Origin of the sequence: Citrobacter meridianamericanus (genome assembly GCF_041320245.1) — a bacterium.
Lineage (GTDB): Bacteria > Pseudomonadota > Gammaproteobacteria > Enterobacterales > Enterobacteriaceae > Citrobacter > Citrobacter meridianamericanus.
Genome location: NZ_CP101036.1, coordinates 4,359,579 through 4,417,249, shown reverse-complemented (window position 1 = coordinate 4,417,249; position 57,671 = coordinate 4,359,579). Strand labels below are relative to the sequence as shown.

Annotated in this window: 51 protein-coding genes (1 of these 51 only partly in view); 21 read left to right on the top strand and 30 right to left on the bottom strand. The window is 52.7% G+C overall.

What is annotated here, in order from left to right; all coding sequences use genetic code 11:
• The 5 genes from ftsZ to mutT all read left to right on the top strand — a co-directional run.
• A protein-coding gene (gene ftsZ, locus NMD08_RS21560) for a cell division protein FtsZ (RefSeq protein WP_003018753.1) crosses the window boundary here: on the top strand, positions 1-360 show its end. The gene continues 792 nt to the left of window position 1, outside the view; 360 of the gene's 1,152 nt are visible here — the last part of the coding sequence; its start codon lies beyond the left edge, outside the window; it ends in the stop codon at positions 358-360.
• A 100-nt stretch (positions 361-460) separates the two neighbouring features.
• Positions 461-1,378, top strand: a complete 918-nt coding sequence (lpxC, locus tag NMD08_RS21555) for a UDP-3-O-acyl-N-acetylglucosamine deacetylase (RefSeq protein WP_003018750.1) — start codon at positions 461-463, stop codon at positions 1,376-1,378.
• 282 nt (positions 1,379-1,660) lie between these two features.
• Positions 1,661-2,167, top strand: coding sequence for a secA translation cis-regulator SecM (secM, locus tag NMD08_RS21550; protein WP_151216742.1), 507 nt, complete (start codon positions 1,661-1,663; stop codon positions 2,165-2,167).
• A 60-nt stretch (positions 2,168-2,227) separates the two neighbouring features.
• Positions 2,228-4,933 carry a preprotein translocase subunit SecA gene (gene secA / locus NMD08_RS21545; RefSeq protein WP_151216743.1) on the top strand — a complete coding sequence of 902 codons (2,706 nt, stop codon included), beginning with the start codon at positions 2,228-2,230 and terminating at the stop codon, positions 4,931-4,933.
• A 56-nt stretch (positions 4,934-4,989) separates the two neighbouring features.
• Positions 4,990-5,379, top strand: a complete 390-nt coding sequence (mutT, locus tag NMD08_RS21540; protein WP_151216744.1) for an 8-oxo-dGTP diphosphatase MutT — start codon at positions 4,990-4,992, stop codon at positions 5,377-5,379.
• A gap of 93 nt (positions 5,380-5,472) precedes the next feature.
• Here mutT and yacG read toward each other — a convergent pair whose 3' ends face one another.
• From yacG to coaE, 3 genes are read right to left on the bottom strand one after another with little or no spacing between them, the layout of a single operon-like run.
• A complete protein-coding gene (gene yacG, locus NMD08_RS21535; RefSeq protein WP_003018740.1) occupies positions 5,473-5,667 on the bottom strand; it encodes a DNA gyrase inhibitor YacG in 195 nt (64 codons plus the stop codon).
• Between the two features lie 9 nt (positions 5,668-5,676).
• Complete coding sequence (zapD, locus tag NMD08_RS21530) at positions 5,677-6,420, bottom strand: cell division protein ZapD (protein ID WP_151216745.1); 744 nt, start codon at positions 6,418-6,420, stop codon at positions 5,677-5,679.
• On the bottom strand, positions 6,420-7,040 hold the full coding sequence (coaE, locus tag NMD08_RS21525) for a dephospho-CoA kinase (protein ID WP_370619021.1): 621 nt from the start codon (positions 7,038-7,040) through the stop codon (positions 6,420-6,422). Before coaE ends, zapD begins: the two co-directional genes overlap by 1 nt.
• A 225-nt stretch (positions 7,041-7,265) precedes the next feature.
• Between coaE and NMD08_RS21520 the strand changes: the two genes are divergently transcribed.
• The gene (locus NMD08_RS21520) at positions 7,266-8,309 is read left to right on the top strand and encodes a GMP reductase (RefSeq protein ID WP_003018732.1); all 1,044 of its coding nucleotides are present in this window, start codon (positions 7,266-7,268) and stop codon (positions 8,307-8,309) included.
• A gap of 31 nt (positions 8,310-8,340) precedes the next feature.
• Here the strand turns inward: NMD08_RS21520 and hofC are convergent, their stop codons facing one another.
• From hofC to nadC, 4 genes are all read right to left on the bottom strand, one after another.
• Complete coding sequence (gene hofC, locus NMD08_RS21515) at positions 8,341-9,543, bottom strand: protein transport protein HofC (RefSeq protein WP_370619019.1); 1,203 nt, start codon at positions 9,541-9,543, stop codon at positions 8,341-8,343.
• Positions 9,533-10,918 carry a type II secretion system protein GspE gene (gspE, locus tag NMD08_RS21510; protein ID WP_151216746.1) on the bottom strand — a complete coding sequence of 462 codons (1,386 nt, stop codon included), beginning with the start codon at positions 10,916-10,918 and terminating at the stop codon, positions 9,533-9,535. The genes hofC and gspE overlap by 11 nt, the downstream gene beginning before the upstream one ends.
• A gap of 9 nt (positions 10,919-10,927) precedes the next feature.
• Complete coding sequence (ppdD, locus tag NMD08_RS21505; protein WP_151216747.1) at positions 10,928-11,365, bottom strand: prepilin peptidase-dependent pilin; 438 nt, start codon at positions 11,363-11,365, stop codon at positions 10,928-10,930.
• A gap of 229 nt (positions 11,366-11,594) precedes the next feature.
• Positions 11,595-12,488, bottom strand: coding sequence for a carboxylating nicotinate-nucleotide diphosphorylase (gene nadC / locus NMD08_RS21500; protein WP_187253724.1), 894 nt, complete (start codon positions 12,486-12,488; stop codon positions 11,595-11,597).
• Positions 12,489-12,575: 87 nt separating this feature from the next.
• On the opposite strand from nadC, the gene ampD reads away from it, so the two are divergent.
• Positions 12,576-13,139 carry a 1,6-anhydro-N-acetylmuramyl-L-alanine amidase AmpD gene (gene ampD, locus NMD08_RS21495; protein ID WP_151216748.1) on the top strand — a complete coding sequence of 188 codons (564 nt, stop codon included), beginning with the start codon at positions 12,576-12,578 and terminating at the stop codon, positions 13,137-13,139.
• Positions 13,136-13,990, top strand: a complete 855-nt coding sequence (gene ampE, locus NMD08_RS21490) for a beta-lactamase regulator AmpE (protein ID WP_151216749.1) — start codon at positions 13,136-13,138, stop codon at positions 13,988-13,990. The genes ampD and ampE overlap by 4 nt, the downstream gene beginning before the upstream one ends.
• A 76-nt stretch (positions 13,991-14,066) precedes the next feature.
• Here the strand turns inward: ampE and NMD08_RS21485 are convergent, their stop codons facing one another.
• The 3 genes from NMD08_RS21485 to aroP form a co-directional block, all read right to left on the bottom strand.
• Positions 14,067-15,017, bottom strand: coding sequence for a family 43 glycosylhydrolase (locus NMD08_RS21485; protein ID WP_151216750.1), 951 nt, complete (start codon positions 15,015-15,017; stop codon positions 14,067-14,069).
• Positions 15,017-16,423, bottom strand: coding sequence for a glycoside-pentoside-hexuronide (GPH):cation symporter (locus tag NMD08_RS21480; RefSeq protein ID WP_151216751.1), 1,407 nt, complete (start codon positions 16,421-16,423; stop codon positions 15,017-15,019). Before NMD08_RS21480 ends, NMD08_RS21485 begins: the two co-directional genes overlap by 1 nt.
• A gap of 156 nt (positions 16,424-16,579) precedes the next feature.
• Complete coding sequence (aroP, locus tag NMD08_RS21475) at positions 16,580-17,953, bottom strand: aromatic amino acid transporter AroP (protein ID WP_187253726.1); 1,374 nt, start codon at positions 17,951-17,953, stop codon at positions 16,580-16,582.
• A gap of 564 nt (positions 17,954-18,517) precedes the next feature.
• Between aroP and pdhR the strand changes: the two genes are divergently transcribed.
• From pdhR to traT, 5 genes are all read left to right on the top strand, one after another.
• Entirely contained in the window at positions 18,518-19,282 is a 765-nt protein-coding gene (gene pdhR / locus NMD08_RS21470; protein ID WP_151216752.1) for a pyruvate dehydrogenase complex transcriptional repressor PdhR, read from the top strand.
• A gap of 163 nt (positions 19,283-19,445) precedes the next feature.
• The gene (gene aceE, locus NMD08_RS21465; protein ID WP_040229997.1) at positions 19,446-22,109 is read left to right on the top strand and encodes a pyruvate dehydrogenase (acetyl-transferring), homodimeric type; all 2,664 of its coding nucleotides are present in this window, start codon (positions 19,446-19,448) and stop codon (positions 22,107-22,109) included.
• Between the two features lie 14 nt (positions 22,110-22,123).
• The gene (aceF, locus tag NMD08_RS21460; RefSeq protein WP_151216753.1) at positions 22,124-24,016 is read left to right on the top strand and encodes a pyruvate dehydrogenase complex dihydrolipoyllysine-residue acetyltransferase; all 1,893 of its coding nucleotides are present in this window, start codon (positions 22,124-22,126) and stop codon (positions 24,014-24,016) included.
• 175 nt (positions 24,017-24,191) lie between these two features.
• Positions 24,192-25,616 (top strand): dihydrolipoyl dehydrogenase, encoded by a 1,425-nt coding sequence (gene lpdA / locus NMD08_RS21455; protein WP_003018686.1) that lies wholly within the window; start codon positions 24,192-24,194, stop codon positions 25,614-25,616.
• 192 nt (positions 25,617-25,808) lie between these two features.
• Entirely contained in the window at positions 25,809-26,540 is a 732-nt protein-coding gene (gene traT, locus NMD08_RS21450; RefSeq protein WP_032940388.1) for a conjugal transfer complement resistance protein TraT, read from the top strand.
• A gap of 68 nt (positions 26,541-26,608) precedes the next feature.
• On the opposite strand, the gene NMD08_RS21445 is transcribed toward traT, so the two are convergent.
• Positions 26,609-27,403: a DUF2950 family protein gene (locus tag NMD08_RS21445; protein WP_187253728.1), complete on the bottom strand. Its 795-nt coding sequence runs from the start codon at positions 27,401-27,403 to the stop codon at positions 26,609-26,611.
• A gap of 10 nt (positions 27,404-27,413) precedes the next feature.
• Complete coding sequence (locus tag NMD08_RS21440; protein ID WP_370619017.1) at positions 27,414-28,976, bottom strand: DUF3300 domain-containing protein; 1,563 nt, start codon at positions 28,974-28,976, stop codon at positions 27,414-27,416.
• Between the two features lie 448 nt (positions 28,977-29,424).
• On the opposite strand from NMD08_RS21440, the gene acnB reads away from it, so the two are divergent.
• Positions 29,425-32,022, top strand: coding sequence for a bifunctional aconitate hydratase 2/2-methylisocitrate dehydratase (gene acnB / locus NMD08_RS21435; protein WP_151216756.1), 2,598 nt, complete (start codon positions 29,425-29,427; stop codon positions 32,020-32,022).
• A gap of 174 nt (positions 32,023-32,196) precedes the next feature.
• Complete coding sequence (gene yacL, locus NMD08_RS21430) at positions 32,197-32,559, top strand: protein YacL (RefSeq protein ID WP_151216757.1); 363 nt, start codon at positions 32,197-32,199, stop codon at positions 32,557-32,559.
• 33 nt (positions 32,560-32,592) lie between these two features.
• On the opposite strand, the gene NMD08_RS21425 is transcribed toward yacL, so the two are convergent.
• Positions 32,593-32,940 (bottom strand): YacC family pilotin-like protein, encoded by a 348-nt coding sequence (locus NMD08_RS21425; RefSeq protein ID WP_003018667.1) that lies wholly within the window; start codon positions 32,938-32,940, stop codon positions 32,593-32,595.
• A 153-nt stretch (positions 32,941-33,093) separates the two neighbouring features.
• Here NMD08_RS21425 and cueO point away from each other — a divergent pair, with 153 nt between their 5' ends.
• Positions 33,094-34,713 (top strand): multicopper oxidase CueO, encoded by a 1,620-nt coding sequence (cueO, locus tag NMD08_RS21420; protein ID WP_210904436.1) that lies wholly within the window; start codon positions 33,094-33,096, stop codon positions 34,711-34,713.
• A gap of 86 nt (positions 34,714-34,799) precedes the next feature.
• On the opposite strand, the gene NMD08_RS21415 is transcribed toward cueO, so the two are convergent.
• The gene (locus NMD08_RS21415) at positions 34,800-37,190 is read right to left on the bottom strand and encodes a glucose/quinate/shikimate family membrane-bound PQQ-dependent dehydrogenase (RefSeq protein ID WP_370619015.1); all 2,391 of its coding nucleotides are present in this window, start codon (positions 37,188-37,190) and stop codon (positions 34,800-34,802) included.
• A gap of 203 nt (positions 37,191-37,393) precedes the next feature.
• Between NMD08_RS21415 and hpt the strand changes: the two genes are divergently transcribed.
• Positions 37,394-37,930, top strand: coding sequence for a hypoxanthine phosphoribosyltransferase (gene hpt / locus NMD08_RS21410; protein ID WP_042312274.1), 537 nt, complete (start codon positions 37,394-37,396; stop codon positions 37,928-37,930).
• A 68-nt stretch (positions 37,931-37,998) separates the two neighbouring features.
• Here the strand turns inward: hpt and can are convergent, their stop codons facing one another.
• Entirely contained in the window at positions 37,999-38,688 is a 690-nt protein-coding gene (gene can, locus NMD08_RS21405) for a carbonate dehydratase (protein WP_151216759.1), read from the bottom strand.
• A gap of 108 nt (positions 38,689-38,796) precedes the next feature.
• Between can and NMD08_RS21400 the strand changes: the two genes are divergently transcribed.
• Together NMD08_RS21400 and NMD08_RS21395 are read left to right on the top strand one after the other, a co-directional pair.
• Positions 38,797-39,723, top strand: coding sequence for an ABC transporter ATP-binding protein (locus tag NMD08_RS21400; protein WP_151216760.1), 927 nt, complete (start codon positions 38,797-38,799; stop codon positions 39,721-39,723).
• Positions 39,720-40,490, top strand: coding sequence for an ABC transporter permease (locus tag NMD08_RS21395; protein ID WP_042312267.1), 771 nt, complete (start codon positions 39,720-39,722; stop codon positions 40,488-40,490). Before NMD08_RS21400 ends, NMD08_RS21395 begins: the two co-directional genes overlap by 4 nt.
• Positions 40,491-40,537: 47 nt before the next feature.
• Here NMD08_RS21395 and NMD08_RS21390 read toward each other — a convergent pair whose 3' ends face one another.
• The 5 genes from NMD08_RS21390 to NMD08_RS21370 form a co-directional block, all read right to left on the bottom strand.
• Positions 40,538-41,098, bottom strand: coding sequence for a hypothetical protein (locus NMD08_RS21390; RefSeq protein WP_370619013.1), 561 nt, complete (start codon positions 41,096-41,098; stop codon positions 40,538-40,540).
• On the bottom strand, positions 41,095-43,530 hold the full coding sequence (locus NMD08_RS21385) for a fimbrial biogenesis usher protein (RefSeq protein WP_370619011.1): 2,436 nt from the start codon (positions 43,528-43,530) through the stop codon (positions 41,095-41,097). The genes NMD08_RS21390 and NMD08_RS21385 overlap by 4 nt, the downstream gene beginning before the upstream one ends.
• A gap of 16 nt (positions 43,531-43,546) precedes the next feature.
• Positions 43,547-44,257: a fimbria/pilus chaperone family protein gene (locus NMD08_RS21380; RefSeq protein ID WP_187253731.1), complete on the bottom strand. Its 711-nt coding sequence runs from the start codon at positions 44,255-44,257 to the stop codon at positions 43,547-43,549.
• Positions 44,258-44,313: 56 nt separating this feature from the next.
• A complete protein-coding gene (locus tag NMD08_RS21375; RefSeq protein ID WP_278238256.1) occupies positions 44,314-45,006 on the bottom strand; it encodes a DUF1120 domain-containing protein in 693 nt (230 codons plus the stop codon).
• 253 nt (positions 45,007-45,259) lie between these two features.
• The gene (locus NMD08_RS21370) at positions 45,260-45,940 is read right to left on the bottom strand and encodes a DUF1120 domain-containing protein (RefSeq protein WP_370619008.1); all 681 of its coding nucleotides are present in this window, start codon (positions 45,938-45,940) and stop codon (positions 45,260-45,262) included.
• 384 nt (positions 45,941-46,324) lie between these two features.
• Between NMD08_RS21370 and NMD08_RS21365 the strand changes: the two genes are divergently transcribed.
• Both NMD08_RS21365 and NMD08_RS21360 read left to right on the top strand, forming a co-directional pair.
• Positions 46,325-46,765 (top strand): PTS sugar transporter subunit IIA, encoded by a 441-nt coding sequence (locus NMD08_RS21365; RefSeq protein ID WP_187253734.1) that lies wholly within the window; start codon positions 46,325-46,327, stop codon positions 46,763-46,765.
• Between the two features lie 61 nt (positions 46,766-46,826).
• Entirely contained in the window at positions 46,827-48,056 is a 1,230-nt protein-coding gene (locus tag NMD08_RS21360) for a polysaccharide deacetylase family protein (protein ID WP_278238255.1), read from the top strand.
• Between the two features lie 6 nt (positions 48,057-48,062).
• Here NMD08_RS21360 and panD read toward each other — a convergent pair whose 3' ends face one another.
• From panD to NMD08_RS21310, 10 genes are all read right to left on the bottom strand, one after another.
• On the bottom strand, positions 48,063-48,443 hold the full coding sequence (gene panD / locus NMD08_RS21355) for an aspartate 1-decarboxylase (RefSeq protein WP_000621526.1): 381 nt from the start codon (positions 48,441-48,443) through the stop codon (positions 48,063-48,065).
• Positions 48,444-48,537: 94 nt separating this feature from the next.
• On the bottom strand, positions 48,538-49,392 hold the full coding sequence (gene panC / locus NMD08_RS21350) for a pantoate--beta-alanine ligase (protein ID WP_370619006.1): 855 nt from the start codon (positions 49,390-49,392) through the stop codon (positions 48,538-48,540).
• A 9-nt stretch (positions 49,393-49,401) separates the two neighbouring features.
• Positions 49,402-50,193 carry a 3-methyl-2-oxobutanoate hydroxymethyltransferase gene (gene panB, locus NMD08_RS21345; RefSeq protein ID WP_210904657.1) on the bottom strand — a complete coding sequence of 264 codons (792 nt, stop codon included), beginning with the start codon at positions 50,191-50,193 and terminating at the stop codon, positions 49,402-49,404.
• Between the two features lie 117 nt (positions 50,194-50,310).
• Complete coding sequence (locus NMD08_RS21340) at positions 50,311-51,576, bottom strand: fimbrial protein (RefSeq protein ID WP_370619004.1); 1,266 nt, start codon at positions 51,574-51,576, stop codon at positions 50,311-50,313.
• Between the two features lie 10 nt (positions 51,577-51,586).
• Complete coding sequence (locus NMD08_RS21335; protein WP_370619002.1) at positions 51,587-52,162, bottom strand: fimbrial-like protein; 576 nt, start codon at positions 52,160-52,162, stop codon at positions 51,587-51,589.
• Positions 52,163-52,168: 6 nt separating this feature from the next.
• On the bottom strand, positions 52,169-52,759 hold the full coding sequence (locus NMD08_RS21330; protein WP_247604920.1) for a fimbrial protein: 591 nt from the start codon (positions 52,757-52,759) through the stop codon (positions 52,169-52,171).
• 16 nt (positions 52,760-52,775) lie between these two features.
• Positions 52,776-53,351: a fimbrial protein gene (locus tag NMD08_RS21325; protein ID WP_370618999.1), complete on the bottom strand. Its 576-nt coding sequence runs from the start codon at positions 53,349-53,351 to the stop codon at positions 52,776-52,778.
• Positions 53,352-53,364: 13 nt separating this feature from the next.
• The gene (locus tag NMD08_RS21320; protein ID WP_370618997.1) at positions 53,365-55,965 is read right to left on the bottom strand and encodes an outer membrane usher protein; all 2,601 of its coding nucleotides are present in this window, start codon (positions 55,963-55,965) and stop codon (positions 53,365-53,367) included.
• A 21-nt stretch (positions 55,966-55,986) separates the two neighbouring features.
• Positions 55,987-56,730: a fimbrial chaperone gene (locus NMD08_RS21315; RefSeq protein ID WP_187259087.1), complete on the bottom strand. Its 744-nt coding sequence runs from the start codon at positions 56,728-56,730 to the stop codon at positions 55,987-55,989.
• Positions 56,731-56,800: 70 nt separating this feature from the next.
• Positions 56,801-57,388, bottom strand: a complete 588-nt coding sequence (locus NMD08_RS21310; RefSeq protein ID WP_187259086.1) for a fimbrial protein — start codon at positions 57,386-57,388, stop codon at positions 56,801-56,803.
• Between the last annotated feature and the right edge of the window lie 283 nt (positions 57,389-57,671).

The following is a 57,671-nucleotide window of genomic DNA, read 5'->3' as shown; positions in this document are numbered from 1 at the left end:
ACTGCGGGCTTCGACCTGCGTCTGGATGAATTCGAAACCGTGGGTAACACCATCCGTGCCTTTGCATCGGATAACGCGACCGTGGTAATCGGTACCTCTCTGGACCCGGATATGAACGACGAACTGCGCGTAACCGTTGTTGCGACTGGAATTGGTATGGACAAGCGTCCTGAAATCACTCTGGTAACCAACAAGCAGGTACAACAGCCGGTAATGGATCGTTACCAGCAACACGGCATGGCGCCGTTGACGCAAGAGCAAAAACCGGTAGCGAAAGTGGTTAACGACAATACGCCGCAAACCACTAAAGAGCCGGATTATCTGGATATCCCAGCATTCCTGCGTAAGCAAGCTGATTAAGAATTAGCTGGAATTTGGGAATCTGCGCTCTTTGTGCTAAACTGGCCCGCCGAATGTATAGTACACTTCGGTTGGATAGTTAATTTGGCGAGATTATACGATGATCAAACAAAGGACACTTAAACGTATCGTTCAGGCGACTGGCGTCGGTTTACATACCGGCAAAAAAGTCACGCTGACGCTACGCCCTGCGCCGGCCAACACCGGGGTCATCTATCGTCGCACCGACTTGAATCCTCCGGTAGATTTCCCGGCCGATGCCAAATCTGTGCGTGATACCATGCTCTGTACGTGTCTGGTCAATGAGCATGATGTGCGGATTTCAACCGTAGAGCACCTTAACGCTGCTCTGGCGGGCTTAGGTATCGATAACATTGTTATTGAAGTTAACGCCCCGGAAATCCCGATCATGGATGGTAGTGCTGCTCCATTCGTATACCTGCTGCTCGATGCGGGTATTGAAGAACTGAACAGCGCTAAGAAATTTGTTCGCATCAAAGAGACCGTTCGTGTCGAAGATGGCGATAAGTGGGCTGAATTCAAACCGTTTAATGGTTTCTCGTTGGATTTTACCATCGACTTTAACCATCCGGCGATTGATGCCAGCACGCAGCGCTATGCGATGAACTTCTCTGCAGATGCGTTCATGCGCCAGATCAGCCGTGCGCGTACTTTCGGCTTCATGCGTGATATCGAATATCTGCAGTCCCGTGGCCTGGCCTTGGGCGGCAGCTTCGATTGTGCCATCGTTGTTGACGATTATCGCGTATTGAACGAAGACGGTCTGCGTTTTGAAGACGAATTCGTTCGTCACAAAATGCTCGACGCGATTGGTGACTTGTTCATGTGTGGTCACAACATTATTGGTGCATTCACCGCGTATAAATCCGGTCATGCATTGAATAACAAACTGTTGCAGGCAGTCCTGGCAAAACAGGAAGCCTGGGAATATGTGACCTTCCAGGACGATGCAGAACTGCCTCTGGCGTTCAAAGCACCTTCGACCGTACTGGCATAACGACATACGCTGTCGTATAAATTCGACTGGTAAATCTGGCACTCTCTCCGGCCAGGTGAGCCAGTCGTTTTTTTATGTACTCATTAACGCAGTCTTTTCCAACGCAAATTTTTCCCTGCCACTAGGTTAAAATAGTGTGCGATCGCTGCTTTCTTGAGCATATTTACCCATGGCTGGTTGTCATTACTGCTGTGGAGCGTACGCTTTAATGATAAGATTCGTGCGCAAAAAAATGTTTTGCATTCGTAACCCCAAACGCAGGGTATATCAGGTGGCAAAAACGTGAGTGGAATACTGACGCGTTGGCGACAGTTAGGCAGACGGTACTTCTGGCCGCATCTCCTGTTGGGGATGGTCGCGGCGAGTTTTGGCCTGCCCGCGCTCAGTAATGCTGCTGAACCCAATACCCCTGCGAAGGCGACCGCCAGCAATCACGATCAATCCGGTAAAGTTAACTTTAGCCAGCTTGCTTTGCTGGAAGCGACCAATCGTCGCCCTAATTTTACCGTCGATTACTGGCATCAGCATGCCATTCGTACGGTTATTCGCCATCTTTCTTTTGCTATGGCTCCTCAGGCGTTGCCTGTTGCCGAAGAGCCGTTGCCAATCCAGGCGCACCATCTTGCGTTGCTGAATACGCTCAGCGCGATGCTGACGCAAGAAGGCAGACCGCCCGCGACCGTGAGTCGCGTGACATATACCCATTTTACCTCTCAGGCCGCGTTTAGCGTTCCGGTCTGGATCAGCCAGTTGCAGGGTATCCGCGCTGGTCCTCAACGCCTCAGCTAAAAAAGAACCTTTCAACTTATAATTTTTGACTCCGCACCGCGGGGCGTTTGAGATTTTATTATGCTAATCAAATTATTAACAAAAGTATTCGGTAGCCGTAACGAGCGTACGCTGCGTCGTATGCGTAAAGTGGTCAATGTTATCAACGCAATGGAACCGGAGATGGAAAAACTCTCCGATGATGAACTGAAAGCGAAGACCGCTGAATTCCGCGCCCGTCTGGAAAAAGGCGCCAGCGTTGAGAGCCTAATCCCGGAAGCGTTCGCGGTGGTCCGTGAAGCGAGTAAGCGCGTATTCGGCATGCGTCACTTCGACGTCCAGCTGCTCGGCGGCATGGTGCTTAACGATCGCTGTATCGCGGAAATGCGTACCGGTGAAGGTAAAACCTTGACCGCGACGCTGCCTGCCTACCTGAACGCATTGAGCGGGAAGGGTGTACACGTGGTGACCGTGAACGACTACCTGGCTCAGCGTGACGCCGAAAATAACCGCCCGCTGTTTGAATTCCTCGGCATGACCGTAGGGATCAATATGTCTGGCCTGCCAGCGCCAGCCAAGCGTGAGGCCTACAATGCCGATATTACTTACGGTACTAACAACGAATACGGTTTTGACTACCTGCGCGACAACATGGCGTTTAGCCCGGAAGAGCGTGTTCAGCGTAAACTGCATTATGCGCTGGTCGATGAAGTCGACTCCATCCTGATCGATGAAGCGCGTACGCCGCTGATCATTTCCGGTCCGGCTGAAGACAGCTCGGAAATGTATAAAAAAGTGAACAAAATCATCCCACACCTGATTCGTCAGGAGAAGGAAGATTCCGACACGTTCCAGGGGGAAGGCCACTTCTCTGTTGATGAGAAAGCGCGCCAGGTTAACCTGACCGAACGTGGTCTGGTACTGATTGAAGAGCTGCTGGTTAACGAAGGTATTATGGATGAAGGCGAGTCTCTGTACTCTCCTGGCAACATTATGCTGATGCACCACGTGACAGCCGCACTGCGCGCGCATGTGCTGTTTACCCGCGATGTCGACTACATCGTAAAAGATGGCGAAGTTATCATCGTCGACGAACACACCGGCCGTACTATGCAGGGCCGTCGCTGGTCTGATGGTCTGCACCAGGCCGTTGAAGCCAAAGAAGGTGTTGATATCCAGAACGAGAACCAGACGCTGGCATCCATTACCTTCCAGAACTACTTCCGTTTGTATGAAAAACTGGCTGGTATGACCGGTACCGCAGATACTGAAGCCTTTGAATTCAGCTCCATCTACAAATTGGATACCGTGGTTGTGCCGACCAACCGTCCGATGATTCGTAAGGATTTACCGGATCTGGTGTACATGACTGAAGCGGAAAAAATTCAGGCGATCATTGAAGATATTAAAGAACGTACCGCAAATGGCCAGCCGGTGCTGGTGGGTACTATCTCTATTGAAAAATCTGAAGTGGTCTCTAACGAACTGACCAAAGCTGGTATCAAACATAACGTTTTGAACGCCAAGTTCCACGCCAGCGAAGCGGATATCGTCGCGCAGGCGGGTTACCCGTCGGCCGTGACAATCGCCACTAACATGGCGGGTCGTGGTACCGATATCGTGCTGGGCGGTAGCTGGCAGGCGGAAGTTGCCGAGCTGGAAAACCCGACTCCGGAACAAATCGCGCAGATCAAAGCCGCCTGGCAGGTTCGCCATGACGCAGTGTTAGCTGCCGGTGGTTTACATATTATTGGTACTGAGCGTCATGAATCTCGCCGTATCGATAACCAGCTGCGTGGTCGTTCTGGACGTCAGGGGGATGCGGGTTCTTCTCGTTTCTATCTGTCGATGGAAGATGCGCTGATGCGTATTTTTGCCTCTGACCGCGTGTCCGGCATGATGCGTAAACTGGGTATGAAGCCAGGTGAAGCGATTGAACACCCGTGGGTCACCAAAGCGATTGCTAACGCGCAGCGTAAAGTGGAAAGTCGCAACTTCGACATTCGTAAGCAATTGCTGGAATATGATGATGTCGCCAACGACCAGCGTCGCGCAATCTACACCCAGCGTAACGAACTGCTGGACGTATCTGACGTTAGCGAAACCATCAACAGCATCCGTGAAGATGTCTTCAAAGCAACGATTGATGCCTATATTCCGCCACAATCTCTGGAAGAAATGTGGGATATCCCGGGTCTGCAGGAACGTCTGAAAAACGACTTCGATCTGGATATGCCGATTTCAGAGTGGCTGGATAAGGAGCCTGAGCTGCACGAAGAAACGCTGCGCGAACGAATTCTGGCAAACGCCGTAGAAGTTTATCAGCGTAAAGAAGAAGTTGTGGGTGCGGAGATGATGCGTCACTTTGAAAAAGGCGTGATGCTGCAAACTCTCGACTCCCTGTGGAAAGAGCACCTTGCGGCGATGGACTATCTGCGTCAGGGTATCCACCTGCGTGGTTATGCGCAAAAAGATCCGAAACAGGAATACAAGCGTGAATCCTTCTCTATGTTTGCATCAATGCTGGAATCACTGAAGTACGAAGTGATCAGCACCCTGAGCAAAGTTCAGGTGCGTATGCCTGAAGAAGTAGAAGCGATGGAGCAGCAGCGTCGCGAAGAAGCTGAACGTTTAGCGCAGATGCAGCAACTGAGCCATAAAGGTGATGATTCTGCTGCGGCAGAAGAGCTGGCGGCACAAACCGGCGATCGTAAAGTGGGTCGTAACGATCCGTGTCCTTGCGGTTCCGGCAAAAAATACAAACAGTGCCATGGCCGTCTGAGCTAAGTAAATAACTTACTGAAAAGGCGCAGAATTCTGCGCCTTTTTTATGGAAGATAAAGATGAAAATACTGCAGATCGCCGTCGGAATTATTCGTAATCCGCAACATGAAATTTTTATAACCCAGCGTGCGGCGGATGCCCACATGGCAAATAAGCTGGAGTTCCCCGGCGGAAAAATTGAAGCGGGCGAAACGCCGGAACAGGCGCTGGTTCGCGAGCTACAGGAAGAAGTTGGTATTACGCCGACTCAAAGCTCGTTGTTCGAAAAGCTGGAGTATCAGTTTCCGGACAGACATATTACGCTGTGGTTCTGGCTGGTTGAAAGCTGGGAAGGCGAGCCATGGGGAAAAGAGGGGCAGCCAGCGCAGTGGATTGGGCAACATGCTTTGAATGCGGAAGATTTCCCGCCTGCGAATGCACCGGTCATTGAAAAGCTGATTGCTGGTTAATGGTGTTCGTCGCGCGTAAGCCGGATAAGGTAACGCCGTATCCGGCAAATTAGGGCGGGGCTGTACGCTTGCTCGCCCTCCGTTTTAGTTGAATTACTTCTGTTCTTCACTCCAGTCGTCGCTTTCCGACAAGTCGCCTGAGCTTGGGATACGTTTCTCTTCTGCAGCCCACTCACCGAGATCGATTAACTGGCAGCGCTTGCTGCAGAATGGGCGAAACGGACTGACTTCAGCCCACACGACGGGTTTGCCGCAGGTTGGGCAGTTGACGATGGTTTGTTCAGACATGTTGACTCCTTAACAGCACGCCAGATCAAAATCTAGACGCTCAGGCACCTGGCCATTCTCGCTATCCAGCGGCATAAAGCGAATGGCAAAACGGCTCTTATGACCAGAGATTTGCGGATAAAGCTGCGAATCAAGCGGCAGCTGCAAGCGAAGAAGATCCGCATCTTCGCCGTTGTCCTGGTAAAAACCATTCAGGCTGGTTTGCTTACGAAACGGCGCAGAGTTGCGAATTAAATCCAGCACCAGCGACAGCGCCTGATTGAGCGGATTCAGGCTGGCAAGCCAGGTTTCAACCTGCGCGTCGCGATGTGATTGCGGTAAATGTAACCAGATATGCAGGGTTGGCAGATCGAAACTGCAGCACCCGCCAGGAATGCTTAAACGTTGACGCACGAGGCCAATCAGACGATCTTCGCGCAGCGTTTGTCCAATCCGCGGGGCCGAAATCAGAATGCTGCCTGCGCTTTTTAACTGCTGGCGCAAAGCGTCGATCCTGCTTTGATCGACGCCGGGAACTTCAACCCAGGCCTGGAGTTTACGCTGTTGTCTTTCCAGCTCTTTGAGGAGTTCGGTACGGACTTCACCGCGTTCAAATACATCCAGTAAATCTCCGATATTACGGAAAAAATGCAGTGCACCTGCATGGTCCGCAATGGGTAAATTAACGGAGAGCTGTTGGATTAAAAACTCAATGCGCAGCCATGTACGCATCTTCTCATTGAGAGGGTGTTCAAAAAGGACCTGGGTGTGCATTACGGTTTTTCCTGTGAGACAAACTGCAACGCGCATTGCAAATAGAGCGCGTGCAGGCGGGCGACATCCGAAGCGATGGCTTCCGGTGCGCCATTATTATCAATAACATCGTCTGCCACGGCCAAACGCGCTTCACGCGTTGCCTGAGCAGCAAGAATTTGTTCCACATGCTCACGCGTGACGTCATCACGCCGCATAGTGCGTCTGAGCTGTGTTTCGGGGTTAACATCTACCACCAGTACGCGGTTGGCTTTTTTATACAGCGAATTTTCCACCAGCAAAGGTACAACCCACAACAGATAAGGGGACGTCGCTTGCTGAAACTGGCGCTGCGTTTCCTGCTGAATAAGCGGATGGAGCAGGGCATTCAGCCATTTTTTCTCCTCTGGGGCGGAAAAAATGCGTTCGCGTAAAATGCGTCGCTGCAACGAGCCGTCTGCGGCGATCACCTCGGAACCAAAATGTTCTTCAATCGCCTTAAGGGCGGGTGTGCCGGGTTCAACCACCTGGCGCGCAATAATATCTGCATCAATGACGTTTATTCCGAGGTCAGCGAACGCATTTGCAACGGTGCTTTTACCACTGCCAATGCCGCCGGTTAAGGCTACCGTATACCTCATAGATGCAGATCCCGGAGTTTAAGTTTGATTATCAAACAGTTAAAAGTTAAGCGTGCGAAGGCGAGGCTGCTGCAGGATTAACCTGCTATTCGCCAGGTAAATTTATGGGATTGTAGCGTAAAAAAAGAGAATTTCGCAGTCTTGCGCGGCATTGATTAGTGCGTATGATAGCGTCACTGGAGTTGTGAGTTTCGATTTTTCGCCATTAACCCCAGGAATCCGCACATGCGTATCGAAGAAGATCTGAAGTTAGGTTTCAAAGACGTTCTTATCCGCCCTAAGCGTTCTACTCTCAAAAGCCGTTCCGATGTTGAGCTGGAACGTCAATTTACCTTTAAGCATTCAGGTCAGACCTGGTCCGGCGTTCCCATTATTGCCGCGAACATGGACACTGTCGGTACGTTTGCCATGGCAACGGCGCTGGCATCCTTCGACATCCTGACCGCTGTGCACAAACACTATTCTGTTGAAGACTGGGCCGCATTCATCGCAGAGACTTCTGCCGATGTACTCAAACACGTAATGGTTTCAACCGGCACGTCTGACGCAGACTTCGAAAAAACCAAACAGATTCTGGCGCTCAACCCAGCGCTGAACTTTATCTGCATTGATGTGGCAAATGGCTACTCAGAGCATTTTGTTCAGTTTGTGTCGAAAGCACGTGAAGCATGGCCGACAAAAACGATTTGTGCGGGTAATGTGGTCACCGGAGAAATGTGCGAAGAGCTGGTACTTTCCGGCGCGGACATTGTTAAAGTCGGCATTGGCCCGGGTTCTGTATGTACCACGCGTGTAAAAACCGGTGTTGGCTATCCGCAACTTTCGGCGGTTATTGAATGTGCCGATGCTGCTCACGGTCTGGGGGGCATGATTGTCAGCGACGGTGGTTGCACGATGCCTGGCGACGTGGCAAAAGCGTTTGGCGGCGGTGCAGACTTCGTTATGCTCGGCGGTATGTTAGCTGGTCATGAAGAAAGCGGCGGCAAAATTGTTGAAGAAAACGGCGAGAAATTCATGCTGTTCTACGGTATGAGCTCTGAATCTGCCATGACGCGTCACGTTGGTGGCGTTGCGCAGTACCGCGCAGCGGAAGGTAAAACCGTTAAGCTGCCTCTGCGCGGCCCGGTTGATAATACCGCTCGCGATATCCTCGGCGGCCTGCGCTCTGCTTGTACCTATGTCGGTGCTTCCCGTCTGAAAGAGCTGACCAAACGTACAACGTTTATTCGTGTACAGGAACAAGAAAACCGCGTTTTCAATAGCCTGTAATATGATAGCTGGCGCGTTCTTCGCGCCAGCGTCATCCCACCCCGCTCATCGCATCTCCCAAATGAAAAATCGGTAAATACATCGCGACGACCAACGTACCGATAATCACCCCCGTAACGATCAGCAGCGCAGGCTCAAGTAGCGCAGCCAGATTCTCCGCCTGAGACAAGGTTTTATCGCCGTGGTGATGGGCCAGATTACGCAGCATGGCATCCAGCGAGCCGGATGCTTCACCTGTTCTGACCAGTTGTATACACAATGGGCTGAATTCACCACAATTTTTAAGCGCTAACCAGATGGGTTTTCCGGTGCTGATGTTGTGATGTACTTGTATTAATCGTTGCGACCAGAAAGGGTTGTCCAGCGTTTCAGCTACGCTCTCAAGGCCTTGCAGAAAAGGAATACCTGCATTTTGCGTTAATGCCAGAACAGTGAAGATTTGCGTGAGTTTTTGCCCTCTCACCATTGGCCCAATGACCGGAAGACCGAGCAGAAATTTCTGGCGCAGAATAAGCCAGTAGGGTTGTTGTTTTATCAGGTGATATACCGCAATCGCAACCATGCTGAATACTACTGCCAGCCATCCCCATTGGCTGCTAAAGTGCGCGATGGCAATAATCCACTGAGTAAGTACCGGTAGCGGAGTGTTGAACGTCCGGTAGATGGCTGCAAACTCAGGGAGTACAAACTGCAACATCGCAAATACGACCATCATTGCCATCGTGATGATGATAATCGGATAGCGCAGGGCTTTTTTCACTTTATCAGCGAGCTGCTGTTGATTCTGTTGCTGGCGCGCGAGTTCAAAACAGCAGTCGTCCAGCTTACCTGTAAGCTCTCCGGTGCGGATCATTGCCTGATAAAGCGGCGGAAAAACGTGTTGCCATTGCGATAGCGAGGTGGAGAGCGAAATCCCCTGCTCCATATCGTGAGCCAGCGTGCGCAGTAGCGCCTGCCACTGGCTGCTCGGGTGCTGTTCAGCCAGCAGAGTTAAGCTTGCCGAGAGCGTTAGTCCTGCTTTCAGTAATGTTGCCAGTTGATGTACGGTTTCGGCGCTTCTGTCGCGACTCCAGTGTGAAGTTTTGATGTGCATACGGTTAATGCGCAGTGGCGTAATATGCAGTTGTTCGAGAGCAAGTATCAATGAGGGGCGGGTATCAGCCCACAGTACGCCTTCCTGTGGATGACCTTCGTTGCTAATACCTTGCCAGCGCCAAAGCTGTTTAGCTGACATGGGGCATGCCCAGTACGCGGATCAGCTCTTCAAATGTTGTTAGCCCTTGTTCGACGGCCTGACAGCCATTTTCAAACAGCGTACTCATCCCCAATTGCTGCGCAGCCGATTCTACTGCGTCTACTGACGTCCCGTTGGCGATGCTTTGGCGCAATGCGGGCGTAACGGGAAGCACTTCAAACAATGCGGTACGGCCATAAAATCCGTGATAGCAGTGTTCGCAGCCAGCGGCTTGCCAACGTGGCAGTGGCGTAGGCCAGGCAGCTTCGGGGAGCGTGATTGGTTTTTCCAGACGTTGTCGGCAGTGGGGACACAGTTTTCTTACCAACCGCTGGGCAATAACGAGCGTCAGCGCGGAGGCGATCATCCAGCGAGCAACCCCCATTTGCTGCAGGCGTACCAGCGTTTCAGTGGTGGAATTGGTATGCAGTGTTGATAGCACCAGATGACCGGTTTGTGCGGCTTTAAGGGCTATTTCAGCCGTTTCGCCATCGCGGATTTCACCCACCATGATAATGTCGGGATCCTGGCGCAGCAGAGCGCGCAATACGCCCTGAAAAGTGAGACCGGCGCGGGGATGAATTTGAGTCTGGTTAAGCCCGGCGATCGGGATCTCTACCGGATCTTCCACGCTGCAAAGATTCACCTGCGGGGTGTTTCGGGTTTGCAGCGCACTGTACAGCGTGACCGTTTTACCGCTTCCTGTGGGGCCGGTGACCAGAATCAGCCCTTGAGGCTGCTGCAACGCTTGTGAAAATGCTGCTAACTGCGCGTCCTGCATTCCCAGCGCAGTGAGTTCCAGCGTTTGATTGACCTGATGAAGTAGCCGCAGCACTACTTTTTCGCCGAAGCGACAGGGCAGGGTGGCGATGCGAAAAGAGACCGATTCTCCTGAAATCTCAACGGTAAATTGTCCGTCTTGCGCAAGTCGATGCTCGGCAATATCCAGACTGCCTAAAACTTTTAACCTTGCGGTAATAGCGATACCCATCTCGATTGTGACTTCCGGTAAAACATGCAGTACGCCATCCACACGTAATCTGATCCGATAGTGACTTTCCGCTGGCTCAAAATGAATATCAGAAGCCCGTTGCACCAGAGCGGATTGGAACGTCTGATTCAGCAAGTCTGCGGCGCTGGCACTGCTTTTAGTGACGACCGTCGGGAGCATTTTGCGTGGCGTATGCGTGTGGCCTTCCATTTGCTGACGCGTCCAGCAAACAATGTCGATGCGTCGGGTAGTCGCAAAATGCAGTGCGTCCAGTAGCTCGTGGGATGGGGCCTCCACGACGGCGATGTGCACCACTTCATTATCTGCATCCAGTAATGTGGCCTGATAACGTTGGCACAGCGCTGTAAGTTGGGTGGTATTCATCTCTTTTCCTTAGTTGATATCGAAACGAAAAACGTCTTCGCAGGCCTGTTGCAATGCGCTGTCATTCTGGATGACGCAGTTACGACTCCAGCCAGTAATGCCGTTTGCATCGTCCCAACCCGGCGCCATGGTGATGCTTAGCCCGTTCAGGCTTTCCTGCCCGCTGAGGCTGACAATGCCTTTTTCCACGCTCATGGCGGAGACATATCGGGTGGTGGTTGGAGAAGGGATGCCATTGGTTCCGGCATCGCAGGTTTCTGTCCCGCCATGCTCCAGCGCACAAAGCTCAACTGCCGTGCGATAGGGAACAAAGGTTTGCAGCATGTCGGTCAGCGCGGCTTTGCGCAGATAGTTTTGATAAGCCGGAATGCCGATGGCGCTAAGAATGGCAATAATGCCAATGACCACCATAAGTTCGATAAGCGTGAATCCTCGTTGCTTGTCCATCGTTCGCTCCTTGAGTTAGCTGGCGCTACTTTGGCAAACGCTCTGGGCCACGGCGAGAGGCAAATAACTGAATGGGAAGGCGGGTTCCGAGGATTTTTACGAGATTACAGAATCAAACAACGTATTTGCGAAGAGGCTCGAAGAAACTGCCGGATAACGGCGAAAACGCCTTCTCCGGCATGCAGAATGGCCCGATAAGCAAAGCGCCATCGGGCAATACAAACAGCAATTAGCGAAAACGCATGGAGAGATCGAGCGCGCGAACGTGCTTGGTCAACGCGCCAACAGAGATGAAATCCACGCCGGTTTCGGCAAATTCGCGCAGCGTTTCGTGAGTGACGTTACCCGACACTTCCAGACGTGCCTGGCCGTTGGTGCGTTTTACTGCTTCACGCATTTGGTCAGTTTCGAAGTTATCAAGCATTATGATGTCAGCCCCGGCTTTCAGCGCGTCGTCCAGTTCATCCAGGCTTTCGACTTCGACTTCAACCGGCACATCCGGGTGCAGCCAGAAGGCTTTTTCCACGGCCTGACGTACCGAGCCAGACGCAATAATGTGGTTTTCCTTGATCAGGAAAGCGTCAGAAAGCCCCAGACGATGATTTGCGCCGCCGCCGCACAATACGGCGTATTTCAGCGCGGTACGCAGACCCGGCAGGGTTTTACGCGTATCCAGAAGCTGGGTTTTTGTCCCCGCCAGCAGGTCGACGTATTTACGTACTTCGCTAGCCACACCGGAAAGCGTCTGCACAAAATTAAGCGCGGTACGTTCGCCGGTCAGCAGTACGCGGGAAGGGCCGTCCAGTTCAAACAGTGGCTGATTAGCCTTAATGCTGTCGCCATCTTTGACATGCCAGGTGATGTTGACATCATCGCCCGCCAGTTGAATAAAGACCTCTTCCACCCAACGTTTCCCACAAAAAACGCCATCTTCGCGGGTAATGACGGTAGCGTGGGAGCGCATGTCTTCGGGTAAAAGCTGTGCGGTGATATCGTTATTGGCATCAACTTCTCCGCCTAAATCTTCACGCAGCGCCTGAGCTACAGCTGCAGGGATATCGAGATTTATGCGTTCCAACAGCGCGTCACGTCGGTAGTCAGGGTTATAGCGGCGAGGCGGCATGATAAAACTCCAAATTGCTAACGAATCATAAGGTGGAAACATGCTACCCTGAACCTGATATGAGCACCACCAATAAGGAGATTCTGCATGTTGTTAGACGAGGGCTGGCTGGCAGAGGCGCGACGCGTTCCCTCTCCTCATTATGATTGCCGCCCGGATGACGAAACCCCTTCTCTGCTGGTGGTGCATAATATCAGCCTGCCGCCCGGTGAGTTTGGCGGCCCGTGGATCGACGCGCTGTTTACGGGCACGATTGATCCCAATGCCCATCCTTATTTTGCCGGAATCGCCCATTTGCGCGTTTCTGCCCATTGTTTGATTCGCCGTGACGGTGAAATCGTGCAGTATGTCCCCTTTAATAAACGCGCCTGGCATGCTGGCGTCTCGAGCTATCAGGGTCGTGAACGCTGTAATGATTTCTCAATTGGTATTGAGCTGGAAGGGACGGATACGCTGGCCTATACCGATGCGCAGTACCGGCAACTGGCCGCTGTGACGAATGCCCTGATTACGCGTTATCCGGCCATTGCCAACAATATGACAGGACATTGCAATATTGCGCCCGAGCGTAAGACCGATCCCGGGCCCTCATTTGACTGGGCAAGGTTTCGCGCCCTGGTCACCCCCTCGTCGGACAAGGAGATGACATGACGCTGTTTACAACATTACTGGTGTTGATTGTTGAACGCCTTTTTAAGCTGGGTGAGCACTGGCAGCTTGATCACCGGGTTGAAGTTCTTTTCCGCCGGGTTAAGCATTTCTCGATGATGCGTACGGTAGGCATGGCCCTGATTGCGATGGGGGTGACGTTCCTGCTGCTACGTGCACTCCATGGGCTACTGTTTAACGTGCCCTTACTGGTGGCATGGATCGTAATTGGCTTGCTGTGCATCGGCGCTGGCAAGACGCGTCTTCATTATCATGCATATTTGAACGCGGCTGCCCGCGCTGACGCTCACGCTCGTGAGGCGATGGCCAGCGAGCTGACACTTATTCATGGGGTTCCGCCGGACTGCGATGAGCGTGAGTTTTTGCGTGAACTGCAGAATGCGCTGTTATGGAACAACTTTCGCTTTTACCTGGCGCCGTTATTCTGGCTGATTGTCGGTGGTCCGTGGGGACCAGTGACGCTGGTGGGTTATGCTTTTTTACGTGCCTGGCAGTCCTGGCTGGCGCGCTATCAGACGCCGCACCAGCGTCTGCAATCGGGTATCGATGCGATCCTGCATGTGCTGGACTGGATCCCGGTGCGTCTGGCGGGCGTGGTCTATGCGCTGTTAGGACACGGCGAGAAAGCGCTGCCTGCCTGGTTTGCATCGCTTGCTGATCTCCATACTTCGCAATACCAGGTGCTTACTCGTTTGGCGCAGTTTTCTCTGGCGCGCGAACCCCATACCGATAAAGTCGAAACGCCAAAAGCCGCTGTTTCAATGGCGAAGAAAACCTCGTTTGTGGTGGTGGTGGTCATTGCGCTGCTGACAATTTATGGCACGCTGATCTAGCGATTGTAGCCGGGATTGCGACGTAACCGCGTTATCCGGTCTGGCGCATATGTAGACCGGATAACGGTGCAATGACTCAATACGTATCCGCTGGCGGGATGCCAAAATCAGGCATTCCGTTTTTGTCCCAGCGCACGAGCTTCAGACGCGTATGGCGGTTTGGGTCGTACAGCGGATCGCCCTCGATTTCGGTGTAATTTCTGGCGTGGTACACCAGCACATCTTCACCTTCCGGCGTTTGCGTAAAACTGTTGTGCCCAGGGCCGAACTGGCGGTTTTCGTAGCTGGTGGTAAAGACCGGGCGTGGTGATTTGTGCCAGTGCTGTGGGTTGAGCGGATCGGCATTGAGGTCAATCCACAATAATCCCATACAGTAATTCTCGTCGGTGGCGCTGGCAGAATAACTGATAAACAGCTTGTCGCCGTGAACCATGACCGCCGGACCTTCGTTGACCCAAAAACCCCGACATTCCCAGTCATATTCTGGATGGCTGAGTATCACCGGCTCACCTTTAATCGTCCATGGGTTTTCCATCTCAGCAAGATAGATATTGGAGTTCCCGGCAATATCGGGCGATTTCTGCGCCCACAGATACCACTGTTTTCCCTGATGGTTAAAGGTGGTGGCATCAAGTGCGAAGGTATCAAACTGCGTTTTAATCTGGCCTTTTTCTGTCCAAATACCTGCCAGCGGATCGCTGTCCGCGCATTCGAGCGCAAACATACGGTGCTGAAACATTCCCTGCTTGTCGAGCGTCTGTGTGTGGCTGGCGGCAAAATAGATGTACCACTTACCAGCCAGATGATGGATTTCAGGCGCCCAGATGAGCTGGCTCATGGGACCACTTTCTGGTTTGCGCCAGACGACAACCGGGAAGGCGGTGCGCAGCCCTTCCAGCGAGTCAGCCCGGCGGATCTCCAGTCGATCGTATTCGGGCACTGAAGCAATGAAATAATAGTGGCTACCGTCACGTAAAATAAACGGATCGGCACGTTGTTCAATAAAGGGATTAGGCCACTGATTCATCAGGCTTTCCTTACGGTTTCTGTTGTTTTTATCTCGTGGTATTCATTCAGTTCACGATAGTTGGCGCGGCGCTTTTCTAAATCTGTCTGGATTTGCTGCATAAACTCGCGGTCAACTTTCAGCAGACGAACCACGCCTGCGGTAATCAGGTAGCCTACGCCAGGTATGATGGTAAACAGCAGCATAATGCCGTTAATAGCGGAGTCGCTTTGCGCTTTCGCCCCTGCGTCGTAGCCGTACCAGGAAAGCAGGAAGCCAACCATCGCTCCGGCAATCGCCAGGCCCAGTTTCAGGAAGAACAGGTTGCCGGAGAAGCTGATTCCAGTGATGCGTTTACCGGTTTTCCACTCGCCGTAGTCATCGACATCCGCCATCAGCGACCAGTGCAGCGGGGATGGGATCTGATGCAGGATGTTGAGCAGGAAGTAGAGCAGCATAATCATCATGGTGGCTTTCGGATCGAAGAAGTAAAACGCTGCGGAGAAAATCGCCAGGATGATGTTGGTCCAGAAGAAGACTTTCAGTTTGCACCAGCGATCGGTTAACACCTTCGCCAACATGCTGCCGATCATCATGCCTATAACGCCAAGGCTGATAAACAATGTCGCAAATTGCGTACTCTGCTGCATAACCCAGGTCACGTAGTACATGGTGGCGGCCATGCGAATAAAGCCCGGACAGACGTTGCACAGGGTTAACAGCAGAATTTTTACCCATTGATCGTTCTTCCATACGTCTTTCAGATCGGCTTTTAAATCGTCGTTAGTCGGGACGGCAGGACGTACACGCTCACGGACGGTTGCAAAGCAAAACAGGAACATACACATGCCGATGAAGGCCAGTACCGCCATCGCCATTTGATACCCTTTGGCTTTGTCTTCTCCACCGAACCAGTCCGCCATTGGCAGCAGAGTGAGGGAGAGCAGCAGAGTTGCAATTCCTACCAATACAAAGCGATATGACTGGCAGGCGACGCGTTCTTGCGGATCGTTGGTGATGACGCTGCCGAGAGAGCAATAGGGGATATTGATCGCTGTGTAGGTAATTGAGAGCAGGAAGTAGGTGACAAAGGCATAGATAACTTTGCTGTTATATGTCCACTCCGGGGTGGTAAACATCAGTACGCTGAATAATGCGTACGGGAAAGCCATCCACAATAACCATGGACGAAATCGACCATATTTGCTGCGCGTACGGTCGGCCATTGCGCCCATAATGGGATCGGTAACGGCATCAATAACGCGTACTGAGAGCAGTAATACGCCGACCAGGGCAGGCGCCAGACCAAAAATATCTGTATAAAAATAGTTTACAAACAACATGATGGCGCCAAAAATGATGTTGCATCCGGCGTCGCCCATTCCATAGCCGATCTTTTCTTTCACCGTGAGCTTACTGGTTTCCATCAACTGCACTCCATGAATGAGATATGGAGAGAATTATTGTCTGGTACCGGTGTTTTTGCGTTGCAGGATAACGCCGCTGATATGGACTAAACAGTCATGAGTGGGAAAGTGTGAGGCAGGTAACAACCCCCACCTGGTGCAGGTGGGGGAGGGAAATTAATGTGCTTTAACTGTGCCGGCGGTTTTCTGCTTGAACAGGTAACCAATGCCAAGAACAGCAATCCATACCGGGATTAAGTACACTGAGATCGCCATGCCCGGCGTCATCAGCATAATCACCAGTACTGCGGCCATGAAAATCAGGCATACCCAGTTACCCAGCGGATAGAGCAGAGCCGGGAAGCGGGTGGTAACCCCCTGCTGCTGTTTGGCTTTGCGGAACTTCATGTGCGCCAGGCTGATCATTGCCCAGTTGATCACCAGCGCGGAAACCACCAGCGCCATCAGCAGACCAAAGGCGGATTCTGGCGCCAGATAGTTGATCAGCACACACAGAGCCGTAACCAGCGCGGAAACCAGAATGGTGTTCACCGGTACGCCGCGTTTGTCGACATTCATCAGCGCTTTTGGCGCGTTACCCTGCTGTGCAAGACCGAACAGCATGCGGCTGTTGCAGTAAACGCAGCTGTTATAGACAGAAAGAGCGGCGGTCAGCACCACGATGTTCAGCGCATTGGCAACAAACGTATCGCCCAGTTCGTGGAAAATGAGGACAAACGGGCTGGTATCAGCCGTGACGCGCGTCCATGGCATCAGGGAAAGCAGAACAGCCAACGAACCCACATAGAAAATCAGGATACGGTAGATAACCTGGTTGGTGGCTTTGGGAATACTTTGCTCCGGGTTATCGGCTTCTGCTGCGGTGATCCCGACCAGCTCCAGCCCACCGAAAGAGAACATAATAATCGCCATCATCATCACCAGACCGGTGAAGCCGTGCGGCAGGAAGCCACCCTGGTTCCACAGGTTACTGACGCTGGCCTGCGGCCCGCCGTTGCCGCTGAATAACAGCCAGCCGCCGAAGATGATCATCGCGACTACGGCAATGACTTTAATAATGGCAAACCAGAACTCCATCTCACCAAACACTTTTACGTTGGTCAGGTTGATGGCGTTGATAATCACGAAGAAAGCTGCCGCAGAGGCCCAGGTTGGGATCTCCGGGTACCAGAACTGGATATATTTACCGACAGCCGTCAGCTCAGCCATGGCAACCAGAACGTACAGCACCCAGTAGTTCCAGCCAGAGGCGAAACCCGCAAAACTCCCCCAGTATTTATAAGCAAAGTGACTAAAGGAGCCTGCTACCGGCTCTTCAACCACCATTTCACCAAGCTGGCGCATAATCAAAAAGGCGATAAAGCCGGCAATAGCGTAACCCAGAATAATCCCCGGTCCTGCAGACTGGATAACGGATGCGCTACCGAGGAATAACCCGGTACCAATCGCGCCACCCAGTGCGATTAGCTGTATATGGCGGTTCTTAAGACCACGCTTGAGCTGATCGCCATGCTGTTGACTTTCCATCATTAAACCTCGTGTGTGGTTTTACTCTTCATCTTTCGAGTACTTATTTTTTGAACTACGCAGCAATGCGTGTGTAAGTTTGCAATTCCGTTTGTTGTATTAATTTGTTTACAGATGCTTTTGATAAAATGTTGCCTTAATACTTTTGTCTTGTTCAGAATAATGATATGCGAGCGCGAATGCACCTGCTTTATGCGGGGAAGCTATCGAGTTGAATAAAAAGAAACCATTTGTAAATGCGAGTTTATCTACCTCAAAATTTCCATTTTGAATTTCTATTCATTATTTGTAATTGAAATATCGATAAATAAGCTGGTGAATCGGTTCAGATAAGATAACTTTTCGTTTCAATTCCGTTAAAACTACCTCGGGGTGGGTAAATTTAACATTTGTGCATAGTTACATGTTTGAAACGTTATATCTGTAATGTTGTTAAAATATGCCCCCTTTACTGATTTCAATCAAAACCTGTATGGACAGAAGGTGAATACTTTGTTACTTTAGCGTCAAGAACATGAAATTGGTAAGACCAATTGACTCCGGGCAAATGGCTTAAGACAGGAAATCATGGCCTACAGCAAAATCCGCCAACCAAAACTCTCCGATGTGATTGAGCAGCAGCTGGAGTTTTTAATTCTTGAGGGGACACTTCGCCCCGGAGAAAAACTCCCACCGGAACGCGAGCTGGCAAAGCAGTTCGACGTCTCCCGCCCCTCCTTACGCGAGGCGATCCAACGCCTTGAAGCGAAGGGGTTACTGCTTCGTCGTCAGGGCGGTGGCACTTTTGTTCAGAGCAGCCTGTGGCAAAGCTTTAGCGACCCACTGGTAGAGCTGCTCTCCGACCATCCTGAATCCCAGTTTGACCTGCTTGAGACGCGCCATGCGCTGGAAGGTATTGCAGCCTATTACGCTGCACTGCGCAGCACGGATGAAGACAAAACGCGAATCCGTGAACTCCACCATGCGATCGAGCTGGCTCAACAGTCCGGCGATCTTGACGGCGAATCTGATGCGGTACTGCAGTATCAAATTGCTGTCACCGAAGCGGCGCATAATGTGGTGCTGCTCCATTTGCTAAGGTGTATGGAGCCAATGCTGGCCCAGAACGTTCGGCAAAACTTCGAATTGCTGTATGCGCGTCGCGAGATGTTGCCGCTGGTAAGCAGTCACCGTACCCGTATCTTTGAAGCAATTATCGCTGGGAAGCCTATCGATGCGCGTGAAGCGTCTCACCGTCACCTGGCCTTTATCGAAGAGATTCTGCTAGACAGAAGTCGTGAGGAAAGTCGTCGTGAACGCGCCTTACGCCGCCTGGAGCAACGAAAGAATTAGTGATTTTTCTGGTAGAACGTTAACCAGAAGATGTTGTAAATCAAGCGCCAATTAAAGTGCGCGGCAACTAAACGCAGAACCTGTCTTATTGCGTTCTCTGGCGAGAACGCAATGGGACAGGTTCCAGATAACTCAACGTATTAGATAGATAAGGAATACCCCCATGTCAGAACGTTTCCCAAATGACGTGGATCCGATCGAAACTCGCGACTGGCTACAGGCGATCGAATCGGTCATCCGTGAAGAAGGTGTTGAGCGTGCTCAGTATCTGATCGACCAACTGCTTTCAGAAGCTCGCAAAGGCGGCGTGAAAGTAGCGGCAGGTGCAGGGGCAAGCAATTATGTAAACACTATTGCCGTTGAAGATGAACCGGAATACCCGGGCAATCTGGAGCTGGAACGTCGTATTCGTTCTGCAATTCGCTGGAACGCCATCATGACCGTACTGCGTGCGTCTAAAAAGGACCTCGAGCTGGGTGGTCACATGGCATCCTTCCAGTCCTCCGCTACGGTATATGATGTTTGCTTCAACCACTTCTTCCGTGCACGCAACGAGCAGGATGGCGGCGACCTGATTTACTTCCAGGGCCACATCTCTCCGGGCATCTACGCACGCGCATTCCTGGAAGGTCGTCTGACTGAAGAGCAGATGAACAACTTCCGTCAGGAAGTTCATGGCAAAGGCCTGTCTTCCTACCCGCACCCGAAACTGATGCCTGAATTCTGGCAGTTCCCGACCGTATCTATGGGTCTGGGTCCAATCGGTGCTATCTACCAGGCTAAATTCCTGAAATATCTGGAACACCGTGGCCTGAAAGATACCTCTAAACAAACCGTTTACGCCTTCCTGGGCGACGGTGAGATGGACGAGCCAGAATCTAAAGGTGCGATCACCATCGCGACCCGTGAAAAACTGGACAACCTGGTCTTTGTAATCAACTGTAACCTGCAGCGTCTTGACGGCCCGGTCACCGGTAACGGCAAGATTGTTAACGAACTGGAAGGCATCTTCGCAGGTGCTGGCTGGAACGTTATCAAAGTCATGTGGGGCGGTCGTTGGGATGAGCTGCTGCGTAAAGACACCAGCGGTAAACTGATCCAACTGATGAACGAAACCGTTGATGGCGACTACCAGACCTTCAAATCCAAAGACGGCGCATACGTTCGTGAGCACTTCTTCGGTAAATACCCGGAAACCGCAGCGCTGGTTGCTGACTGGACTGACGAGCAGATTTGGGCTCTGAACCGCGGTGGTCACGATCCGAAGAAAGTCTACGCTGCGCTGAAAAAAGCACAGGAAACCAAAGGCAAAGCAACTGTAATCCTCGCTCATACCATCAAAGGTTACGGCATGGGTGACACCGCCGAAGGTAAAAACATCGCTCACCAGGTTAAGAAAATGAACATGGACGGCGTGCGTTACATCCGCGACCGTTTCAACGTTCCTGTGACCGATGAGCAGGTTGAAAACCTGTCTTACATCACCTTCCCGGAAGGTTCTGAAGAGCACACCTATCTGCACGCTCAGCGTCAGAAACTGCACGGCTACCTGCCTGCTCGTCAGCCGAACTTCACCGAGAAGCTGGAACTGCCAGCTCTGGAAGACTTCGGCGCGCTGCTGGAAGAGCAGAACAAAGAAATCTCCACCACTATCGCTTTCGTTCGTGCACTGAACGTGATGCTGAAGAACAAGTCGATCAAAGATCGTCTGGTGCCGATCATCGCTGACGAAGCACGTACTTTCGGTATGGAAGGCCTGTTCCGCCAGATCGGTATTTACAGCCCGAACGGCCAGCAGTACACCCCGCAGGACCGTGAGCAGGTTGCTTACTACAAAGAAGACGAGAAAGGTCAGATCCTGCAGGAAGGTATCAACGAGCTGGGTGCTGGCGCATCCTGGTTGGCTGCTGCGACCTCTTACAGCACCAACGATCTGCCGATGATCCCGTTCTACATCTACTACTCCATGTTTGGGTTCCAGCGTATCGGTGACCTGTGCTGGCAGGCAGGCGACCAACAGGCTCGCGGCTTCCTGATCGGTGGTACTTCCGGTCGTACGACGCTGAACGGCGAAGGTCTGCAGCACGAAGATGGTCACAGCCATATTCAGTCTCTGACTATCCCGAACTGTATCTCTTACGATCCGTCTTACGCGTACGAAGTTGCGGTCATCATGCACGATGGTCTGGAGCGTATGTACGGTGAGAAACAAGAGAACGTTTACTACTACATCACCACGCTGAACGAAAACTACCACATGCCGGCCATGCCAGCAGGTGCCGAGGAAGGTATCCGTAAAGGTATCTACAAACTCGAAACCCTCGAAGGTAAGAAAGGTAAAGTTCAGCTGCTGGGCTCCGGTTCTATCCTGCGTCACGTCCGTGAAGCTGCGCAGATCCTGGCGAACGACTACGGCGTAGGCTCTGACGTGTATAGCGTCACTTCCTTCACTGAACTGGCGCGTGATGGCCAGGATTGTGAGCGCTGGAACATGCTGCACCCGATGGAAACGCCTCGCGTTCCGTACATCGCTCAGGTGATGAACGACGCGCCGGCAGTGGCATCTACTGACTATATGAAACTGTTTGCCGAACAGGTTCGTACTTATGTACCGGCTGATGACTATCGCGTACTGGGTACTGACGGTTTCGGTCGCTCTGACAGCCGTGAAAACTTGCGTCACCACTTCGAAGTTGATGCTTCCTATGTGGTTGTAGCGGCCCTGGGCGAATTGGCTAAACGTGGCGAAATCGATAAGAAAGTGGTTGCTGACGCAATCATCAAATTCAACATCGATGCAGATAAAGTTAACCCGCGTCTGGCGTAAGAGGTAAAAGAATAATGGCTATCGAAATCAATGTACCGGACATCGGGGCTGATGAAGTTGAAATCACCGAGATCCTGGTCAAAGTGGGCGACAAAGTTGAAGCTGAACAGTCGCTGATCACCGTAGAAGGCGACAAGGCCTCTATGGAAGTTCCGTCTCCTCAGGCTGGTATCGTTAAAGAGATCAAAGTCTCTGTTGGCGACAAAACTGAGACCGGCAAACTGATCATGATTTTCGATTCCGCCGACGGTGCAGCAGCTGCTGCACCTGCTCCGGCAGAAGAGAAGAAAGAAGCTGCGAGTGCGCCTGCAGCACCTGCTGCGGCAGCGGCGAAAGAAGTCCACGTACCGGACATAGGTGGTGACGAAGTTGAAGTTACCGAAGTCATGGTTAAAGTGGGCGACACCGTTGCGGCTGAACAGTCTCTGATCACCGTTGAAGGTGACAAGGCTTCCATGGAAGTTCCGGCGCCGTTCGCGGGTACCGTTAAAGAGATCAAAATCAACACCGGCGACAAAGTGTCTACCGGTTCCCTGATTATGGTCTTCGAAGTGGCGGGCTCAGCGCCTGCTGCCGCACCGGCTCAGGCTGCCGCTCCGGCAGCTCCAGCGGCTCCAGCGGCTTCTGGTTCGAAAGACGTTAACGTACCGGACATCGGCGGTGACGAAGTTGAAGTCACTGAAGTGATGGTGAAAGTGGGCGATAAAATTGCCGCTGAGCAGTCACTGATCACCGTAGAAGGCGACAAAGCCTCTATGGAAGTTCCGGCACCGTTCGCCGGTACCGTAAAAGAAATCAAAATCAGCACCGGCGACAAAGTGAAAACCGGTTCTCTGATTATGGTCTTCGAAGTAGAAGGCGCAGCACCGGCAGCCGCTCCTGCGCAAGCTGCGGCTCCGGCTCCGGCCGCTGCACCTGCACAAGCAGCAGCACCTGCTGCGGCAGCGAAAGCAGAAAGCAAATCTGAATTTGCTGAGAACGACGCTTACGTCCACGCTACGCCGCTGATTCGTCGCCTGGCGCGCGAATTTGGTGTTAACCTGGCGAAAGTGAAAGGGTCTGGCCGCAAAGGTCGTATCCTGCGTGAAGACGTTCAGGCTTACGTGAAAGATGCTATCAAGCGTGCTGAAGCGGCTCCGACTGCAGCAACAGGCGGTGGTATCCCGGGTATGCTGCCTTGGCCGAAAGTGGACTTCAGCAAGTTCGGCGAAATCGAAGAAGTGGAACTGGGCCGTATCCAGAAAATCTCTGGTGCTAACCTGAGCCGTAACTGGGTGATGATCCCGCACGTTACGCACTTCGATAAGACCGATATCACCGATCTGGAAGCGTTCCGTAAACAACAGAACGCCGAAGCTGAGAAACGTAAACTGGACGTGAAATTCACCCCAGTGGTCTTCATCATGAAAGCCGTTGCCGCTGCTCTGGAACAGATGCCACGCTTCAACAGCTCTCTGTCTGAAGACGGTCAGCGCCTGACTCTGAAAAAATACATCAACATCGGTGTGGCGGTAGATACGCCGAATGGTCTGGTGGTTCCGGTCTTCAAAGACGTGAACAAGAAGAGCATTACCGAGCTGTCTCGTGAACTGACCGTGATCTCCAAGAAAGCGCGTGATGGCAAGCTGACCGCTGGCGAAATGCAGGGCGGTTGCTTCACTATCTCCAGCATCGGCGGCCTGGGTACTACCCACTTCGCGCCGATTGTGAACGCGCCGGAAGTGGCTATCCTCGGTGTCTCCAAGTCCTCTATGGAGCCAGTGTGGAACGGTAAAGAGTTTATGCCGCGTCTGATGATGCCGATTTCGCTCTCCTTCGACCACCGCGTAATCGACGGTGCGGATGGTGCGCGCTTTATTACCATCATCAACAACATGCTGTCTGACATTCGCCGCCTGGTGATGTAAGCGAAAAAGCCGGCCCGACGGCCGGCTTTTTTCTGGTAATCTCATGAAGTCAGTGAGGTTATTGTGCGAAAGACAAATCGGTTGCCGTTTGTTGTTTCAAAATTGTTAACAATTTTGTAAAATACGGGCGGATAGAACGACCCGGTGGACGACGGGTATAAATTAAGAGGTCATGATGAGCACTGAAATCAAAACTCAGGTCGTGGTACTTGGGGCAGGCCCTGCAGGTTACTCTGCTGCCTTCCGTTGCGCAGATTTAGGTCTGGAGACCGTCATCGTAGAACGTTACAGCACCCTCGGTGGTGTTTGTCTGAACGTCGGCTGTATCCCTTCTAAAGCGCTGCTGCACGTAGCAAAAGTTATCGAAGAAGCCAAAGCGCTGGCTGAACACGGTATCGTTTTTGGCGAGCCGAAAACCGATATCGACAAGATTCGTACCTGGAAAGAAAAAGTTATCACTCAGCTGACCGGCGGTCTGGCTGGTATGGCTAAAGGCCGTAAAGTGAAAGTGGTTAACGGTCTGGGTAAATTCACCGGGGCGAACACCCTGGAAGTTGAAGGCGAAAACGGCAAAACCGTGATCAACTTCGACAACGCGATCATCGCGGCGGGTTCCCGTCCGATCGAACTGCCATTCATTCCGCATGAAGATCCGCGCGTGTGGGATTCCACTGATGCGCTGGAACTGAAAACCGTTCCTAAACGCCTGCTGGTTATGGGCGGCGGTATCATTGGTCTGGAAATGGGTACCGTGTACCATGCGCTGGGTTCAGAGATCGACGTGGTTGAAATGTTCGACCAGGTTATCCCGGCTGCCGATAAAGACGTGGTTAAAGTCTTCACTAAACGCATCAGCAAGAAATTCAACCTGATGCTGGAAACTAAAGTGACCGCCGTTGAAGCGAAAGAAGACGGCATCTACGTTTCCATGGAAGGTAAAAAAGCGCCTGCTGAAGCACAGCGTTACGACGCCGTACTGGTGGCAATCGGTCGTGTACCGAACGGCAAAAACCTCGACGCGGGCAAAGCGGGCGTGGAAGTTGATGACCGTGGCTTCATCCGCGTTGACAAACAGCTGCGCACCAATGTGCCGCACATCTTTGCTATCGGCGATATCGTCGGTCAGCCGATGCTGGCGCACAAAGGTGTTCACGAAGGTCACGTTGCCGCTGAAGTTATCGCCGGTAAGAAACACTACTTCGATCCGAAAGTTATCCCATCCATCGCCTACACTGAACCAGAAGTGGCATGGGTTGGCCTGACCGAGAAAGAAGCAAAAGAAAAAGGCATCAGCTACGAAACCGCCACCTTCCCGTGGGCTGCTTCTGGCCGTGCTATCGCCTCCGACTGCGCGGACGGTATGACCAAACTGATTTTCGACAAAGAGTCTCACCGTGTTATCGGTGGTGCGATTGTCGGTACTAACGGCGGCGAGCTGCTGGGCGAAATCGGTCTGGCGATCGAAATGGGTTGTGACGCTGAAGACATCGCGCTGACCATCCACGCGCACCCGACTCTGCATGAGTCTGTGGGTCTGGCGGCAGAAGTGTTCGAAGGTAGCATCACCGACCTGCCAAACCCGAAAGCGAAGAAGAAGTAATCTTCCTGCTTTGTGAAAACGCCTCTTCTGAGGCGTTTTTTTGACCTAAAGCTACCTGTTCTGGTAGTCATCTTATTGATATTTTCGCTAAAAAAAATTGCGCAACTGCCGATACTTTTTTCGCCATTGTGTGGCTACTGGTCGCACGGAGAAGAGGCTCTGGACTCTTATTACACGAAAAAAGGAAAAAACATGTCTTTAAAAAAAATCGCGGTTGTTGGCATGGTTGTCGCGACAATGACGCTGACCGGGTGTGGTGCCATGACTACTGCCGTTAAAAAACGTAATCTTGAAGTGAAAACGCAGATGAGCGAAACCATCTGGCTGGAGCCTTCCAGCGAGAAGACCGTCTACATTCAGGTAAAAAACACTTCTGATAAAGACATGAGCAACCTGCAAACTCTGCTGGCAAATGATCTCTCCGCAAAGGGCTATAAGGTGACCAGTTCACCGGACAGCGCATACTACTGGGTACAGGCGAATGTTCTGAAAGCGGACAAAATGGATCTGCGTGAAGCTCAGGGATTCCTGAAGACCGGCTATGAAGGGGCGGCGATGGGGGCGGCTCTGGGCGCGGGGATTACTGCTTATAACAGCAACTCCTCCGGCGCGGCGCTGGGTGTTGGCCTGGCGGCGGGACTGATCGGTATGGCCGCGGATGCCATGGTAGAAGATGTGAATTACACCATGGTTACTGACCTGCAGATCTCCGAGCGTAGCAAAGCGAAAGTGACGACGGATAACGTTGCCGCACTGCGTCAGGGCACATCCGGTATCAAGCTGCAAACCAGCAGCGCACAGGGCGATCGCGCAAAATACCAAACCCGCGTCGTGTCTAATGCCAACAAGGTGAACCTGAAATTCGAAGAAGCGAAGCCGGTTCTGGAAGCGCAACTGGCGAAATCCGTCGCTAATATCCTGTAATTTAAATTGAGTAGCCGGGTGGCTACTTCGCCTTACCCGGCTTATAAAATGTGGTCCGTTGACGTTACTCAGGGGGCGACGGGCTGCCAGCTTTTATCTGGGCTATAGGTGGACAGCGCCCGAGCTTTCTGATCAGAATCACTGCCGAGATCGGACTGGTACACCTTGTCGTCCTGGTTTATCACAAAGCTCATGACGCCCGTCTGACCATAGCTAACAGGCCAGGCAACCATAGCAAATCCGCTGCTTTTGTCGGGAAGGATACGAAAACGATAGCCGTGATAGCCCGTACCAGGCTCCTGTGGACTGAAGGCTGGGCCAAGCGGGCTTGGTGCTTCGCCGGGCGAAACTGGCCAGTACAGACCATCCTTTTTCCCATCAGAACTGACAATCTTTTGCGCGTATTTTTGGTTCATCGCAAAATAGCTCTGCTGAGCATCTACATAGGCGTGTAATGCCTCAATGGCGGCGAGTTCGTTGCGGCCAATTTCGCGGGTCTGGATCTCTTCGGCAGCTTCAAGCATGTCAAATCGCCAGCCGGAAGTGGTTTTGACAACAGGGATCGGCAGTTGCCAGTTGCTGTCTCCGACAACCAGATGCGCCGTATCACCGTCAATGACGGTGCTATGATGAACCTTCCAGTCGCGCAGGAAACGATCGACAGCATTCGGATCAACGCCTTCCGGCGGCAGAAAATCGCGCCAGTTATCGCCAAGCAGGCTGCTCATCGCGCTCTCATTTTGCTCACTAATGGCTTTGGCAAGTGCATCGGTTGCCTGGTCAGGTGTGCTAAAGGATTGCTGCGCCATCACCGAGGCCGAAAGCATGAACAACACCATTCCACTAAGTAGTTTATTTTTCATGTCGGCTCCCTTAACGATGACGAAATTCACGGTGTTCAGCGCGTCCACCAGACGCCTGACGTGGCTGCTGGCGGGCAGCGAGTTGTCTGCTTTGTGCGCCGCGCTGCTGCTGTGCCTGCCAGTTCGCGGAGCGGCTATCGTTGCCGCTCAGCGCATTGGCCCGTGGCTGAGTGCTTCGCTGCTGGGGAGGACGTTGCTGTGCGGGCTGTGATGCGCGTTTCTCTTGTCTTTGCGAGGTGGTCTGGCGATTTTCTCGCTGCTGCGTGGTGCTCCGCTTCGTCGTCTGCGGTTTGGTGTCGTAGCCACGGTAGTTATTACGCTGGGAAATTTGCTTCAGCTGTTGGCTGGATGCCTGACGCTGGGCGTCTTTCGTGCCCGTACGCGCCGTCTGCGGGAATGTTTTCCCCGTCGATTTTTCCATCTGGCTCAGGGCTGCCTGACGCTGGCTATCGCGGTTAACCGGTTTTTGCTGTGTTGAACTGAGCCCGGTAGCTGTGTTGGTGGCGTGAAAGCGGTTATTGAGTTGGCTATTAGGGTATGGCACGCCCTCGCGATAGGCCGGGTTGTGCTGCCAGGTTCGGTTGGCGTCCGTCAGCCGTTGTCCACTGATTTTATTGAAATTATCAACGTTGATATTGATGTTGTTATCACCGTTACGGTTATAACCGCCATGGTTATCCCAGTCATCATCGTCATCCCAGTCGATATTGCTGAAGATGGCATAAGTTGTGGCAACGCCGAGGCTGAAGCCTAAACCGTTAACGAAGCTGTTGCCAAACTGCTCACCTGGCGTTGGTGGCAGATAGGTTGGCGGATAAGCTGTATTTGGCCAGGTACCGTAAACCGTATTCGGGTTATAGGTGGGAACGTACACCACCTGCGGATCGGCGGATTCAATCTTAATTACCGTTGGGCTTGCTGTGGCCGTTGTGGCTGATGTGCTCGCTGAACGGGTTGTCGACTCGCTGGCTACGGTTTTAGACGGTGCTGCTTTGGTCACGGTGGTGACTGTCTGCTGCGGTGTCGATTGTAACGCCCCGGTCTGTTGCGCCAGCGCACGCAGGCGTTGCACGGAATCCATAACATCTTTTGGTTGTGCAAGGAAAGCATCTCCCAGGCTCTGTACCCACGGCGGATTTTCACCCATCAGCGACATTAACTGCGGAAAAGCCACCAGCGATTTCACGCTGGGATCCCAGGGTTGACTGGCAACGGCCTGAATAGCGGCGTCACCCTGCATTTTGGGGTTGTCTTTAGACCACTGCGCGGCCTGGATGACGTTGGCCGGGTAGGTTGAAGCCATCAAAATTTGCGACAGTAGTGAGTCCGGATAGAGTGCGATAGGCGCAACCCACTGATCGATTTGTGCCGCCGTGTACGTAGGTATTGCAGCAGGCGCTGGTTGGTCGACCGGGGTAGGGGCCGCTACGGGAGCTGGAGCCGGTACTGACGGTTGCTGTGTCAACGGGGCAGGCTCCGTGGTGCGACTTTTAACGAACATCACGCCAGAGGCGGCAAACAGCCCGGCACTGCACAGAAGGACAAGCAGGTGTGGCTTAAAGGGCAACTTCATAAAATGACTCCAACGAGACAAGCGCTGTGCCGTGAGGCGTTCCTGTTGCCGCGAGTATTATTCACCCGTGTTAGACAGTTTTGACTTTTATTGGGGATTCAGCCGGGAGGTCCGGAAAAAGAGTGTGAAGATTTATTACACAATTATATCTGATGGCTGAGAAATCGCTGGAATATTCAGCAGGTCGCGCTTGAAAATCAATCGTTTCAGGGCGCCTTCAGGCAGCCTTAATTGCCTCTCGCCTTGTCGCTATACCATTCTTAACGATTCAGCCAATTTTTTATGTTGCTTTTTTGTAAACGGATTAACACTTAATGAAAATCCTGTTATTGTGCCTTATGCGGTACCGGGCATTTACCCTACTAACTACTGTCTCACAGGAGCGTGAAGAGAATCGCCCATCTACAAAAGCGCCGCATTATGACAATGAGAGCGAGGAGATATCGTCGTGCTAGAAGAATACCGTAAGCACGTAGCTGAGCGTGCTGCCCAGGGGATTGTGCCAAAACCTTTAGACGCAACCCAAATGGCCGCACTTGTCGAGCTGCTGAAGACCCCGCCTGTGGGCGAAGAAGAATTCCTGTTAGACCTGTTGATCAACCGTGTTCCTCCTGGCGTAGATGAAGCCGCTTATGTTAAAGCCGGTTTTCTCGCTGCCGTCGCGAAAGGCGACACCACCTCCCCGCTGGTAACACCAGAAAAAGCCATTGAACTGCTGGGCACCATGCAGGGTGGTTACAACATTCATCCGCTGATCGACGCGCTGGACGATGCCAAACTGGCGCCGATTGCCGCCAAAGCGCTCTCTTCAACGCTGCTGATGTTCGATAACTTCTACGATGTGGAAGAAAAAGCCAAAGCGGGCAACGAATATGCGAAGCAGGTAATGCAGTCCTGGGCTGATGCCGAATGGTTCCTGAACCGTCCTGCTCTGGCTGAAAAAATCACCGTTACCGTCTTTAAAGTGACCGGTGAAACCAACACCGATGACCTCTCTCCGGCACCGGACGCATGGTCTCGCCCGGATATCCCGCTGCACGCGCTGGCGATGCTGAAAAACGCCCGTGAAGGCATTAACCCGGATCAGCCGGGCGTGGTAGGCCCGATCAAACAGATCGAAGAATTGCAGAAAAAAGGCTACCCGCTGGCTTATGTGGGTGACGTTGTCGGTACCGGCTCTTCGCGTAAATCCGCCACCAACTCCGTGCTGTGGTTCATGGGCGATGATATCCCGCATGTGCCGAACAAGCGCGGTGGCGGTCTGTGCCTCGGCGGCAAAATTGCGCCGATCTTCTTCAACACCATGGAAGATGCGGGTGCGCTGCCAATTGAAGTCGACGTTTCAAACATGAACATGGGGGACGTGATTGACGTTTACCCGTTCAAAGGCGAGGTGCGTAACCACGAAACCGGCGAACTGCTGGCCAGCTTTGAGCTGAAAACCGACGTGCTGATCGACGAAGTGCGTGCCGGTGGCCGTATTCCGCTGATCATCGGTCGTGGCCTGACCACCAAAGCGCGCGAAGCGCTGGGTCTGCCGCACTCAGACGTCTTCCGTCAGGCGAAAGACGTGGCGGAAAGCAGCCGCGGCTTCTCGTTGGCACAGAAAATGGTTGGCCGCGCCTGCGGCGTGAAAGGTATTCGTCCGGGCGCGTACTGCGAACCGAAGATGACCTCCGTGGGTTCTCAGGATACTACCGGCCCGATGACCCGTGATGAACTGAAAGACCTGGCGTGCCTGGGCTTCTCAGCTGATCTGGTGATGCAGTCCTTCTGTCATACCGCCGCGTATCCGAAGCCGGTTGACGTAACCACGCACCACACGCTGCCAGATTTCATCATGAACCGTGGCGGGGTGTCGTTGCGTCCTGGCGATGGCGTCATCCACTCCTGGCTGAACCGCATGCTGCTGCCGGATACTGTCGGCACCGGCGGTGACTCCCATACCCGTTTCCCTATTGGCATCTCCTTCCCGGCAGGTTCGGGTCTGGTCGCGTTTGCCGCGGCGACCGGCGTGATGCCGCTGGATATGCCGGAATCCGTTCTGGTTCGTTTTAAAGGTAAAATGCAGCCGGGCATCACCCTGCGCGATCTGGTACACGCCATTCCGCTGTATGCGATCAAACAGGGGCTGCTGACCGTTGAGAAGAAAGGCAAGAAAAACATCTTCTCTGGCCGCATCCTGGAAATCGAAGGTCTGCCGGATCTGAAAGTGGAGCAGGCGTTCGAACTGACCGATGCCTCCGCTGAACGTTCCGCTGCCGGTTGTACCATCAAGTTGAACAAAGAGCCGATCGTTGAGTATCTGAACTCTAACATCGTACTGCTGAAGTGGATGATCGCAGAAGGTTACGGCGATCGCCGTACGCTGGAACGTCGTGTGCAGGGGATGGAAAAATGGCTGGCGGATCCGCAGTTGCTGGAAGCCGATGCTGACGCAGAATACGCGGCGGTGATCGACATCGATCTGGCGGATATTAAAGAGCCAATCCTGTGTGCGCCGAACGATCCGGACGATGCGCGTCTGCTGTCTGACGTGCAGGGCGAGAAGATTGACGAAGTGTTCATCGGTTCCTGTATGACCAACATCGGCCACTTCCGTGCGGCCGGTAAGCTGCTGGATGCGCACAAAGGCCAGCTGCCGACGCGTCTGTGGGTGGCGCCGCCAACCCGTATGGACGCCGCGCAGCTGACCGAAGAAGGTTACTACAGCGTGTTTGGCAAGAGCGGGGCGCGTATTGAGATCCCGGGTTGTTCACTGTGCATGGGTAACCAGGCGCGCGTGGCGGACAACTCAACCGTGGTGTCGACCTCTACCCGTAACTTCCCGAACCGTTTAGGGACCGGGGCGAACGTCTACCTGGCTTCTGCGGAGCTGGCGGCGGTCGCGGCACTGATCGGCAAACTGCCGACGCCGGACGAGTATCAAACCTATGTGGCGCAGGTGGATAAAACCGCTGTCGACACCTACCGTTATCTGAACTTCGACCAGCTGTCTCAGTACACTGAGAAAGCCGACGGCGTGATTTTCCAGACCGCGGTGTAATGCGCTAACGCGTTTTGTGTAAAAACGCATCAATGCCCGGAGAAGTCGGCTTCTCCGGGCATTTTTATTTCTATTCCTTATACCCGCTACGCTTTTTTTCTGCGGCGCTGCTGCGATAATTACAGCAAGGCGCAATGCGGTATTGGCGCATTGCCGGGAGCAGAGGAAGACATTATGGATTACGAATTTCTGCGCGATATTACCGGAGTGGTAAAAGTGCGTATGTCCATGGGCCACGAAGTGGTGGGGCACTGGTTTAACGAAGAAGTGAAAGAAAACCTGGCCTTACTTGATGAAGTGGAACAGGCGGCGCGTGCGGTGAAGGGCAGTGAGCGCTCCTGGCAGCGGGCAGGACATGAATACACGCTCTGGCTGGATGGCGAAGAGGTGATGGTACGCGCCAATCAACTGGAGTTCTCCGGAGATGAAATAGAAGAGGGGATGAGCTACTACGACGAAGAGAGCTTTTCACTTTGCGGCGTAGAGGATTTTCTTCAGGTAGTGGCGGCATACCGCGAATTTGTGCAACAGCGTTAATTTATGCGGAGCCTGTAGGCTCCGCAAAACTATCTATTTAACGTAAGCCAACAGGCTCAGGGAGTCACGCGCGAGCGCTTTGCATTTCTTTGCCGTAGGAATGCCGATACCGCTGAGATCGCGATAGCTGTCTTCACCCAGCGCTTTCATATTGAAGGTGTCGTAATTACTTAGGTCCCACTGGTTTTGCTGGGCAAAAAAGACCAGTGCGCGACGAATCTGCCCATTAGGTAAATTCTGGTATCCACAGTCATTTTTCAGAAAAACAAAAACTGCCGTTAAATCGGCCATATCTTCGGCTTCGGACTCACTCAGCGCATAGCTGTTTGCGCATACGGCCATCAGGCTGCCGAACAAAACTGTTCTGAAAAACGTCTTCATTGCTTCTACCACTGCATCACGGAATTTAAACGTTAGCACACTGCGAGCGAAGCGACGACCTTTATTATTTGCCATTCACTTGACCTTCCCGTAAGGGGAAGGCTTATGCTTAAAAGATAGCCTGCTTAAGCTGCTGAATATAAGGAAGTGAGAATGCAACGTCGTGACTTTTTAAAGTACTCCGTGGCGCTGGGCGTCGCGTCAGCGTTACCTTTATGGAGCCGGAGCGTATTTGCCGCCGACCGTCCCGCCTTACCCATTCCTGATCTGTTAACCGCCGATGCTTCGAATCGCATCCAGCTGATCGTGCAAACCGGGCAGTCAAACTTTGCCGGTAAAACGGCCACGACCTGGGGATATAACGGCAATCTGCTCGGACCGGCGGTCAAGCTGAATAAAGGGCAATCGGTGACCGTCGACATTCATAACCAGCTTACCGAAGAGACAACGCTACACTGGCACGGACTGGAAATCCCCGGTGAAGTCGATGGCGGGCCGCAAGGCATTATTCCTGCAGGCGGGAAACGCTCCGTGACCTTTACGCCGGATCAACGGGCAGCAACCTGTTGGATCCACCCACATCAGCATGGCAAGACTGGTCGTCAGGTGGCGATGGGGCTGGCCGGGCTGGTGCTGATTGAAGATGAAGAGATTCGCAAGCTGCTGCTGCCTAAGCAGTGGGGCATTGATGATGTGCCGGTAATCATGCAGGACAAGCAGTTTTCCGCGGATGGACAGATTAACTATCAACTGGACATCATGACCGCTGCCGTCGGCTGGTTTGGCGATACGCTGCTGACCAACGGGGCGATTTTTCCTCAGCATGCGGCGCCGCGCGGCTGGCTGCGCCTGCGTCTGCTTAATGGGTGTAATGCCCGCTCACTGAATATCGCGGCCAGCGATAATCGCCCGCTGTATGTCATTGCCAGCGATGGCGGTTTGTTGGCGGAGCCGGTAAAAGTGACCGAGCTTCCTATGCTGATGGGCGAACGCTTCGAAGTGCTGGTGGATGTGAGCGACGGTAAAGCTTTTGATCTGGTCACATTGCCTGTCAGTCAGATGGGCATGGCGGTGGCGCCGTTTGATAAACCGCACCCGGTCATGCGCGTTCAGCCGCTGCTGATTACCGCCTCCGGCACGTTACCGGATATGCTGACATCTATGCCAGTGCTGCCGTCGCTTGATGGGCTGACGGTACGCAAACTGCAGTTGTCTATGGATCCGATGCTCGACATGATGGGCATGCAAATGCTGATGAAGAAATACGGCGGGCAGGCCATGGCAGGGATGGATCATGGGAAGATGATGGGCCATATGAATAACGACAATATGGGTCACGGGAACATGGATCATGGCAATATGAACCACGGTGAGATGGGGAATATGCAGCATGGCGGCATGGGCAACATGAAGCAGGAGGGTACATTTGATTTCCATAATGCTAACCGGATTAACGGGTTGGCGTTTGATATGAATAAACCGATGTTCGCCGCGGCGAAAGGTCAGCACGAACGCTGGGTGATTTCTGGCCAGGGAGACATGATGCTGCATCCGTTCCACATTCACGGCACGCAGTTCCGCATTCTGTCTGAAAATGGCAAAGCGCCTGCTGCCCACCGTACGGGATGGAAAGACACGGTGCGGGTAGAGGGCGGCGTCAGCGAGGTGCTGGTGAAGTTTGACCACGACGCGCCAAAAGAGCATGCCTATATGGCGCACTGTCATCTGTTAGAGCATGAAGATACCGGCATGATGCTCGGATTCACGGTATAAAAAAAGCCGGGGGGCGGCTTCGCCTTGCCCGGCCGACATGTCGCATCCGTAGGCCCGGTAAGCATTAGCGCCACCGGGCTTTTCAGTTATTTAGCGTCGTCCGGCAACGCGTACGCCACGATATAATCGCCCATCTTCGTCCCAAATGAGCCGTGGCCTCCGGCGGATATAACCACATACTGCTTACCGTTAACTTCATACGTCATCGGTGTTGCCTGGCCACCGGCCGGTAAGCGCCCCTGCCACAGTTTTTCACCGTTGCTCATGTTGTATGCGCGCAGATAGTTATCGGCAGTTGCGGCAATAAACAGCACGTTGCCCGCAGTGGAGATTGGTCCACCCAGCATCGGCATCCCCATATTGAATGGCACCGGAACCGGCATCGGGAACGGCATGCTGTCCTGCGGTGTACCAATACGTTTTTTCCACACTACCTTATTGGATTTCAGATCGAGCGCGGAGATATATCCCCAGGCCGGTTGCTTGCACGGCAGTCCAAATGGCGAAAGGAACGGGTTCAGCGTGACGCCAAACGGCACACCGTACTGCGGCTGAATACCGGATTCCGTACCGCTGCCTTTGGCATCTTTCGGCGGCTCCATTGGGTTGCCGGGACCGCGTGGGATCAGCTTCGAAACGAACGGCAGCGCCATCGGGTTAGCAATAGCGACCTGACGGTTAGGATCAACGGAGATACCGCCCCATTCGAACATACCGAGGTTACCAGGGAAGACCAACGTGCCTTGTTCAGATGGCGGGGTGAATATCCCCTCATAACGCAGTTGGTGGAACATCACGCGGCACACCAGCTGGTCAAACATGGTTGCGCCCCACATGTCGGCCCCGCTGAGATCTTTCTTCGGACGGAAGCTGAGATCGGAGAACGGCTGGGTTGGGCTGACATAATCCCCTTTAGCTGCGCCTTGCGGCACCGGTTTTTCCGGGGCAGGTACCACCAGCTCGCCATTACGGCGGTCGAGGACGAAGATATTACCGGTTTTCGCCGGAGCATAAATGACCGGAACTTTCTCTCCTTTAACGGTGATATCTGCAAGGGTCGGCTGCGCCGGTAAATCCATATCCCACAGATCGTGGTGAACGGTCTGATAACTCCAGGCAAGCTTACCGGTGCTGGCATTCAATGCCAGAATCGAACTCGCGTAGCGTTCCTGTTCCGGCGTGCGGTTACCGCCCCAGATATCCGGGGTGGTGACGCCCATCGGTAGATACACCAGGTCCAGCTTCGCGTCATAGGCCGCAGGCGCCCAGGAGTTCGGAGAATTAAAGGTGTAGTGCCCGCCCGGCTGCGGGATCGCGTTTGGATCTTTCGCACCTGGGTCAAAGGCCCACAACAGTTTACCGCTGTTAACGTCAAAGCCGCGAATTACGCCTGACGGCTCGCGGGTAGAGAAGTTATCAGTCACCGCTCCGGCAATTACTATCACTTTATCGGTGATAATCGGCGGAGATGTCGGCTCGTACATACCTGGCGTGGTTACCGGCATATCGGTTTGCAGGTTCAGAATACCTTTGTTCGCAAAGGATTCGCACAGCTTACCGGTGTCAGCATTGAGAGCAAAAATGCGCCCATCGTTGACCGGCAGAATAATGCGACGCGGACAGTCGGCCACCACGTCAGACGAAGCATTCGCCGCCGTTGCTTCATGATAAGACACTCCACGACAGGTGACGTGCTGGAAGCTGGTGTTGGTATTGAGCTGTGGATCGAAATGCCACTTCTCCTTCCCGCTGGCCGCATCGAGGGCAAACAGCCGCTGGTGGGCGGTACACAGATAAAGACTGTCGCCCACTTTTATGGGGGTAACTTCGTTGGTGATTTCACCAGGATCGTTCGGTTGTTTTAAATCACCGGTACGAAATACCCACGCTTCTTTCAACTGATGAACGTTGTCAGCGTTAATTTGTTTTAACGGAGAATAGCGTTGGCCTTCCTGATTACGACCATAAGCAGGCCAGTCCCCATCGGCAACCGGCGAGATTGCGTCGGCCTCGGTGGCATCAGCACTCAGCGTGCCGTGAACCTCTTGCGGATCGTTAAAGCCAGCCCAGGTCAGGATGCCGCCGCTTATCAGCAGGGCCACAACCAGCGCGGCTACCGCACCGCTGGATGGGATTATCAGACGATGCCAGACAAAAGGTAAAATAAGCCAGATACCAAAGAAAACCAGGATGTCGCTTCGCGGCGTCAGTGCCCAGAAATCAAAGCCGACTTCCCAAACACCCCAAATCATGGTGGCGAGAAGTAGGACAGCATACAGCCAGAGAGCAGAACGTTTACTTCGCCACAGCAGGAAAGCCACACCGAGCATGACAAGGCCCGCGATCGAGTAGTACCAGGAGCCTCCGATAGCGACCAGCCAGCCTCCGCCAATCAGGAGATAGAGTCCACAAAGTGCCGCGAATAGGGCGCTCAGGGTCACGATAAGCCGTTGAGAACGTACGTTGTTATTTGCCATAAAAAATACCATCACGCGTGTTATTTATTTATTCGCAGTTAATTATAGGAGCTAAAACGCGTGATACTCGTCACGTTATGAACTTTATCAACAGATGCCGCGTGTGAATGCTTTTACTGGTATACTGCGTGCCTTGCGCTTAGATGCTCGCTTATTACAAGTAAGCATTGAGTGATTTGTTTTTAAATCATATGGTTAGAGATATGAAACATACTGTTGAAGTCATGATCCCGGAAGCGGAGATCAAAGCGCGTATTGCTGAACTGGGACGTCAAATTAACGAACGTTATAAGGACAGCGGCAGCGATATGGTGCTGGTTGGTCTGTTACGCGGCTCATTTATGTTTATGGCCGACCTGTGCCGTGAAGTGCATGTCTCCCACGAAGTCGATTTCATGACTGCATCCAGCTACGGCAGCGGAATGTCTACCACGCGTGATGTTAAAATCCTGAAAGACCTGGATGAAGATATTCGTGGCAAGGACGTGCTGATTGTCGAAGACATTATTGACTCCGGCAATACGTTGTCTAAAGTGCGTGAGATTCTGAGCCTGCGCGAGCCGAAATCCCTGGCCATCTGTACGTTGCTGGACAAACCTTCCCGTCGTGAAGTGGATGTTCCGGTTGAGTTTATCGGATTCTCTATTCCAGATGAGTTTGTTGTTGGCTACGGCATTGACTACGCCCAGCGTTATCGCCATCTGCCGTATGTTGGCAAAGTGGTGCTGTTGGACGAGTAATATTGGGAGCGCCTGCTGGCGCTTCGCTTATTCGGCCTGCACGTTACTTCCGCAGGCCGAAAAGTCGCTTACGCGTCGCTGCCGTTTGTTGGCATCTGCTTGTGATTGGTATGTTTCTGGCTGAGGTTAGACAACCCCTGGCGATAGCGCTGCTCCAGCGTTTCGCGACTGGTGGCGGTGACGTCAAGATCGCGCAGCAGGCCATCATGAATACCGTAAGCCCAGCCGTGAATTGTGACTTTCTGACCGCGCTTCCAGGCTGAACGCATAATGGTTGAGTGGCCAAGGTTGTAGACCTGCTCCATGACATTCAGTTCGCAAAGGGTATCAATGCGGCGTTCCTGTGGCATTTCGCCCAGTAGTGAGCTGTGTTTAAACCAGATATCGCGAATATGAAGTAACCAGTTATCAATCAGTCCCTGTTCTTTATTTTCAATAGCCGCCTGGACGCCGCCGCAACCATAGTGACCACAAATAATAATATGTTCCACTTCCAGCACATCCACCGCATACTGCACTACTGAGAGGCAGTTCAGGTCGGTGTGAATAACCAGATTGGCAACATTACGGTGGACAAATAATTCGCCCGGCTCAAGACCGGTTAATCGTTCAGCGGGTACGCGGCTATCGGAACATCCAATCCATAGAAAACGCGGATTCTGCGCATGTGTCAGCGTTTCAAAAAATCCGGGATCCTCTTCTACCAGCATCTTTGACCATAGTGCATTGTTGCTGATGAGTGTATCTATGTCTTTCATGGAGTTGTACGACCCGAAGCCAGATAAATTTGATGGGCTAATATAGGTTAACTCCAACATTATTTAAACTATATATAAAATGTCAGAACGTAAGGTAAGCAAAAAACCATGACCATTGCTCTGGAACTTCAACAACTTAAGAAAACCTATCCCGGTGGTGTTCAGGCGCTACGCGGCATAGATTTGCAAGTCGAAGCGGGCGATTTCTATGCGCTCCTGGGACCTAACGGCGCAGGGAAGTCCACCACCATCGGGATAATCAGCTCGCTGGTGAATAAAACCTCCGGACGGGTTAGCGTTTTCGGCTACGATCTCGATAAAGATACGGTTAACGCCAAACGCCAGCTTGGGCTGGTCCCGCAGGAGTTTAACTTTAACCCGTTTGAAACCGTGCAGCAGATCGTGGTTAACCAGGCCGGTTACTACGGCGTTGAGCATAAAGAGGCGGTCAAACGCAGCGAATTATATTTAAAGCAGCTCGATTTATGGGAAAAACGCAACGAGCGCGCGCGCATGCTTTCCGGTGGGATGAAGCGCCGTCTGATGATTGCTCGGGCACTCATGCACGAGCCCAAATTACTCATCCTTGATGAACCGACGGCGGGCGTGGATATTGAGCTGCGCCGTTCAATGTGGGGCTTTTTAAAAGATTTAAACGACAAAGGCACCACGATTATTCTGACCACCCACTATCTCGAAGAAGCTGAAATGCTGTGTCGCAATATCGGCATTATTCAGCATGGTGAGCTGGTGGAAAATACCTCAATGAAGAGCCTGCTCTCTAAACTGAAATCCGAGACCTTTATTCTCGATCTGGCGCCGAAAAGCCCGTTGCCAAAACTTGAAGGCTATCAGTATCGTCTGGTGGATACTTCCACGCTGGAAGTGGAAGTTCTGCGCGAGCAGGGTATTAACAGCGTCTTCTCCCAACTGAGCGCTCAGGGGATTCAAGTATTGAGTATGCGGAACAAAGCAAACCGACTGGAAGAACTGTTTGTTTCTCTGGTGCATGAAAAACAAGGAGATGGCGCATGATGCAGCTTTATTGGGTTGCGCTGAAAAGCATTTGGGCGAAAGAAATTCACCGCTTTATGCGTATCTGGGTCCAGACTCTGGTTCCCCCCGTCATCACCATGACGCTCTATTTTATTATCTTTGGTAACCTGATCGGCTCGCGTATTGGCGAAATGCACGGTTTTAGCTATATGCAGTTTATTGTGCCGGGTCTGATTATGATGGCAGTGATCACCAACTCATACGCTAACGTGGCATCGTCATTCTTCAGCGCCAAGTTTCAACGCAATATTGAAGAGTTGCTGGTCGCCCCGGTGCCAACACACGTGATCATCGCCGGTTTTGTCGGCGGTGGCGTGGCGCGTGGCCTGTGCGTCGGGATCCTGGTCACGGCGATTTCACTGTTCTTCGTGCCGTTCCAGGTGCATTCCTGGGTCTTTGTGGCGCTCACGCTGGTGTTAACGGCAGTGCTGTTTTCGCTGGCCGGTTTGTTGAACGCGGTTTTCGCCAAAACCTTTGACGATATCAGCCTGATCCCAACTTTCGTGCTGACCCCTCTGACCTATCTGGGTGGTGTGTTCTATTCGTTAACACTGCTGCCGCCGTTCTGGCAGGGGCTTTCGCATCTGAATCCGATCGTCTACATGATTAGCGGCTTCCGCTACGGCTTCCTGGGGATTCATGATGTTCCCCTGGTCACCACATTTGGCGTGCTGGTGGTGTTTATCGCTGTGTTTTATTTGCTGTGCTGGTACCTGATTCAGCGCGGTCGAGGATTGCGCAGCTAACGTTGCGTTGTGCCGGATGGCGTTTTGAGCGGCGCATCCGGCCAGCATTATCGTGTGAGCAACTCCCAGCGTAAGTCCGCCTCCAGACTGGTGACATCGGTGGTATGCGAAAACTGGTTATCGTTGAGTACTGGGGTTAGCGTCAGGGTAAATGACATCTGCTTTCCCGATACCTGCGCATGGTTTTCTACCGCCACAATACCGTCATTGTTATGTATTAACAGCGTCTCGCCGGCATTTTCTTCGGCGGTCAGATTCTGGCGGTCGCTGGTTTTTGCCACCGAATAGTGGCGCCCATCAATGACCAGTTGGCTCACCCGTACCGCGAGCCCGCCACCGTTACCAAATAAAAAACGCCCTTGCGGGCCAGCGCTTCCCTGTACAAACACACCCATTACGGTGTCTTGCGGGCAGTAAGCGTTCACATTGATCTCTTTCGTTGGCATTTGATGCCACTGCTGGCGTGTGTTGACACTATCTTCCCGTCGGAACGTGTTAAACCCCACGGTCGGTTGAGATAAAGTCAGTTGACACTCACTCTGCGCCATTGCAGAGGGGGAAGAGAGCACCAAAGCGGCAACGACCCCATAAATCCCATTTATCTTCACTGGCAGGTTCCCTCCACGGTTTCATAAAACGCCTCTTTATCCTGCTCGTCGCTGAGCGTGTAATGTATGCGACAAATCCGCTGCATATTGTCATCCACGGCATAAAGTGCAGGGTTGCCTTCCACGTCGCTGATAAAGACGCGACCGCTGTCTACCACACTGACCTGATAATTATCGTGCTCATCAACGATACTCATTCCTTTCGGTAACCATTGCCCGTCCGCACCTTTTACCGTCAGCATGACCCGATGTGTATTCAGTACGTTAAAATCCACTTTGCTTACCGAGCCGTGGGCGGCAACCACGCTCTTGATCCCGTTCGCCAGATCCATATTTTGCGGCAAGCTGTTGGCATTAATTTCAATACGTGATTTTCGCCACTCCGACACGCCCGGGATCACCGCTTGCCCCCAGACGTCAGTCCACACGGAGCCCTGCGGCGTGGAAATTTCGACACCGCTTTGTGATTCGCTTAACCGCGCGATGCCAAAGGTATTTTTGATGGCGTAAGGCGAGAAGGTGAGGCCATGATCGTGAATTGCCACTCCACCCGACAGTGTTCCGTTGTAAGTGCGCTGCCGATCGCTGTCGGCAGTAGCCGCGAGGCTCAGCTGCGTGTAATGCAGGTTGGTGCTGAGGCCTCCGCTGAGCGAATTGACATCGCGTTCGGCGCTTTCACGCTCTGCCGCCAGATAATAGTTGGTATTTCTGCCAATAATGCCGCTATTTTGTACGCCATAGGCGGTTCGGTCGCCCTGATCGCGCATATAAGCGCTGATATTCTGATTTGCGCCAAGCGGTATACTGAGATTGACATACACCATGTCATCATCGTTGTAGCGGCTACCGTTATCGTCACTGATATGACTGTTTAACGCATGCTGCCAGTTGACGCTCACGGACCCATACTGGAACGATTTACTCCATGAGGCGATCATATAGCGAGAGTCTTCCGTGTCGCTGTCGCTCGCCTGTTCATAGTTGTAACCCAGCGAAAAGGTGCCCACCAGCGGCGCACTCCAGCTCAGGTTGCCGCCCCAGCTATTTTTGCTGCGTTCAAACTCATCATCCAGCGCTTCGGTTAATTCGCGATAGCCGTTCGAATAATGCGCCGCATTGAGGGATAACGCGAAGTTACTGGTGAGGTACAGATTACTTTGTAACTCCGTTTTCATGCCGTTTTGCGCACTGCCAAAGGATTCGCGGCTGCCGAGCAAACTCGACGAGAGCGTCCAGCTATCGTTCACCGCCCAATCAAGCATCGTTCCGGCTGCCTGATAATCCTGTGCCGCCACGCCGGACGCCTGCAAAGAAAGCTGCGGATGCAACAGCCAGCCATCGGAGACGTTATAGACCCACGGGTTGCTGTAGTCGCCTTCCACGTCGCGGACTTTACCCAATGACATCGTTAATCCTGTCGGGCGCGACAGGCCATTACGGCGGAAAGAGGCGGCCGGGATTATAAAACGGGTCACCGAGTTATCGGTTTCCACTACGCTGACGTCCAGGTCAGCATTGTGCCGCACGATCGGCACATTCTCGAGCGTAAACGGCCCGGCCTGTACCACGGAGGAGTAAATAAGCTGCCCGGACTGACGCACTTCCACGCGAGCCTGCTGGGTGCGGGCAATGCCGGAAACGCTCACCCCGGAGAAATTTGAGATAAGTCCTTGCTCTGGTTGAATCTGCACGCCGCTTATCGGCGCACCGCTAAACAGTGCCGACTGCACGTTGATCTGGCCAACCTGAGCGCGTATTTTCTGCTGCATAAACACGTGCTCAGCAAAGGTATAGAGGCTGTCGGCATTGCGTTCACCGTTATCATCGGTGACGATATAACGGCTGCGTAGAGTCCAGTCAGCGATATTCATTCCCGCTTCCAGATCTGCCTGTGAATAATCGTTGCTGGCGGTGTCAAACTCGTTGTGTGAGTTGAATACCGTATAGTTCAGCAGCCCCGCCGTGCCGCCAGTGGCGTAGTTTTCCTGTGTGTAAAAGTCGTTATCCAGCGCCACGGTGGGCACAAACAGTTCCACGGTTTCATCGTTGGGGCGGTAATTGAGGGTGGCGTCAGGATAATCGCTGTGAATTTCGTGGCACGTTTCGCTGGCGGAGATGGACAACGTGCGCAACCCCGCCGCGTCGGTAAAATCATTATCTACGCAAAGTTGCCCTTTATCACCAAAGCGCAGGGCAAGCGTGCCTTTTTCCGTGCCATTCACTTTGAGTGAAACCGCGTGCCGCCCTGGCAGAAAACGGGCTTCGTTGGCAAAGTATTGTGCCACGCTGGTACTGATCCCACGCGCTTTGAGAATATCGGTACTGAATGTCACTTCTCTGGCATCGGCTGCCGTGAGCGGGAATAAACAGATCGTCAGTGAACAGCAGAGCGCATGGCGAATACTGCAAGTCAGTGGCTTGAGCTTATTCACTCATCTATCCTTCTGATCAGGGAACTAATGGAGCGGTAAAGGTTGGAACTTCAATGCCATAACGGCTGGCAGGCGAAAAGCGTACCGATTTGTCTGCGGCGATGGCTTTGGGCACCGCAACATTCAACGTTTCACCGGGCAGAATATAGGTTTTAGGCAGTTTCCCCGCCGTGCCGGAAGGTTGATACGTCACGTTCATGTCCATGCGCACTACGTAAGGCGACGGGTTTTTCACCGTGAGATGTTGCCCGCTGCCTGACCAGGTGAGCAGTTTCCAGGCGTCGGTAACCACGGGTAAACTTTTCGGACGGATTAGCACCGGTAAATCCTGGCGAATATTAAAACTAATTTTGCGTTTTTTGGTTGGGTCTTTGGGTGGAATTCCCTCAAAGACGACGCGTTTGTAATGCTCTACCGTGAGCGGCTCGGTGGTTTGCAGAATAAAACGCACCTGCTGCTGTTGCCCCGGCTCTACGCGCACCACGGGCTGGGTGACGTGTACCTGGGTGCCTTTGTCGTCGGGCAGGTCAGTGATGGTGGTGTATAGTAATGCCGGGTAGTCGTCAGTATTTTTGACGTTCATGACCCCACCACCATCTGATTCATCAATGACCAGCAGCGTGGTGTCCGGCACCATGCCAGCGGCATGTGCCGCTATCATTGGGCACAGGGAAAGAGACAGCACCAGTAATGCGCGTTTGGATGTCAGGTATTGCAGGGAAATCATTGTTATCCTCCATGGGGAAATACGCTCTCCACATCCGGTGGAGAGCGGGGAACCGATTACAGATAGCCCAGGGTAATGGTGGCTTCACCATCAAGTGGGGTATCGTCGGTGATGGCAAGCGTCGCGGTATCCACAACTGCGGCAGAGACAACCAGTGGGAAGACCGCTTCGGTAATGGCCAGCGGATCCACACTGCCAGTGGTGGCGACGCTGTACCAGATAAGATCTCCGGCATCGTTGGTTACTGCTCCCGTCGTTGATTTCTTCCAGGCTTGCGTTAGCGTGCCGTTACCTTCAACCATATCCGCGGCCACGCCGTTGGCCTTCAGGTTCGGCAGGTCAACATAGAGAGCCCAGCCACCAATCTTGACGTTCCCGGCCGTTTTGCCGAGGCCATTTGTTCGTGTAGATGCGTTTGTAGACGCTCCCGCGACATCTGCATTGGCCACTTCTATACCAAACGCGCGGGTACCAGGACGGTTTTCCGAAAGGCGCCAGGCCATTTTGGTGGCCGCTGTGCAGCTAAGAGTCAGCGTGATATTCTTCTGCCCTAACTGGTTGGTTGCGGTGGCGCTCAGGTTGCCGAGGTAAATCTTCCCATAGTCGGCCACCCCCGCATCGCTCATGGTGGGCGTACAGGCGGCATTGGTGAGCCTCCCGGCGACTTTCAGAGTGGCGGTATCCGCTGCGTGAGCGGCGGATCCCAGCAGAGCCAGCGATAACGCTGAAAGTAAAAGTGTTTTTTTCATTGTTAATCCTTACAGGTAAAGCAACTAAACGGTGTCTTTGTTTTTCTCTCTTATCCCCGTCATTCTCCAGGTTGCAGGTGCGCAGGCTTACCCGGCCCCTAAAGAGCCGCGGCAAGCGGCGTTCAAAACGCAGAGGCGTTTTGTCCTGCAACTCGAATTATTGAGGGTATATACAGGCCAGCCGCGTATGAAACGTTCGCTGGCCGCCAGGCAACATCTTCAGCAATTGCGCCGGCGGTGGTAGATGCCCGGATTAGAGATATTTCAGCGTGATGGTTGCTTCACCGTCGAGATTGGTGTCATCAGTGATAGCCAGGGTCGTGGTATCCTGAATGGCTGCAGACACCACCAGCGGGAATTGCGCCGATGTGACCGCTAGCGGTTCAGTTGTTCCGGTTGTTGCCAGAGAGAGCATACCGGCATTTTGCATTTTGACCGCACCAGTGGTGGATTTTGACCAGCTTACGGTGGCGACATCGCTGGAGATTAAGTCAGCTGCAGCGGTGTTTGCTTTCACGCCCGTCGTGTCGACATATACCGCCCAGGCACCAATGTTTACCGCACCCGCTTTACCCAGGCCCGCCGTCGTCGTTGCGCCTGTGGCTTCTCCACCTGCTGCGTCCGCGTTTTTCACTGTGATGCCGGTAGCCAGCGTGTCGGCATGGTTATCGGTCAGCGTCCATGCCACTTTGGTGGCGGTGGTGCAGGTAATATTCAGACTGACATTTTTTTTGCCTAACTGGTTGGTAGCGGTGGGGCTCAGATCGCCCAGGTAGATACGGCCATAGTCAGCAACACCGACCTGATCCAGCGCGGGGGTACAGGCGGCGTTGGTCAGTAGACCTTTTACTTTCAGTAAGGTGGTATCTGCGGCGTGGGCGTTGGACATCAGTGTTGCGAGTGATAATGCCGAAATTAAAAATACCTTTTTCATTGCTAATCCTTTATAGAAGATGGATATAAAAAAACATCTCGCTCTTGATAATAAGAGAAAAATTAAAAATATTAATAGCATTCGCTATATGAATGTTTTTTCATGTAACATTATATTTTGGCTGGTGTGTAAAATATATGTAATTTTTCTTAACGGCCTTTCAATTATAGCTAATAAATAGTGGAGTGACGTGGCGATTATTTAAATATAAATTTATTCTCATTAAGGTTCTTTTTATTTTTCCTGTAAATAGGTAGGTCAATGATTTTCGGATTAAGATCGAAAATTAAGAAAATATTAATATACGCGCTGGAACAGTAAGAAACATGCAGGTCCGGTGTATGATAAGCTATTTGCTGATTCAGACTCATTGGGAGAGTTGCGATGCTGGGTTGGGTAATTACCTGTCATGACGATAAGGCACAGGATATGCTGCATCGTCTGGAAACAAAACACGGTCCTTTGGTCCAGTGTCAGGCGGTAAGTTTTTGGCGAGGGCTCAGCTCGAACATGCTAAGTCGCATGATGTGCCATGCCCTGCATGCTACAGACTCGGGCGAGGGCGTGATATTCCTGACCGATATGGCCGGGGCTGCGCCTTACCGTGTGGCTTCGTTAATGAGCCATAAACACCCCCAGTGTGAAGTGATTTCAGGTATCACTTATCCATTACTTGAGCGAATGCTGTCGTCGCGGGAATCGATGAGCAGTGCTGCGTTTCGCGACAGCATCGTCGCGCTTGGCGGGCCTGAAGTCTCCAGTCTCTGGCATCAGCAACAAAAAAATCCCCCCTTCGTGTTGAAGCATGATTTGTATGAGTATTAATCATTGGTATTGATGGCGTTTTTGCTACAATAGCCGGGGTTTCTCGCCTCGGTTATCTCATATGGTTATGCGCGTTCTGCTTATTTTATTGCTCCTGTTTTCTGGCAGCGTCACTGCGGCTTTGCCTGCTCGCTATATGCAAACCACCGAAGCCGCCGCCGTATGGGCGCAGATTGGCAATAAAATGGTGACGGTCGGGAATATTCGCGCCGGGCAGATCCTCGCCGTTGAGCCCATCGCGGCAGACTATTACGAATTTGCCTTTGGTTTTGGCACCGGGTTTATTGATAAGGGGCACCTGGAGCCCGTTCAGGGGCGGCAGAAAGTCGATGATGGCCTGGGCGATCTCAATAAACCGCTGAGTAATCAAAGTCTGATAACCTGGAAAGACACATCGGTTTATAACGCTCCGGATGTCGGTAGCGCCCCATTTGGGGTGCTGGCTGATAATCTGCGTTATCCGATTATCAGCAAGCTTAAAGACCGACTCAACCAGACCTGGTACCAGATCCGCATTGGTGGCCGACTGGCCTATGTTAGCGCGCTGGATGCGCAGGAAGACAACGGTATTCCGGTGCTAACTTACCATCATATTCTGCGCGATGAAGAGAATACCCGCTTTCGCCATACCTCCACCACAACCTCCGTACGCGCGTTCAGCAACCAGATGGCCTGGCTCCAGGATCGTGGCTACACCACGTTGACGATGTATCAACTGGAAGGCTACGTGCAGAATAAAATGAATCTCCCGGCGCGGGCGGTGGTGCTGACCTTTGATGATGGTCTCAAGTCGGTGAGCCGTTATGCTTACCCCATTTTGAAGCAGTACGGTATGAAGGCCACGGCGTTTATCATCTCCTCACGCATCAAGCGCCACCCGCAGAAGTGGGATCCGAAATCGCTGCAGTTTATGAGCCTCTCTGAACTGAACGAGATCCGGGATGTGTTCGACTTCCAGTCGCATACCCATTTTTTACATCGGGTTGATGCGAATCACCGACCGATCCTGCTGAGTCGCAGCTATCACAATATTCTGTTCGATTTCGCCCGTTCGCGCCGGGCGTTGTCCCAGTTTAATCCTCACGTCCTGTATCTTTCGTATCCGTTTGGCGGTTATAACGCCACGGCGGTAAAAGCCGCAGGCGACGCAGGATTCCATATGGCGGTCACTACGGTGAGAGGGAAGGTTAAGCCGGGAGATAATCCGTTCTTATTGAAAAGACTTTATATTTTAAGAACGGATTCGCTGGAGACAATGTCGCGGCTGATAAGCAACCAGCCGCAGGGGTAATGGCTGTCAGGCAACCTGTACCGGAATGGCTTTCGCGGTGCGCTTCATTTCGTTGTCGCCTTCAAAGTAGGCTACTTTCGGACGCCAGGTACGGGCTTCTTCATCAGACATGGTGACGAAGCTGGCAATAATCACAATGTCGCCAACCTCGGCGCAATGCGCTGCCGCACCGTTCACTGAGATAATTCTGGAGCCGCGTTCAGCCGCAATCGCGTAGGTGGAGAAACGTTTCCCGTTGGTCACGTTCCAGATATCAATCGCTTCGTTTTCCAGAATACCAGAGGCGTCAAGAAAATCCTGGTCAATGGCGCAGGAGCCTTCATAGTGCAGGTCTGCCTGCGTGACTTTTACACGGTGGAGCTTGCCTTGCAGCATGGTGCGAATCATAACTTCTATACCCTGTCGTTTATCTTGGCTAAGCAGGCGCAATTGACCTGCTTTGAGAATTTTCAGGCAGTATTGCCTGATTTTTAACCCCTGTCTACTGGGCTAATGTAACGCTTTGATTATCGATAAGACGCGCCTGACCCAGCCAGGCGGCGACCAGAATCACTGCGCGTTTGCTGGTTTCAGTCAACTCCAACAGTGTGTCGGCATCACGGATCTGAATGTCGTCGGCGCGGAAGCCTTTTTCATTCAGTTCGTGCTCAGCAATGGCGACAATCTCTTCCAGATCGCGCTCACCAGCCTGTAATTTTTCACCGATATGGCTCATTACTTTGTATAAACCAGGGGCGATTTTACGCTGCTCTGCCGTGAGATAGCCGTTACGTGAGCTGAGGGCTAAGCCGTCTTTGGCGCGAATAATGGGTACGCCGACGATCTCAATGTCATAACCCATATCCGCTACCATTTTGCGGATCAACGCCAGTTGCTGGAAATCTTTCTCGCCAAAGCAGGCGATATCTGGCTGGATCAGGTTAAACAGCTTGCTGACGATAGTGGAAACACCGCGGAAGTGACCCGGACGGCTGGCGCCTTCCAGCATAGTAGACAGTCCAGGAACATCTACATAGGTATGGCCTTCTGTGCCCTGCGGGTAGATTTCTTTCTCTGACGGTGCAAAGACGACATCGACTTTACGCTTGTTCAGTTTTTCGCAATCTTCCTGCAGCGTGCGTGGATAGCGCGCCAGGTCTTCCAAACGATCAAATTGCATTGGGTTAACGAAAATACTGACGATCACGACATCAGCCTGAGCCTTTGCTTCATCAACCAACTTCATATGGCCGTCGTGTAGGTTCCCCATGGTAGGGACCAGCGCGACGCGTTTGCCTTCCTGACGCAGACGACGAATATGCTGGCGCAGCAATGGCAGAGTTTCAATAATTAACACGTTGACTCCTTAATGGAAACTGTGTTCTTCACCCGGATAGACGCCGGATTCAACCTCAGCAATATACTGCCGTACTGCGGCGCGCATGTCGCCCGCTTCAGCGAGGAAATTTTTGGCAAATTTAGGGATATGGCCGCCGGTAATGCCGAAGGCATCGTGCATGACGAGGATTTGTCCATCAGTGACGTTACCTGCGCCAATACCGATAACCGGAATAGACAGCGCATCTGTGACTCGCCTCGCCAGCTCAACCGGTACGCATTCCAGCACCAGCAACTGAGCGCCAGCGGCTTCCAGCGCCAGCGCATCTTCCAGCAGAACGTCTCCGGCATTGCCGCGGCCCTGAATTTTGTAGCCACCAAAGATATTCACCGACTGCGGGGTTAACCCCAGATGACCGCAAACCGGCACGGCACGTTCGGTGAGCATTTTCACCGTATCAACCAGCCAGGCTCCGCCTTCAATTTTCACCATATTGGCGCCCGCACGCATAACCACCGCGGCGTTTTCAAACGCCTGTTGCGGCGTGGCATAAGCCATAAATGGCAGGTCTGAAAGCAGCAGGCAGTTGGGCGCACCGCGACGCACGGCGCGGGTGTGGTAGGCAATATCTTCAACGGTCACAGGCAGGGTGGAATCATGACCCTGAACGGTCATTCCCAGGGAGTCGCCGACCAGCATCACGTTAATGCCTTCGTCAGCAAACAGTTTGGCAAAACTGTAGTCATAGGCGGTGATGGTGGCGAAGCGTTTCTTTTCCTGTTTGCATTTCTGCAGCAAGGCGATGGTGGTTGGTTTCATCATAACCCCTGTTGGTCATCAATAATCTGAATATAATGGCCGCATTGTAGGGGAAGCGACGATGGAAAGTTAGCCCTTTATGGAGATCTCCCGGCCATAGACAGCCGGGAGTGAGCATTAGTTGTAGTCCATCGTGAAGATACCGGTGGCTTTGAAATTACCCGCGGAAATGGGCTGATTACTGTCTTGCTTCAGCGTTGCCAGGAAATTGAGGGTTTGAGATTGCGCTACGCCCGGCTCATTACCCACAACCGTGCCATCATAGATGTTGTTTTCACCGGTGGTATCGTGCCGATCGCGATACACCGAGTTCTCGTCATTTGGCACCAGAATGGTCTGCGGGCTGTAGTTATTTGCCGCGCCGCTGATTTGCACTCCCACGCCGTCGGCTCGATCGTTGGCTAACGCATTGGCGAGCAGGCTACGGTCTCTAGCCACAGCGCTTGAGGCGAGCGTGACGTTAATATTGTTGAGCCCTCTGCAGCCTGCGAGCTGAATAGCGAAAGGCACTGGTGTTGCGCCTGTGAGAATATCGCGCGGGTTATAGCGCCCCATGTCGACAACGTTGTTTTTGACGCTGGCGCCACTGGCGACCGGTATTGCCGAGCAGGTGGGTTCGCTGATTTTGATTTTGCTGATATCGTAAGTGACAAGGATGGATTTTGAGGCTATACCTGCGCCGGGGTTGTCATTCCAGATACGAAAGTGATAGCTGTTCGTTTTTAGCAGTTCTATAGAGCTTGCGCCAGGGGTATAGGTCTGGTCGGTGTAAAAGGTGAGCGTGCTGTAAAAACCGACGCCGCCTCGGGTGGAGTATTCCACTGTATTTCCGGTATTGGTTCTGTCGCACCAGGTTGAATCCGTGGGGACAGGGATCAGCGCCTGACTCTGATAGCCGCTACGAATATTCAGACTATCGACGCTAAACGTAAATTCTCCTGCGGCGCTCATATTATGTATATTGACCGAGAAATAGAGCCCCTGGATATTGGTTTTAAAGATTTCCACCCCGTTATAGCTGCCAGCGCTTACAAAAGCGGAGTCTATCGAAAATCCATTTCCCGAGCCCTTGTTTGACTGGGTGCAGTACGCACTTTCGGAGCTTTTTCCTGAACCGTGGCTGTTGTCCCATTTCAACGCCACGTTGGCCGGGGCCAGGGTGGCGTTACGGCTAAATACCACCGTGGGGGCGGCATCATAGGTGGTATTAATCGTACCATCTTTTGAGGGACCGTTGCCGACCTGGTAACTGACGCTTTGCTTCTCGCCCAACACATAGGTTTTTTTCGCCTGGCTATCTGTGCTGACGCCAGACAGCAGGCTGGCGAACAGGAGGGCGGTAACGCCTTTCCCGCTGAGTGGGCCGAATAATGTCCTTATCATGTTCAATTCCTTATTCATAATAAACGGAAATCAGCACGCTGCTTTTGACCGGGCCGCCGGTAATCGACTGCGCAGAGACCACTTTCTGCATCCTGGCATAGAAAGTGTACAGACTGTCCTGATAGGTGGCGGCGGTCACGTCATACTGGCTGCGTGGCGTGCCGTCGGGAGCCATCACGTTGACGATATGACTGGGGTCCTGAGTGGAGAAGATCACCACGCCCACGTTTTGTGCGCCCGGTGTGGCGTCGTTGGGGAAAATTTGCGTTGACCCGGTGGCGAAACGCCCGGAAAGCGGCGAAAAGTTGAGGGTGATTTTCGACGGCTCTTTCCCGCTGACCGGCATACAGTTTTTCACGCGGACGTAGAACGTAGCGCCCCCCTGGTAGGGGTCTTCCGGTGTAATGCCGCGCGCGAAATAGTCGATATCTTTGGTGCCTAATGCCACCAGCCCATTGTTATCCAGGGAGATTTCGCAGCTGGTGTTCAGAATATTGGCTCTGATTTCCACCTCGTTATCGGCGTGGGCGAGAGAGGTGAATAACAACAGGCCAATCGCCAGCGTGCGGCCCAATAGTGTGCTCATGGCGTTTTACTCATAGGTGACGGTGAACAGGCCCTGGGTGGAGAATCCCCCGGTGTGTATATCGGCGATAGTGTTGCCATTGGCTATTACGATGCGGGCGCTGAGCGGCCACTTGACGATATTGTCGTCGTGCGCATCAGTGACATTAACTGCTTGTTTAACCGGGTTGTTGCACTGCAGTTGTACGCTGCCGCTGCTGCCCGGTGAGGCGGTGGTCCACACTTCCGCCGAGACGCCAGCGGCATCGTCGCTACCGTTGAGCGCGTTACGAAATCCGTTGCCGCTGCCGGAAAGACCATCGCAACCGGTTCTGGGTGTCAGGGTGACTGAGGCCTGATTCTTCACCAGCCCGGAGCAGTTTTTGAAGGCCAAATAAAAGGTGCGGAAATTGGTTTTATTCACCACCTGCGGAAGATAAATATCGCCGATATTGACCACCGAGTTCACCGTACCGCTGCTGTCGGTGATCGTTGTTTCGCAGGTTGGCTGGAGGAAGGTGGTGGACACCGTCATCTCCAGCGCGTTGATGCCCGCAAACCCAGGAAAGGCGATCAGCAGGGCCGGGAGCGCACCGCAGAGTGAGAAGAGAGATCGCATCAACGTAGCCTCATTGCTATTCATAGGTAAACGTAAACGTCGCCTTGGCCTGAAAATCCCCGCTGGTGGGGGCGATTGATGTACTGCTACGACGGAAAAAGGCGCTGATATCAAAGCCGTTCTCTATCTGGTCGGCGCGCCATAACACTTCTTGTGAACCATCCAGGCGGAAAAGTGCGCCGTCATCGCTGCCTTTGGGCTTAAAGCCAAGCGCAATGTTTTCTGCGCCGCCACTCAGGCTGTTTTGCAGCTTGTAGTCGCTGTTGGACATTCGGTCGGCTGACCATATGGTCATTTTCAGCGTGGTAATATTGTTATTGCACTCTTGCGGCAGAAGTTTGAAGCTGCCTTCGGCCTGTGCTGTGGTATTAACCACTGCCGTCAGCGCCATGGCGGGTATCTTAAGCGAATATTGCGGGTCATTGCCGCTGACCGTGGTGTTCGTCACGCTGCTGACTTTCATGCTGCAGGTGGTTTCCGCTATCACGGCGGTAAAGTCGACGCTCAACCCCTGTTTGCCTGCAAAACAGGCCGGGGAAAACAGCAGGCCGGTGAGGCTCAACGCGGAGATTACGCGGCGTATTTTCATCATCTTTCCTCGTAATCTACTGCATTATGCAGGGAACGGCATTGAACACGAGCGTTTTGCCGCTATTCTGCTCATCTTGCTGCGTCACCCGGTAGTGCAGGCGGCAGCTTTGGGATTGGTTTTTGAGCGTCCAGCGCACCATCAGATCGCCGCTGTCGCCAATGCCGCGTACAAAGGCCTGGCTGCCCTGGCCTACGGTGCCTAATAGTGTCTTTTTCTCGTCGTAAACTTCGGCGGTGAACGGAACCGGTTTATGGTCGCTGCGTACGAGGTTAATAATGGCTGCGCGGCCCTGGTCGGTCTCAAATCGACTCAGTACCACCGCGCCACGGCGTGGAATCACCGTCGAGATGGTGCTTTTCAGTTCGACGTCATTTTCCAACTGGTCAATATCCAGCGAGACCATATTTTCCCGGTACGGGGTCAGCGAACTGCCCACGCCGTAGCCAAAGCGGTCAACCGTACTGTTGCCATAGTCAATTCGCGCCCCTTTGGCGCCAGGCGCTTCTATCAGCACCAGCGTATCGCTATCACCAAAACTCTGGTTGCTGAAGGTCAGGCCACCACGGTGCAAAATAAAGCCGCCGTCGGTGTTAAGGGAATATTGACGCGAGCTATCGTTGCTGGCAGAGGCGGACGCGGCCAGGCTGCCATACCCAGAGTCATAGCTGACGTAAGAGCTGACGGTGGAGAGGTTTTTATCCTCTTTGCGCATGTCATAGGCGGTGCTGACACTGTAGTTCCAGCGGTTGTCGGCACTGTAGCCGCTGGCGCTGGTGTTGAACTGGTTGCTGCCGTTAAAATCGCTGTTTACGCTGCTGTTTAAAGTGTGGAAACCACCGCCGCTGGTTTCTCTACCCAGTAATTTATCCAGTGGAATGGTCAGACTGAGATACACCGAGTCGTCGCGGTTATTATCTTCATCGTAGGTGCGCTGCAGGCTCACGCTATAGCTGGCCCAGCCCCAGTTGTTGCTGTAGCCTGCCGAGAAGCTACTGCGTGAATCATTGGTGACCCAATAATCAGACCAGCTGCCGGTAAGGTATATGGAGCCATAGGTCTCGTCGCCGCTTTGCAGGGTTTGGTTAAGACTGATGGTGAACTGGTTTTTCATCCGCGCGTAGCTATTCATGTTGCGGACTCTATCGCCACTACTGTGGTTCGCATCATCAATCAACGTCAGCGCATCTTTCAGCCCCAGGTACTCTTTCGTGGAGTAGCGGTAGGCCGCGATATTCAGTGAAGTATCGGTCGGTGTGAAAAATTTGTTCCACGATACGCGATAGCTCTGGCCGGAGTAGGTTTGATCCTCCGGGATCCTGGCTTGAGATTGCGTCACGTCAAAGGAGATGGCGCCCGCCGAGGTATTCATCCCCAGGCCGAGCAGCCCGGCGAGATAGCCGTTATCTGTTGCCTGAATGCCGCTATAACCGGTAAACGTGCTGTTGAAGCCGTAATAGAACGTTCCCTGCGCCAGGCCGGGTTTATCTCTCAGACTGTCGTCATTGACTTCGCCTATGCTGACATCCCAACGGCCGACGCCAGGGTGCATCATTTGCACCAGCGATGAGAACGGCTGGCTGAAGGTATGTTTCGTGCCATCGGCCTCGGTGATGGTGACTTCTAAATCCGCGCCGTAGCCGGACGGTGAAAGATCGTCAATGACAAATGGACCAGGCGGGACGGTGGTTTCGTAAATTTTATAGCCGTTCTGGGTGATGGAAACGCGGGCGTTGCTTTTGGCGACGCCGCGTATGGTCGGCGCGAAGCTGGCAAGCTGTGGCGGCAGCATTTGCGACTCGCTGTATAGGCGCGCGCCGCGAATATTCACCGTGTCGAAGGTTTCACCGCTGGTGCCAGACTCGCCGAGAATGAGCTGCGAACGCAGAAAAGCAATGTCCCTCTGGACGTACCGGTTTTGGTACTCAATGCGGCTGTCGCCCTCTTTCTGCCAGGTGTAGTTGCCCTGAGCGCGAAAATGCCATGCGCCAAGGTTGACCCCGCCATTAAAGCCAGCGTATACGCTGTCATCGGTACCTTCATTGTTTTGGTTTTTCCAGGCATTGAGGTTATACGACAGCATGGCGGCCGGGATACCATCGTCCCATAACGAAGGGTCAACGCTGTTGGCAAAACCTTTCTGCACCCACATTTGCGGCACGCCGATATCCAGGCGCTGGTCGCCGCCATCAAAGTGAACGCTTGACTGGTCAATGGCACGCGACAGCTTAAGGCAGCTGTTCGCGCGATCGTCGCGCTTGAGCCATATGGCATCTTCCGGCATATCGTCGGGCAGGCGGACGTGCAACTGGCTGAGTATTTTAGGCGTGATACAGGCTTCGGTTTTGCCGTTCTTGGCGTCAATAAATTCAAGTTTTAGCGTGGTGACCAGCGTGTTATTGACATAGCCGCTGACGTCATAGATCCCGGCAGCAATGGCGTTGCCGTTGGTGTAGCGGCTAAGGTCGACGCTGTTAGAGCCGGGCCCCATGAGAAATGAACTGTCAAATTCGACGTTTTCATTTTCGGCCCATGCGAAGGGGCAAGCCGAATAAACAGCGAACATAATCACGCGGGCCAACAGCGACACAGAGAACTTGTTTGACGACATATTCATCAAGGTGTCCAGAAGCTAAATTTAAAGATCGGCTTTACCGTTGATGGCACCGCCAAAATCGTTAATGGCCATATAATTGACACTGGCTTTACCCGGCATGCTGGTTAAGCCAGGGATCGCAAAGTCCGCTTCGGTTTTCGGTGCGACCATGGATGACGAAGCAACGTATTTTCGGCCATTCACGTTGGTTTCTACTTTATTAAACGAAACAAAATAGCCAGTGGGATTGGTGACGTGCAGTACGGGCTTGCCCGCTTTTTGCTGCAGGCGCCACTGTAATTTATGCGGTGCTTCCGAGGCGTTGCCGTCCAGCCCGCCAGGGCGGTAGAACATTTTAATTCGCGTACGGAATGCCAGCTGCAGAAGATTTTTTTCGTTAACGTCTTCGTCTTTCATTTTGGGCGGCACTTCAAGGACGTTAAACCAATAGATACTTTCCCGATCTTTCGGTAATGCGCGTCCGCCGGTAAAGGTGATTTTCACTGTCTGCCCGCGGCCCGCTTCAATGCGCGACACCGGCGGCGTGGCGTTGAAAGGAAGATTAATCGTGCTTGGGTCGGCGTTTTGATTGCCGTCATCCAGCCAGCTTTGCGTTAATGCCGGGCGCGAACCTTTATTTTCCAGCCGAATAGTGGTGTCTTTTTGGGCTTCGTTGTAAACGATTCGGGTGCCTGACAGAATAATATCGGCCCTCGCCGGGTTAATAGCCGAGGTGGTGGCGAGTAGAGATAATGTAATAAGAGTAGAACGACGCATCCTAGTCATTATTATTCCTCCATGTTTTTGATTAAAAGGGAATAATGGAATCCTTTATTCCCTTATAAAGCGTTAACGATTACTCATAAGTAACCGTATAGGCGGTGTTCGATTTCACGTAGCCTGGCGTTACAGGAACTGCGCTGGCTTGTCTGACGTAGGACACCACAAAGTTAAAGGTGGCGATGCCGCTTTTGAACGACACCTGGTGAGTATCAGCAGGGTTGTTGACTTTCACCTGTTTGTACGCCACGGCAGCGCCAGACGAATCGACCATATGAATTGCCAGGTTAACGCCGCTGGCCGGGCTGATGATGGCATCATCGTTGTTCAGCGTGCCGTTGGCGTTGCTGAAGAACGTGGAGGCCATGCTGATGTTGGCTTTGGTATTCGTCGTGGTAGCGCCGCAGTCTACGGTGATGTAGAACTTCTCAGGCATAACGCCCGGTGTGGTGTCTGCTACGCCGGTGTTGGCAGTGATATCAGCAGTTTTGGCGGTTTTCAGCTGTACCTGGCCGTCCTGGCTGCCGCCGTTTACGTGCGGCGTACAGGTGTTGTCACTCACCAGACCGGCGAAGTCGACCTGACCACCGTCTAATGCTGCAAATGCCGTTGTGGTTGACGCTGCAGACAGCACCAGCGATAAAGCTATTAACTTTAATTTCATGTAGAAATATCCTTGTTAAAAATAATTTCATGTAAAGCAGCGCTCATTATATGGAGCGTCAATGAAATATAAAAATATAACATTTGGATGATTTTATTTTAAATTATTAATCAGGGTGATGATTCTTGTTTATTGCCTCATATATATGCGATATAAAGCCTCGGTGTTTTTATCCTTTATGACACTTTGGATAATTATGCATTATTATTTGGGGGCCATTTTTCGCAATCTTGCTGTTTACACCATTGATTATATGAAATTATTTTGTTTGTGCTTTTTATTA

What these genes read in the sequence shown, in the direction of transcription:
- lpxC (WP_003018750.1), top strand. Translation starts at nt 461, where the DNA reads ATGATCAAACAAAGGACACTTAAACGTATCGTTCAGGCGACTGGCGTC.
- secA (WP_151216743.1), top strand. Translation starts at nt 2,228, where the DNA reads ATGCTAATCAAATTATTAACAAAAGTATTCGGTAGCCGTAACGAGCGT.
- mutT (WP_151216744.1), top strand. Translation starts at nt 4,990, where the DNA reads ATGAAAATACTGCAGATCGCCGTCGGAATTATTCGTAATCCGCAACAT.
- yacG (WP_003018740.1), bottom strand. Translation starts at nt 5,667, where the DNA reads ATGTCTGAACAAACCATCGTCAACTGCCCAACCTGCGGCAAACCCGTC.
- zapD (WP_151216745.1), bottom strand. Translation starts at nt 6,420, where the DNA reads ATGCACACCCAGGTCCTTTTTGAACACCCTCTCAATGAGAAGATGCGT.
- coaE (WP_370619021.1), bottom strand. Translation starts at nt 7,040, where the DNA reads ATGAGGTATACGGTAGCCTTAACCGGCGGCATTGGCAGTGGTAAAAGC.
- NMD08_RS21520 (WP_003018732.1), top strand. Translation starts at nt 7,266, where the DNA reads ATGCGTATCGAAGAAGATCTGAAGTTAGGTTTCAAAGACGTTCTTATC.
- hofC (WP_370619019.1), bottom strand. Translation starts at nt 9,543, where the DNA reads ATGTCAGCTAAACAGCTTTGGCGCTGGCAAGGTATTAGCAACGAAGGT.
- gspE (WP_151216746.1), bottom strand. Translation starts at nt 10,918, where the DNA reads ATGAATACCACCCAACTTACAGCGCTGTGCCAACGTTATCAGGCCACA.
- ppdD (WP_151216747.1), bottom strand. Translation starts at nt 11,365, where the DNA reads ATGGACAAGCAACGAGGATTCACGCTTATCGAACTTATGGTGGTCATT.
- nadC (WP_187253724.1), bottom strand. Translation starts at nt 12,488, where the DNA reads ATGCCGCCTCGCCGCTATAACCCTGACTACCGACGTGACGCGCTGTTG.
- ampD (WP_151216748.1), top strand. Translation starts at nt 12,576, where the DNA reads ATGTTGTTAGACGAGGGCTGGCTGGCAGAGGCGCGACGCGTTCCCTCT.
- ampE (WP_151216749.1), top strand. Translation starts at nt 13,136, where the DNA reads ATGACGCTGTTTACAACATTACTGGTGTTGATTGTTGAACGCCTTTTT.
- NMD08_RS21485 (WP_151216750.1), bottom strand. Translation starts at nt 15,017, where the DNA reads ATGAATCAGTGGCCTAATCCCTTTATTGAACAACGTGCCGATCCGTTT.
- NMD08_RS21480 (WP_151216751.1), bottom strand. Translation starts at nt 16,423, where the DNA reads ATGGAAACCAGTAAGCTCACGGTGAAAGAAAAGATCGGCTATGGAATG.
- aroP (WP_187253726.1), bottom strand. Translation starts at nt 17,953, where the DNA reads ATGATGGAAAGTCAACAGCATGGCGATCAGCTCAAGCGTGGTCTTAAG.
- pdhR (WP_151216752.1), top strand. Translation starts at nt 18,518, where the DNA reads ATGGCCTACAGCAAAATCCGCCAACCAAAACTCTCCGATGTGATTGAG.
- aceE (WP_040229997.1), top strand. Translation starts at nt 19,446, where the DNA reads ATGTCAGAACGTTTCCCAAATGACGTGGATCCGATCGAAACTCGCGAC.
- aceF (WP_151216753.1), top strand. Translation starts at nt 22,124, where the DNA reads ATGGCTATCGAAATCAATGTACCGGACATCGGGGCTGATGAAGTTGAA.
- lpdA (WP_003018686.1), top strand. Translation starts at nt 24,192, where the DNA reads ATGAGCACTGAAATCAAAACTCAGGTCGTGGTACTTGGGGCAGGCCCT.
- traT (WP_032940388.1), top strand. Translation starts at nt 25,809, where the DNA reads ATGTCTTTAAAAAAAATCGCGGTTGTTGGCATGGTTGTCGCGACAATG.
- NMD08_RS21445 (WP_187253728.1), bottom strand. Translation starts at nt 27,403, where the DNA reads ATGAAAAATAAACTACTTAGTGGAATGGTGTTGTTCATGCTTTCGGCC.
- NMD08_RS21440 (WP_370619017.1), bottom strand. Translation starts at nt 28,976, where the DNA reads ATGAAGTTGCCCTTTAAGCCACACCTGCTTGTCCTTCTGTGCAGTGCC.
- yacL (WP_151216757.1), top strand. Translation starts at nt 32,197, where the DNA reads ATGGATTACGAATTTCTGCGCGATATTACCGGAGTGGTAAAAGTGCGT.
- NMD08_RS21425 (WP_003018667.1), bottom strand. Translation starts at nt 32,940, where the DNA reads ATGAAGACGTTTTTCAGAACAGTTTTGTTCGGCAGCCTGATGGCCGTA.
- cueO (WP_210904436.1), top strand. Translation starts at nt 33,094, where the DNA reads ATGCAACGTCGTGACTTTTTAAAGTACTCCGTGGCGCTGGGCGTCGCG.
- NMD08_RS21415 (WP_370619015.1), bottom strand. Translation starts at nt 37,190, where the DNA reads ATGGCAAATAACAACGTACGTTCTCAACGGCTTATCGTGACCCTGAGC.
- hpt (WP_042312274.1), top strand. Translation starts at nt 37,394, where the DNA reads ATGAAACATACTGTTGAAGTCATGATCCCGGAAGCGGAGATCAAAGCG.
- can (WP_151216759.1), bottom strand. Translation starts at nt 38,688, where the DNA reads ATGAAAGACATAGATACACTCATCAGCAACAATGCACTATGGTCAAAG.
- NMD08_RS21400 (WP_151216760.1), top strand. Translation starts at nt 38,797, where the DNA reads ATGACCATTGCTCTGGAACTTCAACAACTTAAGAAAACCTATCCCGGT.
- NMD08_RS21395 (WP_042312267.1), top strand. Translation starts at nt 39,720, where the DNA reads ATGATGCAGCTTTATTGGGTTGCGCTGAAAAGCATTTGGGCGAAAGAA.
- NMD08_RS21380 (WP_187253731.1), bottom strand. Translation starts at nt 44,257, where the DNA reads ATGATTTCCCTGCAATACCTGACATCCAAACGCGCATTACTGGTGCTG.
- NMD08_RS21375 (WP_278238256.1), bottom strand. Translation starts at nt 45,006, where the DNA reads ATGAAAAAAACACTTTTACTTTCAGCGTTATCGCTGGCTCTGCTGGGA.
- NMD08_RS21370 (WP_370619008.1), bottom strand. Translation starts at nt 45,940, where the DNA reads ATGAAAAAGGTATTTTTAATTTCGGCATTATCACTCGCAACACTGATG.
- NMD08_RS21365 (WP_187253734.1), top strand. Translation starts at nt 46,325, where the DNA reads ATGCTGGGTTGGGTAATTACCTGTCATGACGATAAGGCACAGGATATG.
- NMD08_RS21360 (WP_278238255.1), top strand. Translation starts at nt 46,827, where the DNA reads ATGGTTATGCGCGTTCTGCTTATTTTATTGCTCCTGTTTTCTGGCAGC.
- panD (WP_000621526.1), bottom strand. Translation starts at nt 48,443, where the DNA reads ATGATTCGCACCATGCTGCAAGGCAAGCTCCACCGTGTAAAAGTCACG.
- panB (WP_210904657.1), bottom strand. Translation starts at nt 50,193, where the DNA reads ATGAAACCAACCACCATCGCCTTGCTGCAGAAATGCAAACAGGAAAAG.
- NMD08_RS21340 (WP_370619004.1), bottom strand. Translation starts at nt 51,576, where the DNA reads ATGATAAGGACATTATTCGGCCCACTCAGCGGGAAAGGCGTTACCGCC.
- NMD08_RS21335 (WP_370619002.1), bottom strand. Translation starts at nt 52,162, where the DNA reads ATGAGCACACTATTGGGCCGCACGCTGGCGATTGGCCTGTTGTTATTC.
- NMD08_RS21330 (WP_247604920.1), bottom strand. Translation starts at nt 52,759, where the DNA reads ATGCGATCTCTCTTCTCACTCTGCGGTGCGCTCCCGGCCCTGCTGATC.
- NMD08_RS21325 (WP_370618999.1), bottom strand. Translation starts at nt 53,351, where the DNA reads ATGATGAAAATACGCCGCGTAATCTCCGCGTTGAGCCTCACCGGCCTG.
- NMD08_RS21320 (WP_370618997.1), bottom strand. Translation starts at nt 55,965, where the DNA reads ATGAATATGTCGTCAAACAAGTTCTCTGTGTCGCTGTTGGCCCGCGTG.
- NMD08_RS21315 (WP_187259087.1), bottom strand. Translation starts at nt 56,730, where the DNA reads ATGACTAGGATGCGTCGTTCTACTCTTATTACATTATCTCTACTCGCC.
- NMD08_RS21310 (WP_187259086.1), bottom strand. Translation starts at nt 57,388, where the DNA reads ATGAAATTAAAGTTAATAGCTTTATCGCTGGTGCTGTCTGCAGCGTCA.